General features: G+C 58.8%; 51 protein-coding genes and 5 tRNA genes (1 of these 56 running past the window's edge). 15 read left to right on the forward strand and 41 right to left on the reverse strand.

Annotated features, from left to right (window positions below):
* Window positions 1-32: 32 nt before the first annotated feature.
* Genes HMPREF2547_RS05330 through HMPREF2547_RS05390 form a run of 13 tightly spaced genes read right to left on the reverse strand, consistent with a single transcriptional unit; the run spans window position 33 to window position 11,509 of the window.
* Window positions 33-314, reverse strand: coding sequence for an acylphosphatase (locus HMPREF2547_RS05330; RefSeq protein WP_048735484.1), 282 nt, complete (start codon window positions 312-314; stop codon window positions 33-35).
* Window positions 304-1,764, reverse strand: a complete 1,461-nt coding sequence (locus HMPREF2547_RS05335) for an alanine/glycine:cation symporter family protein (RefSeq protein ID WP_070601596.1) — start codon at window positions 1,762-1,764, stop codon at window positions 304-306. Before HMPREF2547_RS05335 ends, HMPREF2547_RS05330 begins: the two co-directional genes overlap by 11 nt.
* 18 nt (window positions 1,765-1,782) lie before the next feature.
* Window positions 1,783-2,646 carry a bifunctional DNA-formamidopyrimidine glycosylase/DNA-(apurinic or apyrimidinic site) lyase gene (gene mutM, locus HMPREF2547_RS05340; protein ID WP_069358781.1) on the reverse strand — a complete coding sequence of 288 codons (864 nt, stop codon included), beginning with the start codon at window positions 2,644-2,646 and terminating at the stop codon, window positions 1,783-1,785.
* Window positions 2,646-3,374 carry a ribonuclease III gene (rnc, locus tag HMPREF2547_RS05345; RefSeq protein WP_038628630.1) on the reverse strand — a complete coding sequence of 243 codons (729 nt, stop codon included), beginning with the start codon at window positions 3,372-3,374 and terminating at the stop codon, window positions 2,646-2,648. Before rnc ends, mutM begins: the two co-directional genes overlap by 1 nt.
* A gap of 42 nt (window positions 3,375-3,416) precedes the next feature.
* Window positions 3,417-3,977, reverse strand: a complete 561-nt coding sequence (locus HMPREF2547_RS05350) for a YceD family protein (RefSeq protein ID WP_048735478.1) — start codon at window positions 3,975-3,977, stop codon at window positions 3,417-3,419.
* A gap of 29 nt (window positions 3,978-4,006) precedes the next feature.
* Window positions 4,007-4,768 (reverse strand): SPFH domain-containing protein, encoded by a 762-nt coding sequence (locus HMPREF2547_RS05355; RefSeq protein WP_049171555.1) that lies wholly within the window; start codon window positions 4,766-4,768, stop codon window positions 4,007-4,009.
* 10 nt (window positions 4,769-4,778) lie between these two features.
* The gene (gene coaD, locus HMPREF2547_RS05360; protein ID WP_016422540.1) at window positions 4,779-5,252 is read right to left on the reverse strand and encodes a pantetheine-phosphate adenylyltransferase; all 474 of its coding nucleotides are present in this window, start codon (window positions 5,250-5,252) and stop codon (window positions 4,779-4,781) included.
* Window positions 5,253-5,297: 45 nt separating this feature from the next.
* The gene (gene rsmD, locus HMPREF2547_RS05365; RefSeq protein ID WP_070605023.1) at window positions 5,298-5,864 is read right to left on the reverse strand and encodes a 16S rRNA (guanine(966)-N(2))-methyltransferase RsmD; all 567 of its coding nucleotides are present in this window, start codon (window positions 5,862-5,864) and stop codon (window positions 5,298-5,300) included.
* On the reverse strand, window positions 5,865-6,137 hold the full coding sequence (locus tag HMPREF2547_RS05370; RefSeq protein WP_049171558.1) for an acyl-CoA carboxylase biotin carboxyl carrier protein subunit: 273 nt from the start codon (window positions 6,135-6,137) through the stop codon (window positions 5,865-5,867).
* Window positions 6,138-6,161: 24 nt separating this feature from the next.
* Complete coding sequence (locus tag HMPREF2547_RS05375) at window positions 6,162-8,312, reverse strand: ATP-dependent DNA helicase RecG (RefSeq protein ID WP_070605026.1); 2,151 nt, start codon at window positions 8,310-8,312, stop codon at window positions 6,162-6,164.
* Window positions 8,313-8,316: 4 nt separating this feature from the next.
* On the reverse strand, window positions 8,317-9,843 hold the full coding sequence (locus tag HMPREF2547_RS05380; RefSeq protein WP_070605028.1) for a DAK2 domain-containing protein: 1,527 nt from the start codon (window positions 9,841-9,843) through the stop codon (window positions 8,317-8,319).
* Window positions 9,844-9,849: 6 nt separating this feature from the next.
* A complete protein-coding gene (locus HMPREF2547_RS05385; protein ID WP_070605033.1) occupies window positions 9,850-10,515 on the reverse strand; it encodes a uracil-DNA glycosylase in 666 nt (221 codons plus the stop codon).
* Window positions 10,516-10,552: 37 nt separating this feature from the next.
* Window positions 10,553-11,509, reverse strand: a complete 957-nt coding sequence (locus HMPREF2547_RS05390) for a thiamine-phosphate kinase (protein ID WP_049189538.1) — start codon at window positions 11,507-11,509, stop codon at window positions 10,553-10,555.
* 111 nt (window positions 11,510-11,620) lie between these two features.
* On the opposite strand from HMPREF2547_RS05390, the gene HMPREF2547_RS05395 reads away from it, so the two are divergent.
* Window positions 11,621-12,601, forward strand: coding sequence for a DUF3515 domain-containing protein (locus HMPREF2547_RS05395; RefSeq protein ID WP_070429308.1), 981 nt, complete (start codon window positions 11,621-11,623; stop codon window positions 12,599-12,601).
* 10 nt (window positions 12,602-12,611) lie between these two features.
* On the opposite strand, the gene HMPREF2547_RS05400 is transcribed toward HMPREF2547_RS05395, so the two are convergent.
* Together HMPREF2547_RS05400 and HMPREF2547_RS05405 are read right to left on the reverse strand one after the other, a co-directional pair.
* A complete protein-coding gene (locus HMPREF2547_RS05400; RefSeq protein WP_049171570.1) occupies window positions 12,612-13,715 on the reverse strand; it encodes a D-alanine--D-alanine ligase family protein in 1,104 nt (367 codons plus the stop codon).
* 35 nt (window positions 13,716-13,750) lie between these two features.
* Window positions 13,751-14,749, reverse strand: a complete 999-nt coding sequence (locus tag HMPREF2547_RS05405; protein WP_016422532.1) for an NAD(P)H-dependent glycerol-3-phosphate dehydrogenase — start codon at window positions 14,747-14,749, stop codon at window positions 13,751-13,753.
* 112 nt (window positions 14,750-14,861) lie between these two features.
* Between HMPREF2547_RS05405 and HMPREF2547_RS05410 the strand changes: the two genes are divergently transcribed.
* On the forward strand, window positions 14,862-15,842 hold the full coding sequence (locus HMPREF2547_RS05410) for an NUDIX hydrolase (RefSeq protein ID WP_172954645.1): 981 nt from the start codon (window positions 14,862-14,864) through the stop codon (window positions 15,840-15,842).
* 17 nt (window positions 15,843-15,859) lie between these two features.
* Here the strand turns inward: HMPREF2547_RS05410 and leuD are convergent, their stop codons facing one another.
* A complete protein-coding gene (leuD, locus tag HMPREF2547_RS05415) occupies window positions 15,860-16,450 on the reverse strand; it encodes a 3-isopropylmalate dehydratase small subunit (RefSeq protein WP_049189541.1) in 591 nt (196 codons plus the stop codon).
* Between the two features lie 62 nt (window positions 16,451-16,512).
* Window positions 16,513-17,940 carry a 3-isopropylmalate dehydratase large subunit gene (gene leuC / locus HMPREF2547_RS05420; protein ID WP_049189542.1) on the reverse strand — a complete coding sequence of 476 codons (1,428 nt, stop codon included), beginning with the start codon at window positions 17,938-17,940 and terminating at the stop codon, window positions 16,513-16,515.
* A 65-nt stretch (window positions 17,941-18,005) separates the two neighbouring features.
* On the opposite strand from leuC, the gene HMPREF2547_RS05425 reads away from it, so the two are divergent.
* Both HMPREF2547_RS05425 and HMPREF2547_RS05430 read left to right on the forward strand, forming a co-directional pair.
* Window positions 18,006-18,731, forward strand: a complete 726-nt coding sequence (locus HMPREF2547_RS05425) for an IclR family transcriptional regulator (protein ID WP_049171587.1) — start codon at window positions 18,006-18,008, stop codon at window positions 18,729-18,731.
* Complete coding sequence (locus HMPREF2547_RS05430; protein ID WP_049189543.1) at window positions 18,731-19,921, forward strand: MFS transporter; 1,191 nt, start codon at window positions 18,731-18,733, stop codon at window positions 19,919-19,921. Before HMPREF2547_RS05425 ends, HMPREF2547_RS05430 begins: the two co-directional genes overlap by 1 nt.
* Here the strand turns inward: HMPREF2547_RS05430 and HMPREF2547_RS05435 are convergent, their stop codons facing one another.
* Window positions 19,922-20,845, reverse strand: coding sequence for a TDT family transporter (locus HMPREF2547_RS05435; protein WP_246819630.1), 924 nt, complete (start codon window positions 20,843-20,845; stop codon window positions 19,922-19,924). It abuts the gene before it with no gap.
* A gap of 69 nt (window positions 20,846-20,914) precedes the next feature.
* Here HMPREF2547_RS05435 and HMPREF2547_RS05440 point away from each other — a divergent pair, with 69 nt between their 5' ends.
* Both HMPREF2547_RS05440 and HMPREF2547_RS05445 read left to right on the forward strand, forming a co-directional pair.
* Window positions 20,915-21,817 carry a LysR family transcriptional regulator gene (locus HMPREF2547_RS05440; protein WP_070546711.1) on the forward strand — a complete coding sequence of 301 codons (903 nt, stop codon included), beginning with the start codon at window positions 20,915-20,917 and terminating at the stop codon, window positions 21,815-21,817.
* On the forward strand, window positions 21,801-22,226 hold the full coding sequence (locus tag HMPREF2547_RS05445) for a carboxymuconolactone decarboxylase family protein (RefSeq protein ID WP_070546713.1): 426 nt from the start codon (window positions 21,801-21,803) through the stop codon (window positions 22,224-22,226). Before HMPREF2547_RS05440 ends, HMPREF2547_RS05445 begins: the two co-directional genes overlap by 17 nt.
* Here the strand turns inward: HMPREF2547_RS05445 and HMPREF2547_RS05450 are convergent.
* From HMPREF2547_RS05450 to HMPREF2547_RS05490, 10 genes are all read right to left on the reverse strand, one after another.
* A complete protein-coding gene (locus HMPREF2547_RS05450) occupies window positions 22,133-23,329 on the reverse strand; it encodes an acyltransferase family protein (protein ID WP_246819632.1) in 1,197 nt (398 codons plus the stop codon). The genes HMPREF2547_RS05445 and HMPREF2547_RS05450 overlap by 94 nt on opposite strands.
* Window positions 23,330-23,654: 325 nt before the next feature.
* On the reverse strand, window positions 23,655-23,987 hold the full coding sequence (locus HMPREF2547_RS10745; protein ID WP_126107984.1) for a hypothetical protein: 333 nt from the start codon (window positions 23,985-23,987) through the stop codon (window positions 23,655-23,657).
* Between the two features lie 1,164 nt (window positions 23,988-25,151).
* A complete protein-coding gene (locus HMPREF2547_RS05455) occupies window positions 25,152-26,588 on the reverse strand; it encodes a hypothetical protein (RefSeq protein WP_141744331.1) in 1,437 nt (478 codons plus the stop codon).
* 193 nt (window positions 26,589-26,781) lie between these two features.
* Window positions 26,782-26,854, reverse strand: a tRNA-Glu gene (locus HMPREF2547_RS05460).
* 84 nt (window positions 26,855-26,938) lie between these two features.
* Window positions 26,939-27,721, reverse strand: coding sequence for a TatD family hydrolase (locus HMPREF2547_RS05465; protein WP_049171604.1), 783 nt, complete (start codon window positions 27,719-27,721; stop codon window positions 26,939-26,941).
* Window positions 27,721-28,500, reverse strand: coding sequence for a tRNA threonylcarbamoyladenosine dehydratase (locus HMPREF2547_RS05470; RefSeq protein WP_070605044.1), 780 nt, complete (start codon window positions 28,498-28,500; stop codon window positions 27,721-27,723). The genes HMPREF2547_RS05465 and HMPREF2547_RS05470 overlap by 1 nt, the downstream gene beginning before the upstream one ends.
* Before the next feature lie 77 nt (window positions 28,501-28,577).
* A tRNA-Glu gene (locus tag HMPREF2547_RS05475) sits at window positions 28,578-28,650 on the reverse strand.
* A gap of 49 nt (window positions 28,651-28,699) precedes the next feature.
* A tRNA-Gln gene (locus HMPREF2547_RS05480) sits at window positions 28,700-28,771 on the reverse strand.
* Between the two features lie 30 nt (window positions 28,772-28,801).
* Window positions 28,802-28,874 (reverse strand) — tRNA-Glu (locus HMPREF2547_RS05485).
* A gap of 52 nt (window positions 28,875-28,926) precedes the next feature.
* A tRNA-Gln gene (locus HMPREF2547_RS05490) sits at window positions 28,927-28,998 on the reverse strand.
* Window positions 28,999-29,294: 296 nt separating this feature from the next.
* Here HMPREF2547_RS05490 and HMPREF2547_RS05495 point away from each other — a divergent pair.
* Window positions 29,295-30,707, forward strand: coding sequence for a hypothetical protein (locus HMPREF2547_RS05495; RefSeq protein ID WP_224433166.1), 1,413 nt, complete (start codon window positions 29,295-29,297; stop codon window positions 30,705-30,707).
* Here the strand turns inward: HMPREF2547_RS05495 and gltX are convergent.
* Window positions 30,691-32,178 (reverse strand): glutamate--tRNA ligase, encoded by a 1,488-nt coding sequence (gene gltX / locus HMPREF2547_RS05500; protein WP_070546718.1) that lies wholly within the window; start codon window positions 32,176-32,178, stop codon window positions 30,691-30,693. The genes HMPREF2547_RS05495 and gltX overlap by 17 nt on opposite strands.
* Window positions 32,179-32,235: 57 nt before the next feature.
* Entirely contained in the window at window positions 32,236-32,949 is a 714-nt protein-coding gene (locus tag HMPREF2547_RS05505) for a TIM barrel protein (RefSeq protein WP_246819634.1), read from the reverse strand.
* On the opposite strand from HMPREF2547_RS05505, the gene HMPREF2547_RS05510 reads away from it, so the two are divergent.
* Window positions 32,948-33,670: an SDR family oxidoreductase gene (locus tag HMPREF2547_RS05510; RefSeq protein ID WP_070605133.1), complete on the forward strand. Its 723-nt coding sequence runs from the start codon at window positions 32,948-32,950 to the stop codon at window positions 33,668-33,670. The two genes, HMPREF2547_RS05505 and HMPREF2547_RS05510, sit on opposite strands and share 2 nt — an antisense overlap.
* Window positions 33,671-33,726: 56 nt before the next feature.
* Window positions 33,727-34,959: an isochorismate synthase gene (locus HMPREF2547_RS05515; RefSeq protein WP_070605049.1), complete on the forward strand. Its 1,233-nt coding sequence runs from the start codon at window positions 33,727-33,729 to the stop codon at window positions 34,957-34,959.
* Between the two features lie 12 nt (window positions 34,960-34,971).
* Here HMPREF2547_RS05515 and HMPREF2547_RS05520 read toward each other — a convergent pair whose 3' ends face one another.
* The 3 genes from HMPREF2547_RS05520 to HMPREF2547_RS05530 all read right to left on the reverse strand — a co-directional run bounded on the left by HMPREF2547_RS05520 (window position 34,972) and on the right by HMPREF2547_RS05530 (window position 38,321).
* Window positions 34,972-35,760, reverse strand: a complete 789-nt coding sequence (locus HMPREF2547_RS05520; RefSeq protein ID WP_048735367.1) for a fumarylacetoacetate hydrolase family protein — start codon at window positions 35,758-35,760, stop codon at window positions 34,972-34,974.
* Between the two features lie 65 nt (window positions 35,761-35,825).
* Complete coding sequence (locus tag HMPREF2547_RS05525) at window positions 35,826-36,413, reverse strand: 3'-5' exonuclease (protein ID WP_048735364.1); 588 nt, start codon at window positions 36,411-36,413, stop codon at window positions 35,826-35,828.
* Window positions 36,414-36,446: 33 nt separating this feature from the next.
* The gene (locus HMPREF2547_RS05530; protein ID WP_070605052.1) at window positions 36,447-38,321 is read right to left on the reverse strand and encodes a DUF294 nucleotidyltransferase-like domain-containing protein; all 1,875 of its coding nucleotides are present in this window, start codon (window positions 38,319-38,321) and stop codon (window positions 36,447-36,449) included.
* A 61-nt stretch (window positions 38,322-38,382) separates the two neighbouring features.
* Here HMPREF2547_RS05530 and HMPREF2547_RS05535 point away from each other — a divergent pair, with 61 nt between their 5' ends.
* Complete coding sequence (locus HMPREF2547_RS05535; RefSeq protein WP_070605055.1) at window positions 38,383-39,036, forward strand: mycothiol transferase; 654 nt, start codon at window positions 38,383-38,385, stop codon at window positions 39,034-39,036.
* A gap of 29 nt (window positions 39,037-39,065) precedes the next feature.
* On the opposite strand, the gene HMPREF2547_RS05540 is transcribed toward HMPREF2547_RS05535, so the two are convergent.
* From HMPREF2547_RS05540 to HMPREF2547_RS05550, 3 genes are all read right to left on the reverse strand, one after another.
* On the reverse strand, window positions 39,066-40,082 hold the full coding sequence (locus HMPREF2547_RS05540) for a 3-isopropylmalate dehydrogenase (RefSeq protein WP_141744336.1): 1,017 nt from the start codon (window positions 40,080-40,082) through the stop codon (window positions 39,066-39,068).
* 74 nt (window positions 40,083-40,156) lie between these two features.
* Window positions 40,157-41,680 carry an HNH endonuclease signature motif containing protein gene (locus HMPREF2547_RS05545; protein ID WP_070605058.1) on the reverse strand — a complete coding sequence of 508 codons (1,524 nt, stop codon included), beginning with the start codon at window positions 41,678-41,680 and terminating at the stop codon, window positions 40,157-40,159.
* Window positions 41,681-41,881: 201 nt separating this feature from the next.
* A complete protein-coding gene (locus HMPREF2547_RS05550; RefSeq protein ID WP_070605060.1) occupies window positions 41,882-43,396 on the reverse strand; it encodes an acetyl-CoA hydrolase/transferase family protein in 1,515 nt (504 codons plus the stop codon).
* 289 nt (window positions 43,397-43,685) lie between these two features.
* On the opposite strand from HMPREF2547_RS05550, the gene HMPREF2547_RS05555 reads away from it, so the two are divergent.
* Window positions 43,686-44,762: a GTP-binding protein gene (locus HMPREF2547_RS05555; RefSeq protein WP_049172106.1), complete on the forward strand. Its 1,077-nt coding sequence runs from the start codon at window positions 43,686-43,688 to the stop codon at window positions 44,760-44,762.
* A 151-nt stretch (window positions 44,763-44,913) separates the two neighbouring features.
* Complete coding sequence (locus tag HMPREF2547_RS05560; protein ID WP_048735346.1) at window positions 44,914-46,416, forward strand: acetyl-CoA hydrolase/transferase family protein; 1,503 nt, start codon at window positions 44,914-44,916, stop codon at window positions 46,414-46,416.
* Between the two features lie 122 nt (window positions 46,417-46,538).
* Here HMPREF2547_RS05560 and serA read toward each other — a convergent pair whose 3' ends face one another.
* From serA to HMPREF2547_RS05585, 5 genes are all read right to left on the reverse strand, one after another.
* Window positions 46,539-48,134, reverse strand: a complete 1,596-nt coding sequence (gene serA, locus HMPREF2547_RS05565) for a phosphoglycerate dehydrogenase (RefSeq protein ID WP_049190146.1) — start codon at window positions 48,132-48,134, stop codon at window positions 46,539-46,541.
* A 238-nt stretch (window positions 48,135-48,372) separates the two neighbouring features.
* On the reverse strand, window positions 48,373-50,097 hold the full coding sequence (locus HMPREF2547_RS05570; RefSeq protein ID WP_049194074.1) for a hypothetical protein: 1,725 nt from the start codon (window positions 50,095-50,097) through the stop codon (window positions 48,373-48,375).
* 281 nt (window positions 50,098-50,378) lie between these two features.
* Window positions 50,379-51,395, reverse strand: coding sequence for a ketol-acid reductoisomerase (gene ilvC, locus HMPREF2547_RS05575; RefSeq protein ID WP_049194075.1), 1,017 nt, complete (start codon window positions 51,393-51,395; stop codon window positions 50,379-50,381).
* Between the two features lie 53 nt (window positions 51,396-51,448).
* Entirely contained in the window at window positions 51,449-51,952 is a 504-nt protein-coding gene (gene ilvN / locus HMPREF2547_RS05580) for an acetolactate synthase small subunit (protein WP_048735338.1), read from the reverse strand.
* 34 nt (window positions 51,953-51,986) lie between these two features.
* Window positions 51,987-53,897: an acetolactate synthase large subunit gene (locus HMPREF2547_RS05585; protein WP_070605064.1), complete on the reverse strand. Its 1,911-nt coding sequence runs from the start codon at window positions 53,895-53,897 to the stop codon at window positions 51,987-51,989.
* Window positions 53,898-54,257: 360 nt separating this feature from the next.
* On the opposite strand from HMPREF2547_RS05585, the gene HMPREF2547_RS05590 reads away from it, so the two are divergent.
* From HMPREF2547_RS05590 to ilvD, 3 genes are all read left to right on the forward strand, one after another.
* Window positions 54,258-55,913: a mechanosensitive ion channel family protein gene (locus HMPREF2547_RS05590; protein ID WP_070605135.1), complete on the forward strand. Its 1,656-nt coding sequence runs from the start codon at window positions 54,258-54,260 to the stop codon at window positions 55,911-55,913.
* Window positions 55,914-55,970: 57 nt separating this feature from the next.
* The gene (locus tag HMPREF2547_RS05595) at window positions 55,971-56,489 is read left to right on the forward strand and encodes a PH domain-containing protein (RefSeq protein ID WP_049172102.1); all 519 of its coding nucleotides are present in this window, start codon (window positions 55,971-55,973) and stop codon (window positions 56,487-56,489) included.
* Window positions 56,490-56,623: 134 nt separating this feature from the next.
* A protein-coding gene (gene ilvD / locus HMPREF2547_RS05600) for a dihydroxy-acid dehydratase (protein WP_070429318.1) crosses the window boundary here: on the forward strand, window positions 56,624-57,203 show its start. The gene runs 1,265 nt beyond the window's last position; only the first 580 of its 1,845 coding nucleotides appear in the window; the start codon lies at window positions 56,624-56,626; its stop codon lies off the right edge, out of view.

Here is a 57,203-nt window from a genome sequence, read left to right on the forward strand (position 1 = left end):
GGGGGGGGGGAGAGAAGGCAGTTGGCACCCGCTTAACGACGGTCAAATGCGCTCAATGCACCCTTCGGTTCCTGCCATAACGGCACCACTGCCGTCACATCGCCCGGAGTATTCGGCCCCTCAAGCCAAGCGAGCAAACTCTCACAGTCTGCCCGTGGCCCTTCAGCAACAACTAACACCCGACCATCCGGGTAGTTCTGGGCATAACCAACCAGGCCTAACTCCAGAGCCGTCGCGCGGGTGTACCAGCGAAAACCGACACCTTGAACACGACCGTGTACCCACGCGGTGAGGCGGACGTCGTTAAGCGACATCGGACTCACGCACTGTCATCGGGTCGGAACCGTCCCAGCACTCAATCTTGTCGTGGCCGCGGACGTTAGGCAGATCATCGCGGTGGAATACCGGATTAAGCCCCTTGGACTTCTGCTCGGAGTAATTCTTTAGTAGGGCGACAGCTACGCCGCCCAGCGGCAGAATGGCGATGATATTGATGGTGGCCATGAGTGCGGAGAAGGTGTCCGCAAGCGACCAGACCAGCGGCACGGAACCGACAGCTCCGCCAATAACGCACAGGATGACCAGCACGCGCACGGTATTCAGGACAGCCTTGCTCTTAGACAGGAATGGGATATTTGCTTCGGCGTAGTAGTAGTTACCCACCAGGGAGGAGAACGCCAGGAAGAAGATGATGACCGTAACCGCGTGGATTGCCCACGTGCCCACCTGCGCCGACAGCGCGGCCTGAGTCAGCGCGGTGCCCTCTGCATCGCCGCCGAAAGTAGGGTCGGACAGCAGGATGATCACTGCGGTGATGGTACAGACGACCCAGGTGTCGAAGTAGACACCCATCGTCTGGATGAGACCCTGCTTGACCGGGTGTGACACCGACGCCGTCGCCGCCGCATTCGGAGTGGAACCCATACCAGCCTCGTTGGAGAACAGGCCGCGGCGAATGCCCTGCATCATGGCAGTACCGACAGCGGCACCGGCAATCTCGCGGATACCGAAGGCGTGCTCAAAAATCAGCTTGATCATGCTCGGCACCTCGGTGATGTTGAGAGCCAAAACAATCAGGCCGAGGATAATGTAGGCGACGGCCATAATCGGCACGACGATCTGCGTCACCGCCGAAATACGCTGCACACCACCGAAGATGATGACGCCGGCCAAGATTGCCAGCACAATGCCGACACCGAACTTAAAGATCGGCGCGTCTTGACCGGTCGACTCCGCCACAGCCGCCGTAATCGAGTTGGACTGCACCGCGTTGAACACGAAACCGTAGGTCACCGTGATAGCGATGACGAACAGCGAGGCCATCCAGCGCCAGTTCTCCCCGAGCCCCTTGGTGATGTAGTAGGCCGGGCCGCCTCGGTAAGAGTCCTTATCCCGCACCTTGTACAGCTGTGCCAGCGTAGACTCCACGAAGCTGGTTGCGCCACCAATCGCGGCGAGCAGCCACATCCAAAACACGGCGCCAGGGCCACCGGTGGTGATCGCCACCGCCACACCTGCGACGTTTCCGGTACCCACGCGTGAGGCCGCCGAAATTGTGAAGGCCTTAAAGGCCGAGATGCCCTTGACACCTTCAGAGATATCAGAGGGCTTTTCAGTGATGGCCCTGAACATCTCCGGGATGTACCGGATCTGCACCATGATGGTCCGCCAACAGAAGTACAAACCTGTACCAACTAGCAGAACAATCATGAACAGCCAGTACTTGTCATTCCAAGCATTTACCCAGTCGGTTGCTTGCTCCATGAAACTCATAAGGAAATTCTAGCGTTGACAAGTGGGACACAGATAACTCGATCTATTCCCAAATGGCAGACGGACAATTTCGCGCCCACACCTCGGGCACGGCTCCCCCGCTTGTCCATAGGCGTTCAAGCTCCGCTCAAAATAGCCACTTTCGCCGTTGACATGCACATATAACGCATCGAAGCTCGTGCCACCGGCCGCTAGCGCCCGCTCGAGTACCGATTGCCCCTCGCGCAAAAGTTTCGCTAAACGACGGACCGAAAGGTCACACGCCGGCACGCGACCATCGACCTTCGCCGCCCAAAGCATTTCGTCGGCATAGATGTTGCCGATACCCGACACAATGTTCTGGTTGAGCAATACGGCCTTGATCGGTGAACGCGACTTCATCATGCGGTGTGCAAGTGCAACCACATCGACGGTGGGCTCCAATAGATCGGGCGCGATCTTGGCTGCGGGTTCCGGAACCACGCGTCCATGGGATTCGACCATTTCACAGGCCCAGACCCAACCAAAGGTGCGCTGATCGTTGAAGTTGATTAGGTGCCGAGCGCCGTCCGGCAGGGCGATGTCGAAAGCGGCTCGGGTGTGACGGCCAGGCAGCGTATCGGGAGTGTACGGAGCTTCCACGCGCAATTGGCCGCTCATGCCCAGGTGGATGGCGATTGCGGAGTCGTCGTCAAGCGTGAGCCACATGAACTTGCCACGACGATCCGTAGCGACAACCGTCCGCCCGCGCGTACGACCGATAAACTCCGCGGCGCCACCGAGTTGGCGCCGCACGGCACGAGCGTTGTAGACGAAGGAATCGTCGATGCGGCCACCGACGACGTAAGTGTCGAGACCGCGGCGTACGGACTCGACTTCAGGAAGCTCGGGCATTAGGCCAGTGCGGTATGTGCCTGATGCGCGGCGTGCATTTCAGCTTCCTTCTTCGTGGCGCCGGTACCGCTGCCCTTAACCACGCCGTCAACCAGCACGTCGACGTAGAAAGTTAGGTCATGGTCGGGGCCGGTGGTGCGCACGGTGTACTCAGCAGCCGGTAGTTGCTTGGCCGCCAGGCGTTCCTGCAGCAGCGTCTTCCAGTCACGGCCGCGGGACTCAGTCGGGGCATCGTCAATCATCTGGTTGAACAGGCGAAGCACGGTCTCGCGGGCAACCTCGAAGCCATGCTGCAGGTAAATAGCACCCAGCAGCGCCTCGGTGGTGTCAGCGAGAATCGAGTGCTTATCCGCGCCACCGGTGGCCTTCTCACCGCGGCCGAGGAGAATGTGCTCTCCCAGCCCGATACTGCGGGCCAGGTCAGCCAGCGCGTACATGTTCACGACACCTGCACGCATCTTGGAAATATCCTGCTCAGCGCGGTCCGGGAAGCGACGGTAGAGTTCTTCAGCAACGCACATGCCCAGCACGGCGTCGCCCAGGAACTCTAGCCGCTCGTTATTGGTCAGCATGCCATTTTCATTCGCGAAACTGCGGTGGGTCAAAGCGAGCTTCAGGGACTCCTCTGGTAGCTCAACACCGAGTTTTTCCAGCAGCGGGGCGTGATCGACGGCCTCGAAAGCCGCCTTTCTAGCCGCCTCACCGGTTAGCCGACGCTTGCGGCTCATCCGTTATATCTCCTTTAAAGTCTTCGTCTAAGTCGTCGTCGATTACTTCTCGTCGCCGAGCGAGCCAAACTTTTCCGCCAGGCCAGCCCAACGCGGATCAATGCGCTCCTCTTCACCCGAGATGCCGTCTGGCTCCGGCACTTCCGAATCCGATTCAGCACAGCTGGAATCGAAATCCAGACAGGTCGGATTGAAGGGCAGATTCAAGCCCGCCTCATCGATGACGGCTTGAGTGATATCCACCGTATTGTCGACGATCTGGCCAACTTCGTCCTCAAGGTCTTCTTCCTCGGCATCGTCGCCTGTGATGAAGTCCTCGTTGTTGGAAAAGACAGCCGAAATGTGGAAGCTGAGCTCCGGATTCAGCGGGGCTAGGCAGCGCACGCACTCGCCAGTGGCCTTGGCAGTCACAGTCGCGTCAACCATGACACCGCTGCCGAGGTTCGTGACAATGCCGTCAACGACAACCTCCTCGCCAGCGGCGATGCCAATCATCTCGACACCAACGCGGACAGGGCTATCGCCTACCTTGCGGAACTGCTCGGGCATGCCACCCTGCAGACATGTCGAAACGTCCAGAACAAATGGGGATGAGTCAGTCATGATAGACCTCAGTCTACCCCGAAGATGCGCTAACGCTCGTACCGGCGGCGTTCCTGCCCCTCGGAGAAGGAAGACGGCGCGCTCTGTGCCCCTGCACCACCGCCGACGGCACCGGCTCCCGAACGCAGTACAGAGCGATTGCGACCGACATTACGCAGGGTCTCTTGGAGAGTCTGTTCAAACTCGGCGAGCTTGGAATCGACGTAGCGGTCACACTCTTCACGGAGGCGAGAGGAATCCGCGTGTGCGTCGGAAAGCAGACGATTCGCCTCGTCGTTGGCTTCGCGGACGACCGTCGACTCAGCGACCAGGCGAGCCTGCTCTTCGCGGCCTTCCGCAACGGAACGCTCGTAGGATTCGTTACCAGCGTGAATCAGGCGATCGGACTCGGCAGAAGCACGATCCACAATGCTGTCGTACTCGTGCTGAGCATCCTCGCGGAGGCGACGGGCGTCGTCCTCAGCGGCCGCGACGGTGCCAGCTGCGTGGGCATTGGCATCCTCGACGGTGTGGTTAGCGCGGGCCTCGGCCTCGTCGACAATGCGATGGGCTTCTTCATCCGCAGTCGAAATGGTGTTGTTCGCCCGGGCTTCAGCATCGTTGATAATCTCATCCCGCTGGTCCAAGACGTCCTGCGCGTCATCGAGCTCAGCCGGGAAAGCATCCCTCAGCTCATCGAGCAACTCGAGAACACGCTGACGCGGAACCATACAATTGGCCGACAGTGGCACGCCGTGTGCCTCTTCTAGGATCTGGACCAGTTCATCAAGAGATTCGAAGACGCGAAACATGACTTACATGCTACTTCAGTCGGCGCTGCAGGGCGTGCAAGACAGGCTCAGGAACTAGCCCTTCCACCGAACCGCCGTAGCGAACAACTTCCTTCATCAGTGTCGACGACACATGACCGTACTTCGGATCAGCTTCCACAAAGAGAGTCTCAATGCCCGTCATGCGCCGATTCATCTGCGCCATGGGCGCCTCGTACTCGTAGTCCGCCGCCGAGCGCAGACCCTTGACCAGGCAGGTGATACCCTGCGCGGAGGTGTAGTCAACCAACAGCTTCGACCAGGAGTCCACCTGCACATTGTCCAAGTGCTGCGTGCACTGCCGAATGAGGTCCATGCGCTCTTCGACGTTGAACATGCCCTGCTTATTCGGGTTGTGGGTAACCAGCACGGTCACCTGATCGAATTGGCGCGCGGCACGCTCAATCACATCGAGGTGACCAGAGGTCATGGGATCGTAGGAACCGGGGCAGCATGCGTGAGTCATAGAGGTCAAACCACCTTTGGCCGTCGTAAAGCGTAAAGAAGAACGTTAAGCGTTGTAGATAGCGGTGTCGAAGCGCGCCAAACCGTGAATGCGACGCTTCAGCTTCTGCTGGAGCTGTTCGTAGCCCTCGGGCCACTGCGTCTCCTCGTCATCGCGGTGACGCTCCACAGTCACGACCGCGCCCGGCGCGAGGAAACTGCGCAGCGCCTCCAGCATCTCTGTAACGGCCTCCCCCGCCAGCTCATAGGGCGGATCCGCAATAACGCGGTCAAAAGGCTCGCCCGGCGCGCCCGCAAGGTACGACGACACTTTCATCGGAGACAGGGCCACATCGGGATGCCCCACGGTGCGAATGTTCTTTTCAATAGCGGCAATGGCGTTCGGATCGTTTTCCACCAACACGACGGAACGCGCGCCGCGAGAAGCCGCTTCCAAACCGAGCGCACCCGAGCCAGCAAACAGGTCGAGAACGCGAGTTCCCTCTAGCCCAAAGCGTGTGGACCAGGAGGAAAAGATGGCTTCCTTCGCGCGGTCACTAGTTGGCCGAGTGGTCTCTCCCTTAGGCGCGACTAGCCTACGACCGCGTGCCTCACCTGCAATAATGCGGGTCATCTACTTCCCTTCGTGCGATGTGTTCTCGTTGCCGTTGTGCTGTGCCGTGGCGCTGTGAGTTGCTGGCGTGATTCTTGCCAGCAGCTGACCGCCTTCGACATCCACAAATTGATCTGCCGCCACCTCCGCGACCGTGCCCGGGCAGGGCGCTAAAACCGGCGCTTCTAGCTTGACGGCCTCCACGACCGCAATAACCTGACCGGTCGTCACCGAGTCTTTCTCGGCGACCTCCCAGCGGACTACTCCTGCAAAAGGTGCACAGACATCTACCATGCCCAACAGTCTACTTTGGTCTTACTAGGAGCGGTCCAAGTAGTTCGACTGCTCTTCATCGATATCGGAGATAAGCTCTCCCACAAGCCTCTCATCAACATCGAGAAGAGCCATGGCATCATGTCGGGTGCGCTCGATGATTTCGCCGTCGGTGGTGAGGTCCACCAGGCCGAGGCCGGTTGCCAGTCCCGATTGGTCATCGCCGAGCAGATCGCCGAAACTACGCGTGGCCAGGTCCAGCTCCGCCAGTTGAATGCCGTCGGTGGTGGCGGCAATGCGGTCCAGCCGGGTGCGCTCCGGTGTCTGCGAATGCGTGTGTGTACATAGGAAGCACAGGCCACCACGGTCACCACGGCCGACACGACCGCGCAGCTGGTGAATCTGCGAGATACCGTAGCTCTCGGCGCGGCGAATCATCATGATCGTGGCCTCTGGTACATCCACGCCGACTTCGATAACTGTGGTGGACACCAGCACATCCAGCTGTCCTGTGGCAAAGGCCTGCATCACGCGGTCTTTGTCCTCCGGTGCCATATTGCCGTGCAACTGACTGATACGTACACCGGGCAGTTTTTTCCTCGCTCGGTCGAACACCGCCTCCACGGACTCGTCGAGGAACTGTTCCTCATCGCGGGTAATGCGGGGACAGACAATGAAGGCGCGGTTGCCCTTGGCCACTTCTTCCCCAATGCGCTCCCAGGTTCGTGCCTCCCAGCGGGGTTTCTCCAGCGTCGGTACGACAAAGGATTGGATTTCCTGACGTCCCCGTGGCAATTCCGTCAACTGCGAAACTGCGAGGTCGCCAAAAATGGTCATCGCTACCGTGCGCGGAATCGGGGTTGCCGACATCACCAACAGATGCGGTGTCATTCCACCCCGTCCCCTGCTTCGCAGCTGATCGCGCTGGCGCACACCAAAGCGGTGCTGCTCATCGACGACCACCAGCCCGAGATCGAAGAACTCCACGCCCTCACTGAGCAGGGCATGCGTGCCGACGACAATGTCAGCCTCCCCGTTGACTGCCTCCAACAGGGTTGCCCGGCGCTCCTTCGTCGACATCGATCCCGTCAACAGTCGTACAGTCACTGCTACTCCGGCTTGCTCCAGCATCGCTGTCAGCGATCGGTAGTGCTGTTGGGCCAGGACTTCCGTCGGCGCCAGCATCGCGCACTGCCTGCTGGCATCGACTGCTTGCAGCATTCCCAGCAGGGCCACCACGGTTTTACCCGAGCCAACTTCACCTGCTAGCAGGCGGTTCATCGGGTTAGACCTCGCTATATCCTGCGCGATATCGGCTGCGACCGCGACCTGACCGTCGGTAAGCGAAAACGGCAACCCCCGGCGTAGCTCGTCGCGAAGTCCCCCGGCGACTTCCATGCAGGCCGGCGCGGTGAGGCTCGCTTGAGTACGCTTGCGTGCACCAACGGCGAGCTGGAGCTCAAGCGCTTCGTCGTACTTCAGACGGGCAAGCGCAATATCGGGGCCCGCGATGGAGGGAAAGTGTGCGCCACGCAGTGCGGAGTCGAAATCGGTAAGTCCCTCCGGCGTGGCGGGTAATGGGTCTGGCTGCAGCGGTAACCATTCGAGGATGCGCTGCATGTACAGAGCCAGGTGAATACCCGCTACTCCTTTACGGCCACGGTAAATGGGCAGATAGGGGCGCGTGAGCAGCCGCTGCATCTCCGCAATCCCCTTGGCTGTCTTCGTCAGTGTGGCCAGCTTGCCAGTGGCTGCGCCTACCGAACCATCGGCTTTAAGCACCATGCAATCAACATTTTTCAGCTGTAGCTCATTGCGGAACTCGCTGAGCGTGCCAACAATGAGCAGACGCACACCGGGGTGCAGCATATTGCGCAGCCATTCGGCACCGAAAATCGCGGCCGGAAGAATGCGCACGCCGTCGCTGACATAGATTTTCAGTGGCTTGCGTCGGTCGGCGAAGGCGGGCGCTGGCGAAATGCTGTGCACCTCCACGACTGTGGTGATGGTGTCGCCAATGTCGGAAAATGACACATCTAAGCTCTTACCCTGCGCCACGTAGCGCTTCGGGAAATTCGTCAGCGCATCCGAGACGGTCTCCATACCAAAAGCCGTATGCAGCTTCTTCGCAATCTTTGGCCCCACCACGATGTTCAGGGGCGTGCGCGCATAATCCGAGCCGAGCCATCCGAGCATCGTGCTACTCGATTCCTACCTGCACCAGCTCATCGATGCCGGTTGCATCGTAGGCTACGACCTCCACAGGCTTGTCCAGCCGCGCCCGCACTTGCGCTATGTCCACGCCCTCAGCTCCGCGCCCGAGCAGCAGAGTCACTAGTTCCCCGCCGCCAGCCAACAGGTCTGAGATGGTCTCTGTGAGCGCGTCAGTCAGGGGCTTATCGACGTCCGCAGCGACTACAGCCGTTCGCGTGCCATTGGCAGCCTCTCCCATCGCATACGCAGCAACCGCCAGCGGCAGCTCAGCCGAATGCACGGCCAAGGCAGCAAGGCCAGCCGGAATGGAGACTGTGGACACTACCGCGAGCGTCGGATTAGCCGCGGCAGCAGCGAATTCGATATCCGCCAATTCCTGGTCGCTAACCAGCCCATTTGGCAGCAGGATAACCTCGTCCGCGCCCCTCATGGCAGTCAGTGCCTTGGTGACCACATTGTCAGCGAACTCCTGGTCGGCGATGGCTGCGCGATCTGTGGGAATGGATGTGGGAGTCGGAGCGGGGGTCGGGCTGATAGCAATCGCCCCAGAGGAGGTGATGAGATCATTCAGCGGACCGTCCGGCACTACCGCAATGAGGATGCGAGTGGACTCAGGTGTTGTCTCCGGCTCATCGAGCACCTCGATACGGATGCGTTCCGGACGACCGAAGTCAAGTGCTGCCTCGATAACCGCGCCCGGCTCCACTGTGTGGATGTGCACCATGTACTGCGCGGTCTCCGCATTACCAGCATCACCTGCGATGATGAGCGAATTGCCCAGCGGGTTCAACCGCTCTCGCAGCGCTTCCACCGCCTGGGTATCCGCCAAGGAAATCAGGTACATGACCTCCATCTCAACGGTGGCTACGTGTGGCGCGTCGACATGCAAATCGACCGGTGCGGCTGCGCGGCCGCTGACTTCGTCGGCAAGCGCGTCGAGCAGAATGACCAACCCCGCGCCGCCGGCGTCGACCACGCCCGCCTGCTGCAGTGCCGGGAGCTGGCTGGGGGTTTTCGCCAGCGCATCGCGAGCGGCATCCGCGATCGTGTCGGCGAGCTCCTCAATCGAGTCGCCCTCAAATTCCTCCGCGGCAATCGCGGCGTGCCGCAGGACTGTCAGAATCGTGCCCTCCACCGGATTGGCAATCGCTTGGGAAACATGTTGCACAGCTAGCTTTAGCGAGTGTTGTACCGACTCAACGCCAATGCCACTACCGGAGGCAGCCTCAGCCACCGCGCGAAAAACCTGCGAGAGCACAGTGCCCGAATTACCGCGGGCACCGCGCACTGCACCGGCAGCTAGGGCCGCGGTGACTGCGCGAACATCGGAAGCGTCAGCCTTTTGCGCTTCCTCATAGGCCGAACTCAACGTCGCGAGCATATTCGACCCGGTATCGGAATCCGGTACTGGGAAGACATTGAGACTGTTGATCTCATCGCGGCGGGATTGAAGCGCGTCAATCCCCCGGGCAACCCAGCCGACGATGGCGGCAGAACCAATCTGCAAAGACATGAATTCCTATTCTAGCGTCCAGTCGATAGGGGTAGCTCCCTGACGAATCAGCGACTCATTGGCCCGGCTGAACGGACGCGCCCCAAAGAACCCACGGGATGCCGACAGCGGTGACGGGTGCGGCGAACAGATGCAGTCCACGCCGGGGAGCCAACGCTGCAAACTCTGCGCGTCGCGTCCCCACAGAATGGCCACGAGAGGCTGATCACGGGCGACCAATGCTTTGATGGCATGCTCCGTGATTGCCTCCCAGCCCTTACCGCGGTGCGAGGCAGCAGCACCCGGACGTACGGTCAACACACGGTTGAACAGAGCTACGCCCTGCCTACTCCACGGAGTGAGGTCACCGTTGGAGGGAGTCGGGAGCCCCAGGTCGGAGGAATACTCCTTAAAAATATTCGCCAACGACCGCGGTACCGGCTTCACATCCGGCTGGACCGAGAAGCTAAGCCCCATCGCATGCCCCGGGGTCGGGTACGGGTCCTGACCGATAATGAGCACCTTGACCTCATCGAATGGATAAGTAAAGGCGCGCAGCACATCGGTGCCCGCGGGCAGGTAACCGTAGCCGGCCGCGTTCTCCTCGCGCAGGAACTGCCCCATCCGGTGGATGTCATCGGCCACTGGCTCCAGCGCCTTCTGCCACCCTTCTTCGACCGGCAACGGATCCATGTCATGCAGCCTTTCTTCTCAAAACCTCTTCGAACTCTTAAAAGGAAACCCAACCGGCATCGCGGGCAGGAGGTTGGCCGTCGATAAGCACCGAATCGAACTTTTCCTTCGACACCGTGCCGATAGCGCGGAACCCCGTCGGAGGCTCCCCCGGCGTCGAACCGATCAGTGTGTGGTCCTCCCCGCCGGTGAGCACCCACTCCCACGGGTCGATGCCCAGGTATTCACCAGCGGCAATCTGCAACTCATCGGGCGCAATGGCACTGCTGTCAACTTCCAAAGTAACCCTGGAGGCCTGCGCAATAGCGCGGAGATCCACGACCAGTCCATCGGAATTGTCCGTCAGTGAACGCACACCTGTGGCTCGCGCCGTAGCACCCCTGCGATATTCAAATTCGGGCGTACAGTGTGCGGCCACCAGCTGCGCAAACTCGCTTGGAATTTTTGCCGGGCTTCCGCAGTGCTGCAGCAGCGCAAGGCCCGCAGCAGAGTAGCCGATGCGTCCCGACGCAATCACCGTATCCCCCGCGCGTGCTGCTGAGCGCAGCAGCGGCCGCCCAAGCCCACCGAGTTCGCCCATCGCACTGATGGAAATCACCAGAGAATCTCCGCTGACCATGTCACCACCGACGAGTTCCGCCGGACATTGCTTGCCTTCCTGCCACAATCCCTCGGCGATACCGGTGACCACACTCACCGGAGTATGCAACGGTGCTGAGATGGCGAAAAGCATGGCCGTTGGACGCGCACCCATCGATTCGATATCGGCGAAATTCTGTACTGCGGCCTTAGCTCCAACTTGCTGAGGTGTCGACCAGTCCAGGCGGAAGTGGCGCCCTTCCACCAACATGTCGGTGGAAGTGACAAAACGGGCGTTGGGGGTTGTCTGCGTCAAGACGGCGGCATCGTCGCCATTGCGTGCCGACGGGGCGATAGCCCGGATGGCCTCAATGACCCCAAACTCGCCAATATCGCCAATGGTCAATTCAGTCACAGTGTCGAGTCACATTCCTAATAGTCGATGGTTAACCGTTAATAGCGGAACCCGTCTCGGTATTGCCCCCAACCAATTGGAGTTGGTACCGGACAACGTAGAATCAGGCCCATGGTAGACGCACCCCCATCGGGAGAAACAGTTCAGTCCAAGGGTAGCCGGACACGCGCGGGCATCGCACTCGCTATCGCCATTATCGCTATCCTCGGCATTATTTTTGCCGCAAAGATTTACCAGGATAATCAGGCGACAAAGCCAGTCGCGATTTCCAATCCGGAGCTTCCCGCCAATGACTCGCCCGAGTGTGCGGAACTGCTCGACCGACTGCCAGATCGCGCCGCAGGTCTGGTTCGCGCCGACATTGCAGAGCCGGCTCCAGAAGGCGCCGCTGTGTACCGAAACTTGGAACAAGACCGCATCACGCTGCGCTGTGGCGCGAACGTACCTAGCCAGTACAACGAACTGGCTAAGACCGAAGAGGTCAAGGGCATTTCGTGGCTGCGCGTGGTCGACAGTACCGACGAGTCTTTGGCGACTTGGTTCACCGTCGGGCGCGAACCGGTTGTTGCGATTACCGCCGAAGGAAATGCAGAGGCGGAGGATGCCCTGAGTGACCTCGCCGAGGCGCTGCGCCCGGACTCCGAGTACAAGAACAAGCCGGAGCGCGGCGGCGTCCCACTGGTAGAACTGGCAGCTCCGGAAGCTGATAAGCGCTGCAGCGGCTTGGAGGCTGCCCTCCCCCGCGAGCTTGGCAACCGTCACCGTCTGAGCGCAGAGGAAATGCCGGCTGACATGCCGAAGGACATGGTCATTTGGGGCGGCACCCCAGCAGATCCGGTGGTGCTGCGCTGTGGTGTCGACGAGCCGGCTGGCTATAGCACCACCACGCAGCAGCTGACGCAGGTTGGCGACATTGTCTGGTTCAACGAACCAACGCTTTCCTCCGGTACCTCCGCCACCTGGTACGCCATGGGCCGGGAGCGCTTCGTCGCCGTTGAAATGCCGATGTCGGAGGCCAGCTCACTAATGCCGGTGCTCTCCTCGGTCATCGCGGACAACCTGGAGAACATCTCGCCGAGCGAAGAAAAGTAAGAACCAACTTCTATCGACGAGCTACCAGCGCCCGCTCAATCAGGGCGCTGAGCAGCTCCTCGTAGGCAACACCGGAAGCCGCAAACATCTGCGGGTACATCGAAATCGGGGTAAAGCCCGGCATGGTGTTGACCTCATTGATAATCGGGCCATTATCCGTGACAAAAAAGTCCACGCGAGTCAGCCCATCAGAGCCTAGTGCCCTGAACGCCCGACGAGCATCCGTGTCCAGTGCCTTCAAAACATCCTCCGGCAGCTCAGCCGGGATCTGCGCCGAGACGACATCATCCAAGTACTTGGTCTCAAAACCGTAGAAGCCCTCGTCGGAGTCCTCCGTGCCACGCAGCAGGGACGGGACAGAGACCTGAAGGCTGCCGTCAGCGCGCTGCAGCACGCCAATCTCCACCTCGGCGCCGTCTACACCGGCCTCTACAATGACCTTCCAGTCGTGCTCTCGGGCCAGCTCTACCGCCGCATCCAGATTCGCCCAATCATCCACGCGGGAAATGCCAATCGACGATCCACCACGGGCAGGTTTAACGAACACCGGCAGGCCAAGGGTCTCCTTGTCCTCGTCGGAAAGCGACTCGCCAACATGCAAAACAACCTGCTTGCCAATAGGAAGCCCCGCTGCCTGCAAGAGATTCTTCGTGCGTTCCTTATCCATTCCCGCAGCGGAAGCGAGCACGCCCGGGCCGACATAAGCAATGCCGGAAAGCTCAAAGAGCCCCTGAATCGTGCCGTCCTCGCCGTGCGGACCGTGGAGGACCGGGAAGATAACGTCGACGGTGTCGAAAACCTCGCCGGCGCGATCACCGGTGACGAAGCGGAATTCACCGCGGCGTGACGGCGAGGTGCTCAGCGCAACCTCCTCGCCCGGGATGACCTCAGGCATCGTACGCCCCTGCGTGCGCAGCGTATCCGTCTCACGCGTCCCGACGGTCCAGACACCATCCTTGGTAATACCAATGGGAACCACTCGGAAGCGGTCCTCATCCAGGTGATCCATAATTGCGCCGGCCGAGACACAGGAGACGCTGTGCTCAGGGCTTGCGCCACCGTAGATGACGGCGACGGAAATGCGATCTGCAGACGAGCTATTCGACGAAGTCATGGTGACTTAGTTTAGCCCCGACCTCGTTGAAGTGGTTACTCCGACTTGCGGCTTCGCCCCATCAGCTTGCGAATTGTCTCATCGACCTTCGCGCCTTCGTGGCAGACGGCGTAAACGGCCTCAGTAATTGGCATTTCCACGCCATTGCGACGAGCGAGGTCACGGACCGAGATTGAAGAAATCACACCCTCAGCCACCTGACCGCGCGTAGCGTGCTGCGCCTGCTCCATCGTGTCACCGCGACCGAGACGGTCACCGAAGGTGCGGTTACGCGACAGCGGCGAGGAACAAGTGGCCACCAAGTCACCGAGGCCCGCCAATCCCGCGAAAGTCTTATCTTCTGCACCAACCGCGTCGCCCAGACGCGTGATTTCCGCCAAGCCACGGGTGATAATGGTTGCCAGCGTGTTCTCACCCAATCCTTGACCAGCGGCCATACCGCAGGCCAACGCAATGACGTTCTTGCAGGCACCGCCGATTTCGCAGCCGATCACATCGGTGTTGGTGTACGGGCGGAAGTAATTAGTGGCAACTGCCGCCTGAATCATCTTGGCATTGTTCTCATCAGCGCAAGCAATGACCGTTGCCGCTGGCTGCTCCATCGCAACCTCGCGGGCGAGGTTCGGGCCGGACAGCACCGCAATACGCTCTGCTGGCAGGTCTGTGACCTCCGCAATGACCTCACTCATGCGCAGATGTGTCTCGCGCTCCACACCCTTGGCCAGGCTGAGCAGAATCGTCTCCGGCCCGATGAAGTCCTTCCAGACCTTGAGGTTGTCACGCAGAGTCTGCGAGGGCACGCCCAGCACCACCACATCCGCGCCCTTCAGCGCGGCCTCTGCATCCGAGGTGGCTTCGATGTTGCGCGGCAGCCCCAGACCAGGCAGGTAGTCGTGGTTTTCGCGGCTGATCTGAATACGCTGTGCCTGCTCCGCACGTCGCGACCACAGCCGTACAGGATTGCCCGCATCAGCAAAAACCTTGGCGAGCGTCGTGCCCCACGAGCCCGCACCCATCACTGAAACTTGCACCATCGCCGCGACCTTCCTCCGTTAGCCTCTAATCTCCAACAAGTCTAGCGAGACGTTCTCACACTGCGATACTAAACTAGGTCGGCGACAAAGGATTGAAAGGGAATTCACGATGATGCACGAAGAGGACAAGGACCTCAAGGGCGATACCTCCGTGACCGGTCGCCTGCGCCAGATTCCGACGAAGCCAGGTCAGGATGTCACCAAGCCGACCTTCGCGGCCGGCGCGGTTCTATGGCGCGGCGATGTCCATAACCCTGAAATCTGCGTGATTCACCGTCCTTCCTACGACGACTGGTCGCTGCCGAAAGGCAAGCTCGACGCCGGCGAGAACCTCATTGCCACCGCCGTCCGCGAAATCTGGGAAGAGACCGGCTACCGCGTCCGTCTGGGCAAGCTCGTCGGCAACGTCTCTTACCCTGTCGCCGGACGAACGAAGCTGGTCTGGTACTGGACCGCTGAGGTTCTAGACGGCGAATTCGAACAGAACTCCGAGGTCAACGAGCTTCGTTGGGTCTCCTGGGACGAAGCCGAGGAGCTGCTGTCCTACGACCTCGACCGCGACGTGCTGGTCAAGGCCCGCAAGCGCATGAACAAGGAACCGGACACCCGTCTCATTCTGGTTCGCCATGGGCGTGCGCACCGTCGCACCAACTGGAACGGCAATGATGCACTGCGGCCACTGGATAAGAAGGGACGTCGTCAAGCGGAACTGCTCGTCTCTGCCCTGGAAGGCTTCCGCCCCGAGCGGATCTACTCCGCCGAGCCCGTGCGTTGCCAGGACACCGTCGCGCCACTCGCCGCAGAGCTGGGAATGCAGGTCACAGTCGACGAACGGCTTGGCGACGAGCACTGGATTGCCAACCAGGTTGAGTCCAAGAAGGCATTCGAAGACATTGTCGCGCTAGGCGGAGTCAGCGTCATCTGCTCTCAGGGCATCACCATCCCAGACCTGCTTGCCGCCTGGTCCGCTGAGGGCACCCTGCCCTTCGACGAGGAAATCCTGTGCAAGAAGGGCTCTGCCTGGGTGCTGGGCTTCAACGACGGTGTGATGACCACGGCTGATTACTACGCCTCGGCGCTGCCGGTGAAGTAGTTTGTGAGGATTTTGACCTACAGCGTCTTAGGCTTGTGGGCCGGACGACTCTCCTCGTAGGCCACAATGTCCGCTTCGTTGCGCAGGGTCAGGGAGACGTCGTCAAGCCCTTCCATCAGACGCCAGCGGGTGTAGTCGTCGACCTCGAACGGGAAGACCTGCTCACCGGCCTCGACGGTGCGGGTCTCCAGGTTGACGGTGAGCTCCATGCCAGGGTTAGCCTCCAGCAGCTTCCACAGCAGCTCGACATCGGACTGCTGCATCTGTGCGGCGAGCAGCCCCGCCTTGCCGGCATTGCCACGGAAGATATCGGCGAAGCGGGAGGAGATGACGACGCGGAAACCGTAGTCCATCAGGGCCCACACGGCGTGCTCGCGGGAAGAACCGGTACCGAAGTCCGGCCCTGCTACGAGGACGGAGCCCTTTGCGTATTCCGGACGGTTGAGCACGAAGTCGGACTCGTTGTTGCGCCAGTTGCTGAACAGGCCATCCTCGAATCCGGTGCGGGTGACGCGCTTTAGGTAGACAGCCGGGATGATCTGGTCAGTGTCGACGTTGGATCGCTGCAGGGGAACGCCGACGCCGGTGTGAGTATCAAACTTTTCCATAGTGAAAGGTCCTTAGAAGTTCTGCTTGGGTCTGTTGTACAAAGATCGGCAGTGAGAGTCAGTTAGAGATCAGCCGGTGCTGCGAAGTGACCGGCGACGGCAGTGGCTGCGGCGACAGCCGGGCTGACCAGGTGGGTACGACCACCCTTGCCCTGACGGCCCTCGAAGTTGCGGTTGGAGGTCGAAGCGCAACGCTGGCCCGGGGTCAGCTGATCCGGGTTCATGCCCAGGCACATGGAGCAGCCCGGCATACGCCATTCGGCGCCTGCCTCTTCGAAGATCTTGCCCAGTCCCTCTTCCTCAGCCTGCGCACGGACCTTTGCGGAGCCCGGCACGATGAGCATCTGGACGCCGTCGGCAACCTTGCGGTCCTTCAGCACGTCGGCGACGGCGCGCATGTCCTCGATGCGGCCGTTGGTGCAGGAACCTACGAAGACCACGTCGACCTTGACGTCGCGCATCGGGGTGCCCGGCTTCAGATCCATGTACTCCAGTGCGCGTTCGGCCGCGATGCGGTCGGAGTCCTCAGCGATGAACTCCGGATCTGGCACGGTCTCCCCCAGCGGCACGCCCTGGCCAGGGTTAGTACCCCAGGTAACGAATGGAGTCAGCGCGGAACCGTCGATTTCAACGACCTTGTCGAACTTCGCGTCCTCGTCAGTAACCAGGGACTTCCAGTATTCGACTGCCTCGTCCCACTGCTCGCCCTGCGGCGCGTGCGGGCGGTCCTTCAGGTATTCGAAGGTGGTCTCGTCCGGAGCAATCATGCCGGCACGGGCACCGGCTTCGATGGACATGTTGCAAATGGTCATGCGGGCTTCCATCGACAGCTTCTCGATGGCCTCGCCGCGGTACTCAATAACGTGGCCCTGACCACCGCCGGTGCCAATCTTGGCGATAATCGCCAGAATCAAATCCTTGGCGGTAACACCATCCTGCAGTTCGCCGGTGACGTTGACCGCCATGGTCTTGAAAGGCTTCAGCGGCAGGGTCTGGGTAGCCAGAACGTGCTCAACCTCCGAGGTACCGATACCGAAGGCCATAGCACCGAAAGCACCGTGGGTTGCGGTATGCGAGTCACCACAGACGACGGTGGTGCCCGGCTGAGTCAGGCCCAGCTGTGGGCCGACGACGTGCACGATACCCTGTTCGCGGTCGCCCATCGGATGCAGGCGGATACCGAACTCCTCGGCGTTCTTGCGCAGTGTGGCAATCTGGGTACGAGAGGTCGGCTCCTCAATCAGATTGATTTTGCCGCCGGCGACAGTGGTCGGAACGTTGTGGTCCTCGGTTGCGATGGTCAAATCCGGGCGGCGTACCTTGCGCCCTGCCAGACGGAGGCCATCAAAAGCCTGCGGCGAGGTAACCTCGTGGACGAGGTGCAGATCGATATAAATCAGATCTGGTTCGCCGTTGTCGCCTTGCTTGACTACGTGGTCATGCCAGACTTTCTCGGCCAGAGTCTTCGGGCTGGTGTCCGTGGTGCGCATAGTGGGTGAGCCGCCTTCCGGATATATCTCTTTTATCTCAAGGAATGAGATGTTAATATCATGGCATGGGACAGATTAGCACATCCGAGACGCCAGCTCTAAGTGGCATTAAGGTTCTCGACCGTTCGGTACTCATTCTCAAGTCTGTTGCAGAAACTCCACGCACCCTCGCCGAGCTCTGTGACGACACCGGCCTGCCCCGCGCCACCGCCCATCGGCTGGCCACGGCGTTGGAAGTACACCGCCTTGTCACCCGCACTCCGGACGGCCGCTGGACGACGGGCCCCGGCCTCACCGAGATCACGCCTGTCACAACCGACCTGCTTGCCGACGCCGCAGCGCACATCCTGCCGAAGCTAGTAGAGGTAACCGGAGAGTCCGTGCAGCTCTACCGTCTCACCGGCGATACCCGCACCTGTATTGCCTCCATGGAGCCCGCCACCGGACTGCGCAACACCGTGCCAGTTGGCTCTCGCATGCCGCTAACCGCCGGCTCCGCCGCACGTGTTCTCCTGGCCTTTGGCCCGGCCAACCTCGCTGAGCGAATGCTTCCCGACGCCGACTTCAACCAACAGGACCTCGACGACTGCCGACGTCTCGGCTGGTCCGAGTCCATGGGTGAGCGCGACCCCGCACTTGCCTCCGTCTCCGCCCCGGTTTTCGACAGCAACCAGCGCATGATTGCAGTCCTATCCGTCTCCGGCCCCGTGGAGCGCATGACTCCGTCGCCCTACGAATGCTGGGGCGCAAAGGTTCTCGGCGCCGCTGAAGAGATGAGCTCCCGACTGTAATGCCCGCTTACCGTCACCTTGTCCTTCTTCTGTCCATGTTCGCGGCGGTCGGTTCGTCCGTCGTTCACATGGGTGTGCCTTTTCTCATCCCATCCCTACAGGAAAACGGCTTAAGCCTCTCCGCCGCCGGCCTCGTCGCAGCAATGCCGGCGGCCGGTATTGTCTTCACGCTCATCGCCTGGGGCTGGTTTGTCGACCGCTATGGCGAACGCGCAGCTCTGTTCGCCGGCCTGACCTCTACTGCCTTAACGACGGGGCTTGCGGCGCTAGCTTCGTCGTCAAGCCCGGCTCTGCTCGGGGCCACGCTCTTTCTCGCCGGGTGTGCGGCGGCGAGCGTGAATTCGGCATCCGGCCGCGTGGTGTCGGGCTGGTACCCACCGCATCAGCGCGGCACTGCGATGGGCATTCGCCAAATGGCTCAGCCCCTCGGCGCTGCACTATCAGCGGTAACCCTGCACCCTCTCGCGCAGAATTACAGCATCGGAGTCGCACTCGCGATGCCCGCAATCCTGTGCGCCGTGCTGGCGTTGCTTGTACTGATAGGCGTGAAGAATCCCCCTCGCCCTGATGCCTCGAACCCCACCGTCACGGCCAGCCCCTACCGGGACGGCAAGTACCTCGTGCGCATCCACATCGCCTCGGCGCTGCTGTCCTGGCCGCAGTCGATGATGGGTGCCTACATTCTGGTGTGGTTGCTGTCTGTGGGGTACTCCGATGGCACGGCGGGCACAATTGTGATGGTCTCGCAGCTGCTCGGTGCCGGATCGCGAGCACTGATGGGTGTGGTCTCTGACCGAGTGCGATCTCGCATCCGCCCCTACCGCTGGGTCTCGGGTGCGACCTTTGTTTTGGCTGTCGCAATGATGATTGCCAGCTGGGCTGATTGGCGCACGCTTGGAACTTTGCTGGTCTGCGCACTGGCCGTTGCTGTGGTCAGCCCGAATGGACTCGCCTTCACCGCAGTTGCTGAATACGCAGGCCCCTTCTGGTCCGGACGCGCTATGGGTACGCAGAACACGTTCCAGAACATTATCTACGCTGCAACGCCTCCGGTTTCGGGTGCGATTGTGGCCGCTGCGGGCTTCCCCGCGCTGTTTGCCGTCACGGCTCTGTTCCCCGCCGCCGCGCTGGGTATTGCGCCACGAGAAGACCAGAACCGCAACGGGCGGGTGCGGGTCGAGCTTGACTAGCTAGCTCCGCGCCCACCAAACAAATCGAGCCACGCACGCGCACCAGTGCACAGCCAGCAAACACAGCAGCCCAGCGCTGGCCACGTATAGCCACTGCACGCCGGTAATGTCACCCAGGCTGTGCGTACCAAGACTCAGAGTGCCCACGGGGAAGGTTGCACCCCACCAACCAGGGCTGTATCCGGCCCAACTGATTACGGCGCGGGTGAATCGTCGTAAAGCGATGGCGGCGAGGAAGACACCGACAATGAGCACAGCGGTGCCGTAAGCGACAGCGGAGGTTCGGTTGAAAAGCAGCTGCGCAGCGGCCGTGGACTGACCGACCAGCCCGAGCGGAATCCAGGCAGTACCGGCGATGGAATCGGGGATGCGCATGGCGCCAGAGAACAGCGCGACGTAGCAGCGTACGAAAACCGGCAGAACCGTAATCAGCGCCATCCAAAAGAGTATTTGTGCGCAGACGTGATAGAACGTGCCGTAGTCAACGCTCAGCTGTGCGCCACTTGCCGCCGCCACCATCGGGGCGACCAGCGCGAGGCCCCACTGAAAAGTTGGTTCGCCTTCGAATCCTCGCAGTTGGCGAAGGCTGACGTAGATTGCCAGCGGCGCACCGATCCACCAGGACATCAGCTGCCACGATGAGTTACTAGCTAGCGCAGTCGCAGCACTACCGAGAGCCATGATGCCCATCGAGAGCATGCCCCACGGCGCCATCAGCTTCGAGTGGAAAGGCGGGTTTCGAAGGCGCAGCCAGCCGACCACCATAAAGCCGAGAATGCCCACCGCCATGACTAGAAGAAGCTCCGGAATCACCGGCACCTCATGGATGTGCGCAAGTGTGGCGAAGATGGACGTACCCATCAGAGATCCTGCCCACGCGGGCCCGGCGGGTGCCAGCACATCACGGCGAGAAGAGTTGGTCATGCTCATACCGTATTTGTTCTTGCCACAGCTACAGCTATCACCAAACTCTGTGAGGGGTACCATAAATGCATGTACCCCTCCGCTGTGGCCGAACTCGAAGCACTTCTCACCGCCGCCCGTGCAGGCTCGATCTCCAAGGCCGCGCGTGAGCTAGGCATCAATCAGCAGACCATGTCCGCACGCATCGCGCGGGCGGAAAAAGCGCTGGGAATCACCGTCTTCGAACGCTCCCCCTACGGCGTATCTCCCACGGAAAACGGGCAAGTGCTTATCGACGCACTCCCAGACCTCCTCGCCGCCTGCCACAGGTTTTCGGGCATTGCCGCCAGCTTGCGTTCCGACGATGTTCCCCGCCACCTCACCCTTGCGGTGTCCAATACTGTCGCTGAGCTCTACTACCCCGGCTGGGCCGCCGAGTTCCACCGGCAACATCCCGCAGTCAAACTGTCAATGGTGCAGGCAAACTCCCGTGAGGTGCGGCAACTAGTGGCCAACAGTGCGGTGGACTTCGGCCTGGTAGAGGGCGAGGCTGGTCGACACGACCTCGAAGAGCGGATCATCGGCACCGATGAGCTGGTCCTCGCTGTGCCGACGGGGCATCCGTGGACTGAGCGGGCCGAGATATTCATCGAGGAACTGCGCACTACCCCGCTGGTTATTCGCGAACCCGGTTCCGGCAGTAGAAAGGTCGTGGAAGATACACTGGGGAATCTCGCCGAACCCGCGGGAGAATTTGGTTCCCTTTCGGCACAGCGTGCTGGCATGATTGCGCTGGCAGCGCCAACAATCATCGCCCGCGGCGCAATTCGCGATCAGGTAACGCTCGGGCGCATCGTCATCGTCCCCACCCGCACCCGTTTTACTCGCAATCTCAGCGTAGTTATGCGTCGCGGCAGTGAAGCTAGTGGGGACATTTCGGAATTTATCCGCATTGCAAGTCCTATACTTAGCAAGCATGAGCAATCCCAATGATGAACTCTTTTCCTCTGACCGCTATGATGCCGGCATCCAAATTCGCCGCGAGGTGATGGGCGACGAATTCGTCGATGCCGCCCTCTCTCGCAACGCCGGCTCCGACGGAGAGACCCTGCAGAAGCACATCACCGCCACCGTCTGGGGCTCCGTCTGGAGCCGTGAAGGACTGGCCAAGCGTGATCGCTCCCTGCTCAACATTGGAATGCTCGTCGCTCTGCGCGCCACCGAAGAATTGCGCGGCCACATCAAGGGTGCCCTCGCCAACGGCCTGACCCGCACCGAGATCACCGAAGCCATCGTCCACGCTTCCGGCTACTGCGGCGCACCGGCCGCACTGTCCGCGATGAAGGTCGCGCAGGAAGTGCTCGTTGCTGAGCTCGGACCGCTTGACGACGACGATCGGTAGGTAGCCCACGGGCTCGCAGGCCCCGGTCGCCGCGTAAGCACATCAGTGATGCGGCGCAGCAGCCACGACAGCGGCAGGGCAAAGGCAGCGGTGACGATTGCCACTGCCAACATCGAGCCTTGGAAGGTCTGATAGCCCATCAACGTCATCACCCAGTCCATGACCAGCACGTGGACGAGGAAGAACTCGTATGAGACCTCTCCCAACCAAATCATGGCTGGATGACGAAGCCACCTGACCTCCGTACCCAGCGCAATCGGGGCCACGAATGCACCAGCGGACAGGCCATACAGCGTGGTCTTCCACAACGCCTGGTCGACATCATCCGGCACCAAGGTTGCTGGCCCCACGTGGGTGGTTGTGGATAGGAAAAACAGGACTAGCGCTATCAGCCAGCTGGCCGCCAAATTGACGCGCCAGCCAACTTTTCGCCCGTAGGCCAGCGGCATACCGATGGCGAACCAGTCGAAATACGCCATCGGCCACAGCCGTGCCACTACCGGCAGCAGCTCTTCTTGATGCGACAGCACAGTCCAGACCGGGCCAATGAGACCAAAACCAATAATGATGGCCAACGTTGGGCCAGGTCGCAGGCGCCCCTTAGTAATCGTCCAGATGCCAAGTCCCACCAGTGGCAACACCAGGTAGAAGCCGACTTCCACCACCATCGACCACATCTGCGGCAAGCCCGGGTGGATCCAGCCGAATTGGAGCGTCTGAGTAAAAGACATCGACCGCAGCCAGCCCTGCAAACCCCCACCCGATGGTGGCGGGTCATCTGCGGCATGAATGAGGAATGCCGCAGTAACCACAATCCAGTAGGCCGGCAGAACTCTCTTCGCGCGACTGGTGAAGTACTTCCGCAAGTCCGGTCGATTCGCAGGGACGTCGTCAGGCGAACCGAGCCAACGCCCTGTGAGCAGAAACGCACTGAGCACGAAGAAGATGGTGACGCCAATTTCGAATCGACCGTTGAGACGCCCCCACCAATCGTCCGTGTAATGTCCAGTCCAGAACGCGGCATGCGTAAGCAGGACACCGAACGCACCGATGGCTCGAATGCTGGTCAGCTCCGGAACGTAGGAGGACTTGGCCGAATTCATGCCAATATTTTATGACTGCAAACTACTTGGCGTGCTCGTTTTGGCACAAGCCCGGTCTACAAAATCTTGCTACCTCAGTACACACCCCGGAAACTGTTCTGTGACCAGCGAGGTTCAAATATTGATGCGGAAGGTCTGGTTCCCCTACCGTGCTCAGCAATCCTATCCAGCTAGCGGGGGCATTGTCCCAATCGCGAGTTGGAAATAAAAGTCGAAGTGCTTCTGCTTCTCGTAGAAGCGGAGGAAACACTCATGCTGAAAGCGGGTTACTTTTTGGGTATCCGTATGTCTATATACGGTAACGGGAATTGGGTTCTTGCCGTTTTTAAGACAGATCTAGACGATCATCATGTGAAGAAAGATTATGGTTTTTCCCATATTTTCTCTCGATAAGAACCATCGCTTCGAGAATTTTTACGATAACTCTATTAGTCGAGATGGAAGCGCATTTTTCTTCAGCTCGTCTTAGCTCTGGAAGGGTAGACTTTATCCATACTTTTGCTGCTGGAGCATTGTCTATCTCTTCTTCACGGAGAACTGACTCCAGGATGTCAATGACATCGTGGAGCGACAAGTCCGTTTCAGGAGGAAATTTTGCCATTGCATCTCTCCAGAGTTCGTGTTTCTTTAATGGTGAACCTAGTTGAGGGAAAAGCATGAAGAGAATAGCAGTTGCATCTATCGCTTCCTTTTTTCGCTGTGTTTTGGCCTAAGCGGAGTTGCTGCGGCATCGCCTTCTGCCGAAACAGCAAATGGCATGGCTGCCACTACTCTAGCCGGGAATGACCTATACGGAAGAGTAATCAGTGTGCACTTATCAGCGAACGACTGTGAGACGGCTAAGTTTCGGTACTGGCTTGTAACCGATGCATTTGGCTCAGTTACGTGCATCCCAGACCCTAATAACGATGGAGATTGGTTACTCATCACTACGTAAGCACGTTATACGCGTTATACGCGAGATTCTTCACTCGCGTATCTATGAACTGTGCCAACGAAGTACCCAGTTTCCTGTGCTATCGCTCGGATGGTTAGGCTCCTGGCACGTAGCTCGCGTACGCGTTGGCGTTTTTCAACTGCTCGAGCGAGATAGCTCGCTCTTGGCTCGCTTGTACAATTAGAAATTGCACGGGTAAATACTCCGGTTTTTCAGCAAGTTCCCGAACTGACCACCCCTTTCGTGGATAACCCGGATATCTATTTCTTGGATCCCTACTCATGGCCAGCCTCAATCCATTTGTCGGTTTCAGCTCTTCTTCCTTGACGTTTGCTACGAGATTCTCTCCCTCGTGCGCTTTGGATGGTGCTAAAGGTTTCTTCGTAGATTGCTGAGCCGTCTGCTCACATGCGTGAGCGGTTGACGATCCATCAGTGGATAGATCGGGCAATCTGGTCGACTTCGCGTGTGGAAAGTGGTCCGCTGAAGAGTTCTGGTTCATGGATTGCGCTGCGGTTTGGATAGCGAGACCAAGCCCATCGGGGTCGCCGAGGTGGTGGCGGATTTCGAGATAGGCTCAGGTGCGTGCTGATTCGAATAGTGCGCAGTTGCGGCCTAGCCCGACCAGATTTTGCAGCGGGTTTTCTTCCAGGACTTCGGTGGCATGAAGCCGGTTTCGGTCAGCCAGAAGGCTAGTTCATCAAGTGTGTAGAGTTCGACAGCGCTCAGAATATACTGCGCAAATGCGTGCACCGGCTGCAATCTCAGAGTCGAAGGTCGGACAAGAAGTACTCCTCGCTGAGCTCAGCTCATTTGAAGACAGCAATGAGTAGTGAGTCCACGGACTCGTAAGTTGACCTTCACATGCACGGTGCTACAGAAAAATCATCCGTGAAATTCACCGTCGGGGAACGCGTCAGCCCACGTGCTTTCATCCCTGCCAAGCGCATCAATAATCTTTTCAATGAGCCCGGCATGAGCCTTGATGTCGAGCGCAGGTGGATCCGGCATCGTAATACAGTCTCTCGGATTGAACGTATCGAGATACTTCTCAGCCCACGAGATCCACGGGCTGTCAGGCTCAATTCGCTTCACATATTCGAGATAGGAACACACCGCTTCAAACTTTTTTAACTCCTGAGAGCGCTGATACAACGCGTTGAAATAGAAATCCTTCGCGACAGTCTTCGCAGCGATTGGCTTAGCGAACTCATATTGCTTCGCTCGGAGCGCCCTCTCTCTGCCCGCAATCTCATAATCTGTCTTCTTCCAGAATTCTCGAATTTGATGCCACTTGAAATAGGCCTCAATGCCGTCGGCAAACGCTTCTGAGTTCTTCTTCGAATCACGAGCGGACATCCCTCGAAATTCAAGGACAAGTTGACCATTCGGGATTTTTTCCCAGAAGCGCCTAATCTTTTCGCCCTCGTGCCAACGGTTGTGATAATCGATTTCATCTTGTGTTGGCTCACGCTGCACACGGTTATATCTCTCGCGGAACTTGAGATCTTGAAGATCGAAATCAAAGCCGAGCTTAACTGCACGAAGCACTTTCTCTTTAGACCATGAGTCGTACCAAGTCTCTAGTTCTATCCGGCCACCGTTCAGTTCAATCTCTGTGAAGAGCACATGCAAAACTCGCTTAATCCGCAATTGCACATCGGAACTAAACTGCCTCTTGTAGTATCCAAACGCTTCGACAGCTTTCTTATTGTATTTCGCCACGCGTTTATCGCCACGTAAAATCTCCCTCCACCCAACCAGTTTCATTGGCTCAATAGAGATAACAGCGGCCTTGAATCGGGGCTTCTCCTGGCCATATACGTAGGTACTTCCTGCGTAGTCAAAAACGTGGCCATCTTCCAACCAAGACCTATCACGGGATAGTTTCGCCGCCGCCGGTAACCAGAAGTCGCGAATCTCACCGGCCGAGGCCACGATTGTGAAAACGTCGAGGTCTGACTCTCCAATACCATGGCGTATTCGAGCCATGTAAGGAGTTAAATCAACTTCAGGCTCGTCGGGTTTTGGCGTTGGTTTTGGTTTTCTCAATGTGGAGGGTACCGGTGGCTCCTTCGCCGCCGTGTTCTTCCGCCGCTTCTTATTGACTACAAGCGCTTCGGTACCGGCGTAAACCCTCTCACCACGTTTTGTAGCTACAGCCTTCCACTTATCACCGTGACCTGAAATCTTGACTAACTTGTGCCCCTCTAGCATGCGCGCTGTATTCTTATAAAATTCATGCGGAGGGTCACCGGCGCAACCATCCACGATCCATCCAAGAATCTTCTTCTGTCTGCTGGTTAGCTCTTTCGCAGCCATACCTCTATTGTCACCCACCCCAATAGCAGCGAAAAAGAGCTTCTTGCTGCTAACCCTGTAATTGTCATGGAATAGGGTTGAAGGACATTTGAAAAGGCAAAATCCCGATTCGCATTCAGCCGAATCGGGATCCCGTATCGCAAATTCCGTTTTCATGAACTGTCTAGGTCAGAAAAGCGAAACTGCCACTTTGTACCCCGTACGGGATTTGAACCCGTGTTACCGCCGTGAGAGGGCGGCGTCCTAGGCCGCTAGACGAACGGGGCTTAGAACTTTTCATCCGCGCGCTGCGGACTTGTTAAACAATACACTAGACGTGGATAGTAACTGCAAATCCGCAGGTTAAGGCATTAAATCCCTAGCGTTTTCGCATTGTTGGCCAGCTCGTTTGCAAGCTCCGCTTCATCCATTTTTCGCAAGGCCGCAACCTCGGCGACAGTTTCCCGCAACGCAGCGACTACCTCTGCAGCGACCGCTTCCACCGCGTCACCGCTTCCAGGCTCGCGCGGAAGGTCTGTCTCCAGCAAGAGCCTATCGACGGGCACCTGCGACACATAGGCCCGTCCGCGCTTTGTCCGCAACATGAGCGGGTTGACGGAGATATAACCACCGGCGCGGATCAGCCGCGTCAGTTCATCGCTAGTGCCACCGAAGCGGTGAAAGATGGGCACGAAGGTCTCGCCTGGTGCGACGCTGGAGCTGGTGTCCAAACGTGGTTCGATTAGGCCAAGCACCACACCAGCACTCCGAACCGTGTGAATGGACAGGATATGTGACAGGCTCGAGGCTTGGACAGCATCCAGGATGCTGGTAAAGACATGGATTTGAGTCTCGGCAGAAACGTCGTCAAGCCTGCGGGGCGCGAAGTCCAAGCCAATCTCGCCGATGAAGCGAGTGCGAGGGAGGGCCGCGCGAAAAATCTCGAGCTCTCGCTCATAGTTGCCATCGATGTACCACGGGTGATAGCCCACGGCGGCCATGGGCAAGCTTTCACTCTCTAGCTCGACAAAGCCGGAGGGCCGGACCGTCTGCGCGATAATCTCTACACCCTCCCGTGCAAGATCAGCCTTAAAACGCTCGCGCGAATCCTGTGGCAGGAAGTCGTAGTGAAAGTGGGTATCGATGAACCGCATTACTTTTCCGTCGGTGGCTGGCTATCGTCGGCTGGACCGCCGATTCGCGGGGCCAGCGGGGTTTCCTCGAACCCGAGCAGACGGCGAATGACCGTTCCGGCCAGCATCTGCCCCATGATTGGCGGTATGTAGCTCATGGTACCGAGGGTTTCCGCTTTGGTGCCGCTGCCCTTGTCCGCAATGCGCACAGGCTCTTCGGATGAGTACAGCACTTCAAGACCGCGAATGCGTCGGCGGATACACACCTGACGGACGACCTTCGCCAGCGGACAGACCTTTGTCTTATTGATTTTTGAGAAGGTCAGCCGAGATGGGTCGAGCTTATTTCCGCCGCCCATAGCGGAAATGAGGTGGATGCGGTTTTCCGCGCACCACTGCGCGATCTCAATTTTCCCGGTGACATCGTCGATAGCGTCGATGATGTAATCCGGACGCGGGAACTTCTCGAAGGTCTCTGACAGGTTTTCGCGTGTGAGAAAAATCTGGCGGGCATAGGTCGTACAATCCGGGTTGATATCGGCAACCATCGCCTCCATAACCTCGGCTTTGACCCGACCAATCGTGGAGACAAATGCCAGCGCCTGACGGTTGAGATTGCTCGGCTCCACGACATCGCCGTCAATCAAGATGAGGTTGCCCACGCCACCTCTCGCGAGAGCTTCGGCACAACTCGACCCCACGCCTCCGAGTCCGACAACCATGACGGTAGATTCAGCCAACGTTTCCAGCCCCTCCTCCCCTAGGAGAAGCTTCAGTCGTGCGAAACGTTCACTGGTCATAGTCACCTCTGGTCATAGCGGCCTCGATTCTTAAAAAAACAAAAACTCCCCAGCCAACTGACTGGGGAGTAACTTTGTACCCCGTACGGGATTTGAACCCGTGTTACCGCCGTGAGAGGGCGGCGTCCTAGGCCGCTAGACGAACGGGGCTTAGAACCTTGCAGTTAGTGAATACATTCAACAATGAACTTCTTCACTGCTGGCCTACCAGGACTCGAACCTAGAATGACGGTACCAGAAACCGTTGTGTTGCCAATTACACCATAGGCCAATAAAGACTGGCGCTTTCGCGCTGTCTTTGTACCCCGTACGGGATTTGAACCCGTGTTACCGCCGTGAGAGGGCGGCGTCCTAGGCCGCTAGACGAACGGGGCTTAGAACTGAATTCAACTCAACTAATCAAGTTAGTTAAGCAAGCGAATTCCGCTGGCCTACCAGGACTCGAACCTAGAATGACGGTACCAGAAACCGTTGTGTTGCCAATTACACCATAGGCCATCGCTGCTGAACGCAACGAGGAATAATATAGCCAATTGGCGTGAACAAGAGCAAATCACCTGGTCAAAGGTTCGTTGTCAAAGGTTCGTTTAAATTCGCGAGTTCCCCACAGCCCACCTCAGCAGAGCGCATAACTAATGCATAACCAATGCAGTGCATCTAACTAACGCAATCCCAGATCGAAAGCCCATTCGATCGCAGCTCAAAGTCGATCCGCCCTTCAGGAGACACTTCGTGGTGAAGCGGCTGGCAAACAGCCGCCACACACCACAAACCATCCCTGAAAGGCAAGCATCATGACTTCCCCCACAACAACGGCAACAGCAACCGCCCCCATCACACTCGAGCTGGAGTTCTCCGACATCACGGAGCAAATGAACGGCACCATCGGCCGCGTCATCGGCACTGTCACTATCCGTCAGTTCGCGAAAATCATCTCGGGCCTCAACCTCGATGCCAACCCACGCGTGTCCCGCACCGGCCGCATCACCGATGCCATCATGGAAACCATCGACACCACGCCGGAGCTCTTCGCCTACAAGTCCAAGGGTGTGCTCCTGGCCTCCACTCAGTTCACCAGTGAAGACAATCTCTACCGCTTCACCTTCAGCAACCGTCGCATCGAAGGCATCCTCGACGGCGGCCACAACTCGCTGGCTATTGCGCTGTTCGTCCTGGGCAAGCTCACTCCACCGCCTAGCCGCAAAATCAAGACGTGGTCCGAAATGAAGGAGGTCTGGATGGAGCGCTCCGAGGAAATCGAGGAATTGCTTGCCGACGAAAGCCTCACCGAGCTCGATGCCAAGGTTCCGGTAGAGGTACTCGTTCCCGGTGCTCGGGACGAGGACACTGTGCAGGACTTCTCCGATGCTCTGCTCGATATCTGTGCCGCCCGCAACAACAATGCGGAGCTCAAGGCGGAAGCAAAGCTCAATCGCGCCGGCTACTTTGACGATCTGAAGCATGCTCTGCCGCAGGGAATTAGCGACAACGTGCAGTGGCGCACCAACGATACTGGTCGACTAAAGGTGGGCGATGTCATCGCTATGGCGTGGATTCCACTGTCCTGTATTGACCTGCCGAAGGATGCCGACGGCAAGCAGATTGAAGCACCGACCCCTACCAGCCTCTACTCCGGAAAGGCCAAGCTGCTTGACCGCTTCGAGGATGTCATGAGTTCCCCAGAGGTCACTAAGCCCAGCACTGAAAGTATCAATGAGCGCACCGAAGAGGTCGTTCTCTACAACGAGAAGGTCCGCAGTGCCTTGAACCTCACGCGTGACTTCATCGATATTTTCGAGCGCATCAACGCGGAGCTACCCGATCTCTACAACAAGAGTGGCGGCAAATTCGGCGGCATTGATGCTGTTGACAAGGCCAACAAGAAGAATCCGCGGACTGGCAAAACTCCACAGAAGTACTCGAAGTTCTACCGCCAGCCCATCGGCTACGCGATTCCGGACGGGTTCATCTACCCACTCGTGTACGCCTTTGCCGCACTGCTCAAGCAAAACGAAGACGGCACGGTCTACTGGGGAACCGACTGGCACGAGTTCTTCAATAACCACATGGGGTCGCTGGTCAAGGACTACCGCGAAACCTCCATGAACATGCTGAACCGCGACCCGCAGAAGGTGGGCAAGGAAGCGGGCTCTTACACGAACCTGCTTCGCTCAGCCCAGCTCGCACTCTTTACTGAGCAGCAGTAAAAGGAGTGACCTCGAGAGCCTTGCGCAGTCGGCTCAGGCTGCGGCTGCGGCCAAGCAGCTCCATGGACTCGAACAGCGGCGGCGATACCTGAGCACCAGTTACAGCCACGCGCACCGGGCCGAAGGCCTTGCGTGGCTTCAGCTCCAGGTCCTCGATGAGGGCCTTCTGAAGTGCAGCTTCGAGCTTCTCGGTGATGAAGTCCTCTTCGCTGAGCGGCTCCACAGCTGCAATGGTGGCCTCCAGGACAGCAACAGCGTCTTCCTTGAAGTTACGGCGTGCCGAGCGCTCATCGAAGGTGAACTCGTCCTCTTCCACAACCAGGAACTTCGAGAGGTCCCAGGCGTCGGAAAGCGTCTTCACACGAGTCTGCAGCAGCGTTGCCAGGAAAGCGAACTTATCCGCCGGGTAGTCGGACGGGAAGTCAAAGTGGCTTTCCAAATACGTGCGCAGACGCTGTTCGAAGTCCTTCGGATCGAGCATGCGGATGTGGTCGGCGTTGATAGCGTCGGCCTTCTTCTGGTCGAAGCGGGCCGGGTTGGACAGCACATCGTGGATATCGAAGGCCTTAACCATCTCGTCCATGGTGAAGATGTCCTGATCGCCGTCCATAGACCAACCCAGCAGAGCCAGGTAGTTCAGCAGACCCTCGCGGATGAAACCGTTATCGCGGTGGATGAAGAGGTTGGACTGTGGGTCGCGCTTGGACAGCTTCTTATTGCCCTCGCCCATAACGAACGGCAGGTGACCGAACTCCGGGGTGAACTTGGCGACACCGATACGCTTCAGCGACTCGTAGAGAGCAATCTGGCGCGGGGTCGATGGCAGCAAATCCTCACCACGCAGGACGTGAGTAATCTCCATCAGAGCGTCATCGACCGGGTTAACCAGGGTGTAGAGCGGTTCACCGTTGGAGCGGGCGATGACAAAGTCCGGAACCAGGCCGGCCTTGAACTCAATGCGACCGCGAACGAGGTCCTCGAAGACAATGTCCTCGTCCGGCATGCGCAGGCGGATCACCGGCTTGCGACCCTCTGCACGGAAGGCTTCCTTCTGCTCCTCGGTCAGGTTGCGGTCGTAGTTGTCGTAGCCCAGCTTCGGGTCACGGCCGGCGGCCTTGTGGCGCTCCTCAACCTCTTCAGCGGTGGAAAAGGCCTCGTAAGCTTCACCAGCGTCAATGAGGCGCTGCAACACATCGGCGTAGATGTCCTTGCGCTGCGACTGGCGGTACGGGCCGTGCGGACCACCGACATCGATGCCCTCGTCCCAGTCAATACCGAGCCAATTCAGGGCCTCGATGATTGCCTGATAGGACTCTTCGGAGTCGCGAGCGGCATCGGTATCTTCGATGCGGAAGACCAGCTTGCCACCAGTGTGACGGGCATATGCCCAGTTGAACAGGGCGGTGCGGATGAGGCCAACGTGCGGGGTACCGGTTGGCGACGGGCAAAAGCGTACGCGAACATCTGACATGCTTTCCCACGATACCCGCCCTCCCACCTGCAGGCATGCATAGGGTTTTACATAGGGTTACAGAGTCCATTCCCCAGTCACTTCACCGGCGTATCCAGCGGCGCGCAGCCGCTCAACCCAGCTGCGCAGTGGCGCCTCACCGGTGCCCGGCGCGCCGCGGCCTGGGAAATCGGCAATCTGGACGTGCGCCGGCAGGCTCACTCTTCCGGCCTCCACATCGGTGAGCCAGGCATCCACGTCCACGCCATTGGCCGCAAAGTGGTAGAAGTCGGCGAGCACACCAGCACCAGTCTGTTGAGCTAACTCCTCGGCCTGCCAAGGATCGGTAATGGGGTAATCGTCCATCCCGGACAGCGGCTCAATCAACGCGCGGACACCGCTGAGCTCCAGCTGGGCAGTGATCTCAGTCAGTCGGTGCACTTGCAGGTCCGCCAGTTCCCCAGACCGCCCCAGCAGCACGTTAGAGCATTTCAGCCCCGTGGCTCGCGCGATCTGGCTCACTGCTTCCAGGTGCCCCGTGGGCAGCCCGTCTGTATCGAGCACTCCTCGCTGCCCCGCTGTCATGTCCCCTCCCCACAGGTTCATGGCATAAAGACCAAGGCTGTCGTCAAAGAGGTCACAAAAGGCGGAAACCTCATCGGGTGCGGGCACTGCGAGGTCAAATGGCCACCAGAATTCCACGGCCGCGTAGCCGTCGTCACGCGCGGCGTTGACAGCATCGTGCGGGGACATGTGTGCGTAGACCGTAGAACAGTTAATAATGGTGCTCATGACCAAAACGGTAGTAGTAACTGGTGGCGGCGCGGGCATTGGTCGCGAAATTGCTCTGGCTTTCGCCGCCGATGGCTGGCACGTGCATATCTGCGGCAGGCGTATCGACGCGCTCGAGACTGTTGCCGCCGAAGCGGACAACATCACCTACTCCAGGTGTGACATCACCGACCCCGAACAGGTCCGTGCGATGTTTGAGAACGCGCAGGTGGCTACGGGAACCATCGATGTTGCAGTGCTCAATGCGGGGCTGCCCGGCACGCCCGCGGAGTTCGGAGAGACCGGCATTGAAGACTTCCGGGCGGTCATCGATACGAATGTGGTCGGCTCGTACCTGTGTGCACGCGAGGCTTTTTCGCGGATGAAGGCGGGGTGCGAGGGGAAGACAGAGCAAGCGGGCGGCCGAATCCTGGTCAATTGTTCTATCGCAGCGCAGGTGCCGAGAGCACACACGGCGGCGTACGCGACGTCGAAAAGCGCGCTTGCCGGAATGACCCACGTGCTTGCCCTCGACGGACGCGAGTATGGCATCACGGCAACGCGCATTGATATTGGCAATGCGCAGACTGACCTGTTGGGGACGTTCACAGGCAGCGAGCCGATGTTCGATGCCAAGCAGGCTGCGGAAACTTTCCTCTACGCCGCGAATCTGCCGGCAGGTGCCGTCATCGATCAGCTTACGATTACCGCTGCGGGTATGCCCTTTTTGGGCAGGGGTTAGCCTGCCCCTTAAACTGGAGCACAACTGGGTTTAGATTGAGGAGGCGGGTTAGGGCTATGTCCATGGAAAACCACCCCTCTCTGGGCGGCGGAAACGAAGAAGAGCAGCAGGAAAAGTCTCACCCGTCGAACGAGCCTGCAGCGACTCCGAAACGTTCGACGCGCTGGGACACGTCCCGCCCAACCACCGCTCCTGATTTTTTGCTCTCCCGTGCGCACGGCTCCATCCGCACGCAAGGTATTGAAGAGCAGATTTCCGACCCCTGGCTCGCAGCCGAGGGACTGCACTCGGGCATTCACAAAATGGTGGTCGGCGCCCTGCCCTTCGACTTGGACAAGCCCGCCGCCCTGACCGTTCCCCGGGAAGTCATCCGCTCCTCGCAGCCGCTGGAGCCACCCGCGCACTACCGCTGGAACGCACCCAAGCCTCACGCCAGCATCGTCGCTTACGATCCCCCGCTCGATGAGCACGCTGAGCGCATCGCCGCAGCAATCCGCACCATCGAGTACTCGGCGCTGGAAAAGGTCGTGCTCGCGCGCGCTGTGGAACTCGAAATCGATCCCCCGATTGACCCGCTCCTACTCGCATCGCGGCTTATCGACGGATCCCCCAACCGCGATGGCTTTGTCGTGGATCTCTCTCCCGCCGGTTCCGATTATGAGGGCAAGTTGCTCATCGGTTCCTCCCCGGAGATGCTGGTCCGCCGTACGGGTGACATCGTTGAGGCGTTTCCCTTGGCCGGGTCGCTGCCGAGGTCCCGGAATGAAGAGGTGGACCGGGCGTCGGCCCGTCGTTTAGCGGACTCGCGCAAGAACCTAGACGAGCATGCCTTCGTCGTCGACGACATCGCCGACAACTTGGCGCCACTGTGCAGTTCGCTGGATGTTCCGGACAGCCCCGAGCTGATGAGCACCGCCGAGATGTGGCACTTGGCCACGCATATCCGCGGTCGGTTGAAGGATCCGTCGCTGTCCGCGCTGGATTTGGCGCTGGTGGTGCACCCGACACCAGCCATTTGTGGCACGCCGACGGAATCCGCCTTCGGCGTTATTCAGGCCGTAGAGACCAACCGCGGCTTCTACTCGGGCGCTGTCGGCTGGTGCGATGAGAATGGCGACGGTGAGTTCGTGGTCTCCATTCGCTGTGCCGAAATCGACACTGAGGGGTCCGTGGCACGACTATGGGCCGGAGGCGGCATTGTGTCGCACTCCGACCCAGAAGAAGAAGTCACGGAGACCAGCGCCAAGATGGGCACTGTACTCCGCGCTTTTGGAGTTAAGGGCGCTTAAGCCCCTAGCGGCTTAAGCCCGCTCCACCGGGTTGGCCAGCTTGCCAATACCCGGAATCTCGATTTCGATGCGGTCGCCCGGGAACATCGCAGCGGTACCGGCCGGGGAGCCGGTGCAGATGACGTCACCCGGCAGCAGCGTAATCGAGGCGGTGATGAACTCGATGACCTCCGGGATGGACATAATCATCTGGTTGGAGTTGGAGTCCTGCTTAGTCTCGGTAACACCCTCGTGAGTCAGGTGCGCCTTGATTGGAAGCTCGTTGTAGTCCAGCTCCGTCTGGATCCACGGGCCCAGCGGGCAGAAGGTATCGATGCCCTTTGCGCGCGCCCACTGACCGTCGGCGAACTGCAGGTCACGGGAAGAAACATCATTGACGATGGTGTATCCGAAGATCACATCGTGAGCGTTTTCCTTCTTGACGTTCTTGCACGGCTTACCAATAACCAGTGCCAGCTCGCCCTCAAACTCGACGTTAGTGGCGAAATCCGGAATGCGAATCGGCGCTTCCGGACCAATAACGGCCGTCGGCGGCTTAATGAACATCGTCGGCGGCAGCGATTCTGCCGACTTCTTGAACACCTCGGCGACGTGGTCAGCGTAGTTACGACCAATAGCGATGACCTTCGACGGCAGCATCGGGGCAAGCAGACGTACGTCGGCAAGCGGCCAGGAACGACCAGTCTTATTCAGCTGACCGAAAGGGTGCCCTTCGATCTCGTGCAAAGTAACTTCATTGCCTTCGCCCTCGACGAGCGCGAAGCACATGCCCTCTGGGTGGGCGATTCGAGCAATACGCATAAAAATAGGGTACACGTCACATTGCAATAACTATGCAATGACCCCCACTCTCAAACATGTACGATTTAAACTCCGCGCGATTCCTGCGCAAGCCACACCAACGCACAAGCCAGCGCATCGTTGAACGCATGATGGGCCTTAAAACGGGGAATGCCGTACTTGTCGCACAGTGACCACAACCGCAGCTCATCACGGACCGGCTCGCGGTTGGCTCGCAGAATTGCGTCGTACTCGCGTGTCATCGTGTCCGCCACCGGCACATCAAAGCGCGCATCAAAGTACTTCCGGCACAACGGATCCAGGAAACCAACTTCCATCCGCGCGTAGTGCGCCAGCAGCTTCCGTCCCCGTAGAGCTTCTAACAGCTTGCCGACGGCCACCTCTGCCTCTACCCCGGTTGCGACCATGTCGTCGGTAAGCCCATGCACCGTCGCCGACTCGCCGACGCTCACCTCCTCGCGCTCTGGGCGAATGAGAAGGTGACCCGACTCTTCCAGCACGATGTCGCGGCCTTCGACGGCAACCCAACCGATGGAAAGCAACTGATCTTTGGAGGGATCCAGACCGGTGGTTTCCACATCGACCGCGAGCCAAGCATTGTCGCGGATAGGTGCGTCCAAGAGTTTCTTGCGGGGTTTGAAAAACTTCAACATTGCGCGCTCACACAGCTAACTCACACAGCTAAACTACGACATCGCCCGGATGGGATATTTCGCCCCGAGACTCTGCTGCAACTTGCGGATAACACCAAACGCATCGCGCAGGTGCTCGCGTTCCAGGCTGGAGAGACGCTTCGGGTAGATGTGGTTATTCGGCTGCTCGCCAGCGTTGAACTGGGCCTGCTGGTGATGAAGCTGCACCGTGCACAGGAACTCGAACGCATCCGCCAGATCCTGCGCACCCTGACGGCTCACGCTTCCGGCACCCGCACTCGCCGCCAAGCGTTCACGTGTGGACAGCTGCGGCAGCCCGGCCGCCACAGTAAATAGGCGCGCCATCTGCACCACAGCAGCAGTTCCCCCCTTCTTGATGTCCAGGGTCTCTGCGTGCTCGCCGCCCTTCTCCAGCACCAGGCCACGGAAGAAGCCGAGCGGCGGCTCCCGCCAGGCCGAGAGCTTGGCCAAGTGCGCGTGCAGGCGCTGCGACCCCTGGGCCAGCGGCAGGTAGGCCGCACGAAGGCCCTCCACCAGTTGCACATCGCCCGCTACCGCTCGCATGTCGAAGAAGGTCTGTGCATGTAACAGGGCCTCCGCCTCCGGTGCCGTAATCCACCCGTGGAAAGTGCGCAGCCACTGCGACTTGGTCATCCGCCACGCAGGATTGCTGGCCATCATGGCCCCTGGACAGAGCGGATAACCGACTCGGTCGAGGTTGGTGCAAATCTCGTCGCTAAGCGCGGCGAAATAGTCAGCATGAGCGTCGGCGTCGTAATCGTCGGCGAGGACCAGCGCATTGTCCTGATCGGACGCGAGCCCCATCTCTCCGCGCCCATGCGAGCCCAGTACTGCAAAGGCATAGCTAACCGGTGGCGGCCCAAGCTTTTCCTCCGCAAGCGCCACCAGGCGTCGGGTGACAGCATCGGCCACGGCAGTCAGCAGCTTGGCGACCTCCTCCCCCGAATCACCTCGGTCAATAAACCGGCCGACAATCCGCCGCGCGTTCTGAGCAATCTCCGCAATCTCCGAGATATCGCTCTTCCGCGCCAGCGTCGCCGTCGCGTACACGGGATCGGTGTGCAGACTGCGCAGCAGGTCACCAATGACAATCATGCCGACCACTCTCGTCCCATCGTGCACCGGCAGATGATGGTAACCGCGCTCAGCCATCAGCAGCATGGCCTCAAAAACCAGCAGGTCGGGACTGATGGTTTCCGGGTTCCCGGTCATCACTTCGCTTACAAGCGTCGCCGCGGGCTTCGCCTCTGCCAGCACTCGACGACGGAGGTCACGGTCAGTGATGATGCCGACGAGCGAGCTCTGGTTGGCGCCTGCAGACTCCATCACGAGCAGACTGGAGACATTCCGCTCCGTCATAATCTGCGCCGCCTCTTGTACTGTCGCATCAGCACTGCAGGTCACCAGCGATGTTTCCATCAGGTCCGCAACCCGTGTGCGCAACGACTCCGATGCCGCAGTACTCCGCAGCTTCGATGCCACTGCGCGAATGCGCGCGTTTTCACCGCCGTAATAGCGCCGGACCTCTACGAACTGGTCATTGAGCTGGTCAAAGACCTCCTTGGAGATCACTAGGAATACGCAGTCCTCCACTGCCGTCATCGTGTATAGCGAAGGGTCACTGCTCAGCAGCGTCGAATAGCCGAAATGATCTCCCACATCTCGCCTGTCCAACAGCGTGCCAGCTGGGTCAAAGAGATCCACCATGCCGGAGCGAATAATGAAACAGCTGTTGTTATCCGCACCCGCCCGGATAATCTCCGTTCCACGACGGGCATAGCGCATGGTCAAAAGCGGTGGGATAGTCGCGCGCTCTTCATCGTTGAGGTCCGAAAAGGGGCGAGTATGGCTGAGGAAGTCTGCGATTTCCGCAAGCTCGACGGTCATGGGGTCAATTATCCCCTATTTTTGCTCCCAATAGGACTGATTTGCGGGAATACTCGACCTTATGACCAATTCCACACACAGCGCTTCCACAAATCCCGAATGGCCGCTCGACGCCCACATCCTCGGCAGGATGGACAAGCTCGCGGCACTCGTCGCCACGCTTGACGACGACACCTTCAACGCAACCCTCCCCATCCCAGCCATTAACTCCCTGGCCGTGCTGCTACGACATGTGACCGGATCCGCGAGATACTGGCTCGAACGCGTCTGCCTTGGGCATGATTATGTCCGCGATCGCGATGGGGAATTTTCTGCTCATTGCAGTGTTTCGGAAGGGCTGGAGATTTACCACCGTGACCGCGCGGCCATCGAGTCGGCATTGGTGGAGTTGCAAGGCGTGGACCGCGCTGCTGCTCCTGCTGTGATTCCTACCGATAAGGACCGTTGGTGGTGCGGCAGCATCGAAGGCGTGATCGTGCATGTCTTCCACGAGGCGGCTCAGCACCTGGGACATGCGGAGATTACGAGGGATGCGCTAGTGGCAGGACTGGGAGGGGATGATTCCGATAACGGCGCAGGAAGCTCATCCCCATACCCCCTTGACACCATCATCGATGTACTTCGCCAGGTCGGACATGCGTCGGACTTCATCGAGCACACCGCCGACGGTAAGACTCACATCACTACCGTCGATGGCAAAACTGTGATTGCCTAGCCCTCTCCCCCCCCCTATTTTTTACTGCGCTACTTCAAAGCAGCAGCAATGCGGTCGCCAACCTCAGCGGTCTTGATCGGGCCACTACCGCGAGTAGCCATGTCAGCTTCCACAGCAGCCTCGATGCGCTGGGCGTCTTCCTCACGACCCAGGTGGCGCAGCATCATGGCACCCGACAGAATGGCTGCCGTCGGGTCCGCGATCCCCTTGCCAGCAATGTCTGGCGCGGAGCCGTGAACGGGCTCGAACATGGACGGGTTGGCATTGGAGGCGTCAATGTTGCCGGACGCCGCCAGGCCGATACCGCCCGACACTGCACCAGCCTCATCAGTAATGATGTCGCCAAAGAGGTTGTCGGTGACGATGACGTCGAAACGCGAAGGATTAGTGACGAGGTAGATCGTCGCAGCGTCGATATGCGAGTAATCGACATCTACCTCTGGGTATTCCTTAGCGACCTCATCGACCGTGCGCTGCCACATACCGCCACCGTGCACCAACACATTGGTCTTGTGGACAAGGGTCAGCTTCTTACGACGGGTCATAGCCAGCTCGAAGGCATAGCGGACGACGCGCTCAGCACCGAAGCGGGTATTGACGGAGGTCTCGTTGGCAACCTCGTGTGGCGTGCCAACGCGAATTGCACCGCCGTTACCTGTGTAGGCACCTTCGGTTCCCTCGCGGACGACCACGAAATCAATTTCGCCCGGGTTCTTCAGCGGTGACTCGACACCCGGGAAGAGCTTGGAAGGACGCAGGTTGACATGGTGATCCAGCGCGAAGCGCATTTTCAGCAGCAGGCCGCGCTCGAGAACACCCGGAGGTACGTTCGCCGGGTCACCGATGGCACCGAGCAGGATTGCGTCGTGCTCACGCAGGGAGTCAAGGTCAGCGTCGGTAAGCAGTTCGCCATTGCGCAAGTAGCGACGCGAGCCGAGGTCGTACTCGGTAGTGTCGAACTCGCCGATAGCAGCCTTGAGCACCTTCAGCGCCTCTGCCGTAACTTCCGTGCCGATGCCATCACCCGGGATGACGGCGATCTTCAGCTTTCCTACCTCAGTCATTTTTGAGATACCCTTCTCACTATATGGACACAAATGAGTGTAGCAGAACCTAGCGCTCACTCCCCGTCACTGTCTGCGCGATTTTTAACATCTCCATCGTTTTCACAATCCACCCCGCCTACTGCTCTCTCCTTTTCCAAATCCCGCCGCACCTTATCCACTAGGCCGCGGAGACTGTCATGCAATTTGCGACGTTTCTCATTGTGCTCAGCCAGCGCAGCGGTCTTCTTTTCAGTCTGCGAGGCAAAGGTGTAACGACCATGCCCAGTGTGCTCTTTCTCCGACTGCGCAAACGGCCCTTCATCACAAGAGAGGAACGTCCAAGCTTCGATCCCATCATCACCTCGAACAACTCGCCACATACCGGCAGTTTTGAGGTTGTGGTGCCTTCGACAGAGACAATGGAGATTATCTGTGTGCGTGACCCCTTCCTTTTGCCGCTCACCACCGGAAAGGCTGTGATCAAATTCCACAATATGGTCGATATCGCACTTTTCCGCGGGGACATCGCATCCAGGAAAACTACACACACCGTCACGGGCACGCACGAATGCACGCTGAGACTCGGAGGGCCGATACCCCTCAACCGCACTATCCCCCAGCACCCGCAATGTCGATACCCGCTTCAGCCAAGACTCGGCCACCAGCGAAGAAAGCCAACCTGCGCAAGCGAGCCACACTGGAGTGTTTTCCGGTTCGCCATCCTCCCCGGGAGAGAGCACTCGGAAGAGTTCCAGATTCACCTCCACCTCACAAGTACCGCGTAACGCATGCATGAAAGCTGCCGCGCGACTCACTTTCATCTTCTTAGCCACTGCGTCGATAATTGCAAGGGCTTCCACTGCATGATGCCGCTCGAGTACAGTAGTCAGTGTCGTAACTCCAGCGTCACCATGTTCATCAACTGCGATAAACTCCTTAGCCGTCATACGATCGCCGAAGTAGTCGAGAGCCGCAGCTTGAACCTCCCGTACCTCCTCCGACTCCACGGGATTATCCGCCGACCCTCCATCCGCCTCGACCTGGTATGCCGCCGCATCAATTGCAGCATCTACGGTCGCCTCCACATTCCGGGCCAGGACCCTATCAGCCTGCAACCCAGCGACATCCACATCACGTGGCCGCACTTCCGGAGCACACTCACCAATCACTCGCTGCACCCGCGTTGCCATCGCACGCACGCCACGGAGTGCCTCCCCGTCGCGCCTAGGCTTAACGACGTCCACGAGACCCGACTCCACTGCGTCAACCTTGTCATCGGCTACAGGTCGGGTATGTTTACCAAGCATTGCTAAATGCCTCATCGACAAATGCCCGCGCTCCTGACACATTTCCGCTAGTTGCGGCATACGTCCAAGCATGTAGCCAATTTCCATATATTTGTTCACTTCGGCGCGTGAGATTCCAAGCACCACCGACCAATAAGCCAAATGAGCTTCGACATCGCCATCATCTGGTGGTGCGACCCGCTGAGCGATAACCATCTCCAGACGATTAATCTCGCGCATCACTTCAGCGAGCGAATGAGCCCTCACCTCATGGCTGAACCGAAATTCCCCACACGATTCCAACTCTGACATTGCACTGTCCCCTCCCTAACGAGGTCCCCTAACGAACAGTTCTTTATCAATTCGCCCACACCATATCCCCCACCCCGGATTCAAACCGCTGCGCACCCCAAAAATCTCCACATTACTCGAACACTATTTCGAACTAAAGCCGAAAGAAAATCCCGCCCTACGACGCAAACTTCGTCGTAAAGCGGGAACCGCACTAGAAACCTAGTCGACCGGCTTCATGGAACCGTTTTCGAGGAAACGACGGTGGAAGTCATAAGAAGTACCCAGGTCATGCGGAGTATGCAGGTACGGGGTGACCCTCTCAGCACGCTCAACGTATTCGAGCAGCGCCTCCTTGTACATCGGGTGCGCACACTTCTCAATGACAACACGGGAACGCTGACGCGGCGCCAGCCCACGGAGGTCAGCCAGACCCTGCTCAGTGATGATGACCATCACGTCATGCTCAGTGTGGTCAACGTGAGAGACCATCGGCACGATTGCGGAAATGTCGCCATTCTTAGCCAGCGACGGGGACACAAACGTAGAGATGTAGGCGTTTCGGGTGAAGTCACCGGAACCGCCAATGCCGTTCATCATGCGGGAGCCAGCCACGTGAGTGGAGTTGACGTTGCCGTAGATGTCAGCCTCAATCATGCCGTTGGTGGTAATCAGCCCCATGCGGCGGACCAGACCCGGGTTGTTGGAGATGTCCTGCGGACGCAGAACAATCTTCTCGCGGTAGTCAGCAGCATTCTCATTCATACGAGCTGCGTACTCCGGGGACAGCGAGAATGCGGTACCGGAAGCCACGGTCAGCTTGCCAGCATCCATCAGGTCGACCATGCCGTCCTGGATAACCTCAGTGAAGGAGGTCAGGTTCTCATACTTGGAGTCGAGCAGGCCTGCGAGCACAGCGTTCGGAATGTTACCGACACCCGACTGCATCGGCAGCAGGTTCTCCGGCAGACGACCGGCCTTGACCTCCCCATCGAGGAAGTCGAGCAGGTAGCCGGCAATGGCCTTAGAGTCATCGTCCAGCGGCTTGAACGGCGAGTTACGGTCCTCGGCGTTCGTCTCGACGACAGCGACAACCTTATCGACATCGATCTGAACATCCGGAGTGCCGATGCGGTCCCCCGGGTTCACAATCGGAATCTCCTTACGGTTCGGAGGCAGCCCAACACTGTAGATGTCGTGCATACCCTCGAGATCCTCGGACTGCCAGGAGTTGACCTCAATAATGATCTTCTCTGCAGCATTCAAGTAAGAAATGCTGTTACCAACCGAAGAGGAAAGAATCAGGGATCCATCGGCCTTAATGCGAACAGCTTCGACCACAGCAACATTGACCGGGCCAAAGAAGCCCTGCTCAGTCATCGGGCCAGAGTGCGACAGGTGAATATCACTATAGAAGGCATCGCCTGCATTAATACGGTTACGCATTCCCGGGTCGGACTGGTACGGCATACGCCACTCAACACCATTGGCCTTCGCCAGCGCACCATCAAGTTCCGGAGCGGTAGACGCGCCGGTCAAGACCTTAATCTTGAACTCGTCGCCACGCTCGTGAGCGGCCTCCATGCGCTCAGCGAGAGCCGGCGGGACAACCTTCGGGTAGCCAGCACCGGTAAATCCGGCAAAGCCCACCATGTCTCCGTGGTTAATGAACTGCGCCGCCTCCTGCGCGGTCATCACCTTGGATTTGAGACCAGCATGGGCAATACGATCTGACATGAATTCACCTTTCTATATCCCCCAACGCGACTATCGGGGGTAGTGCCTCGAACACCAAAGCACACCCCCAACCCTATCAACGAAGCGGTTAGTGCCTTTCATTCAGATGCCCGAAAGCGCCCCCATTTTAGGCACACTTCACGCGACACTAAAGCCGACTACAACACCGTTTTATGCCCTACGTCACAACTGTCTGACAATAAGCCGTACGACACATTTACGACCCCTCGCCTAGCTCAATTCGCGCAGTAGTTATTGATAATCATTTTCAGTACGCTAATCTTGTCGGGTGACTTCTACCGAATTTTCTGATAGCACCACCGAGACCACTCCCGTCACCGTCCTGTCCGGATTCCTGGGCGCCGGCAAGACCACCCTCCTCAACAACCTCCTGGCAAACTCACAGGGGCGCAAAATCGCGGTCATCGTCAACGACTTCTCGGAAGTCAACGTCGACGCCGCCCTCATCGAGCAAGGCACATATCTCGAGCGCGGCGAGGACCGTTTCATCGAAATGTCCAACGGCTGCATCTGCTGCACGCTGCGAGATGACCTCGTTGAAAACGTCGGCAAGCTCGCGCGCAGCGGCAAGTTCGAGCACATCGTCATCGAATCCACCGGCATCTCCGAGCCCATGCCAGTCGCCGCTACCTTCGAGTGGGAATTCGACGACGGCCGTCGCCTCGCCGACATCGCCCCCATCGACACGATGGTCACGCTCGTCGACGCCTCTACATTCCTCGACAGTCTCCGCCAGGGACGCGCACTGCCTGACGACGAACGCACGGTCGCCGACCTCCTCGTCGACCAGGTGGAATTCGCCGATCTCATCCTCATCACCAAATCCGACCTCGCCGGCGAAAAGCTCACCGGCGGTACCGAGGAAACGATCCGCGCAATGAACCCCCGCGCACGCATCGTCCGCGTGACTAACGGCGAAATCGCCACCTCTGCCATTCTCGACGCATCGCTTTACGACGAAGGTACCGCGGCCACTTTCCACGGATATGCAGAAGAACTTGCGAATCCCCACACGCCGGAGACTGAAGAATACGGCATTTCTTCGGTTGTTTTCCGAGGCAATCGACCCTTCGACCGCGAACGACTAATCAAGGCTCTCCGCGGCACAAAGGGGCTCGTACGATCCAAGGGGCACTGCTGGATTTCCGACCGCCTCGAAGTCGCCCACGTGTGGAGTCAGGCGGGGCCGAACCTGAAAATCACCCCTGCCGTCATGTGGGCGCAGACCGATGTCCCACCATCCAATGAGGTCGTACTCATCGGTGTGAAATTTAACCCAGAGGCCACACTGCAAGCGTTCGAGGATGCCATGCTGACCGACGAAGAAGTGCGGGAATTGCTGTAACAAAGCCCCTGGAAGAGCGCCGATAAACGACCCGCTGAAGCGATCAGAGTGTCATAAATCACTTCTCAACCTGCGGGTGTGGCAACACACTGTTAGCGCATGCTAGGTTAGGCGACAAAACTAAAGTCGAACAGTCTATCTAGGAGATGACATGTCTGATCGCATCGCACATGCCGGTTTGCGCGGCAAGGTAATGACCGCCGACGAGGCTGCACAGTTTATCAATCATGGTGATGCCCTCGGCATCTCTGGCTTCACCGGTGCTGGCTACCCGAAGGCTCTGCCGACTGCGCTGGCAAACCGCGGCAAGGAACTCCACGCCAAGGGTGAAGAGTTCGCTGTCGACATCTACACTGGCGCTTCCACTGCCCCGGACTGTGACGGCGTGATGGCAGAAGCTGACATCATCCGCTACCGCATGCCGTACCAGGGCGATCCGGCACTGCGTAAGTCCATCAACTCGGGCAAGGCGAAGTACCAGGACATCCACCTCTCCCACTCCGCGCTGTACATCGAGCAGGGCTTCCTGCCGATTGACGCCGCAATTGTTGAGGTCACTCGTATTACGGAAGATGGACACCTCGTTCCGTCGTCAAGCGTTGGCAACAACGTCGAGTGGATGGACAACGCTGACAAGATCATCATCGAGGTCAACTCGTGGCAGTCCGAGGAACTCGAGGGCATGCACGACATCTACCGCATTCAGCACCTGCCTAACCGCACGCCGGTGCCGATCAACGCCCCGGGTGACCGCATTGGTACCCCTTACATCGACATCAACCTGGACAAGGTTGTCGCAGTTGTCGAGACCAACGCGCCGGACCGCAACTCCCCGTTCAAGCCGTTGGATGAGACCTCGAAGGCTATTGCCGGCCATTTCCTCGACTTCCTCGAGGGCGAAGTTCGCGCGGGTCGCCTGGCTTACGACCAGTACATCATGCAGTCGGGCGTCGGTAACGTTCCGAACGCCGTGATGGCGGGTCTGTTGGACTCCAAGTTTGAGAACATCAAGGCCTACACCGAGGTTATTCAGGACGGCATGATCGACCTGATTGACGCAGGTAAGATGACCGTCGCTTCGGCTACCTCCTTCTCCCTGTCTCCGGAAGCGGCCGAGCGTATGAACAACGAGGCTGCTCGCTACCGCGAGAACATCATTCTGCGCCCGCAGCAGATTTCTAACCACCCGGAGGTTGTCCGTCGCGTCGGCCTAATCGCCACCAACGGCATGATTGAGGCCGACATCTACGGCAACGTCAACTCCACCCACATCAACGGCAGCCGCATGATGAACGGCATCGGTGGTTCCGGTGACTTCACCCGTAACGCCTTCGTTTCCTCGTTCATCTCGCCGTCGCTGGCGAAGGACGGTGCGATTTCGACTATCGTTCCGTTCGCTTCGCACATTGACCACACCGAGCACGACGCCATGGTCATCATCACCGAGCGTGGATTCGCTGACCTGCGTGGCCTGGCACCGCGTGACCGCGTGGCGAAGATGATTTCCGTTGCACACCCGGAGTACCAGCCACTGTTGGAGGAGTACTACGAGCGCGCGCTGAAGACCGCTCCGGGCATGTCTACCCCGCACGACCTGCGTACTGCCTTCGACTTCCACGTCAACATGATTGAGAAGGGCTCGATGAAGGGCTAGGCAGTAGGGCTACGGCTGCATAGATCAGCTGGGAAACAAAAATCCCCTCCATGCGGAGGGGATTTTTTCATGCAGTAGAAGCTGCGCTAGAGACTAGCTCTAAAACGCCTAGGCGCTCAGAACTAGTCCAGCTCGAGCTGCAGAGCGTGGGTAGCGGAGATCTCCTCGGTAATCTTTCCGACGAGCTCCTCCGGAACCTCCTTGGAAACGCGCAGCACCAGGATGGCAGTCTGATCTGCTTCCTGCGGAGACAGAGCAGCAGCCTCGATGTTGATGCCGGACTCACCCAGGGTGGTAGCAACGCGACCCAGAGCGCCCGGAACGTCGTTGTACAGCAGGAAGAGGTTACGGCCCTGAGCGCGCATGTCGATGCCGCGGCCATTGATACGGACAATCTTCTCGACGCGGTTCAGGCCAGTGAGAGCACCAACGACGGTAGCGGTGGAGCCATCAGCACCGATGACCTTGACCTCGAGTACGGAGCGGTGAGAGACGGACTCCGGCTCGGTCTCGACAGTGAAGGTCACACCACGCTCTTCTGCGATACGCGGAGCGTTGACGAAAGTGACCGGTTCTTCCACCATGAGAGAGAACAGTCCACGGATTGCTGCCATACCCAGAACGTTAACGTCCTCAGTGTGCAGCTCACCGCGAGCGGTGACCTCAACAGCAGCCGGAGCGCCCTCGAGCAGACCGCCAGCAACCAGACCCAGCTCACGAGCCAGCTCGAGCCACAGGGCCACCTCTTCGCCGACAGCGCCACCGGAAACGTTGACTGCATCCGGGACGAACTCGCCAGCCAGGGCCAGCAGCACGGACTTAGCGACATCGGTACCTGCACGGTCCTGCGCCTCGACGGTGGAGGCACCCAGGTGCGGAGCACAAACAGTTTCCGGCAGGCCAAACAGCGGGGAATCCGTGCACGGCTCGGTCGCGTACACGTCGAAGCCAGCACCGCGGATGTTGCCAGCCTTGATTGCGTCGGCAAGCGCCTGCTCGTCGACGAGACCGCCGCGGGCAGCGTTGATGATGATCTGGCCCTTCTTGGCCTTGCCCAGGAGCTCAGCATCGAACATGCCAGCGGTTTCCTTGGTCTTCGGCAGGTGGATGGTCACGAAATCAGCACGAGCCATCAGGTCTTCCAGCTCAACCAGCTCGACACCGAGCTGAGCAGCACGAGCCGGGTTCGCGTACGGATCGTACGCAATGATGTTGGTCTCGAAAGCAGCGAGACGCTGCGCAAACAGCTGGCCGATGTGACCGAAACCGACGATACCGACGGTCTTGCCGAAGATTTCGACACCCTTGAAGGAAGAGCGCTTCCACTCCCCCTCACGCAGGGACGCGTCCGCAGCCGGCAGCTGGCGAGCGGTGGCCAGCAGCAGTGCGATTGCGTGCTCACATGCAGAGTGAATATTAGAGGTCGGAGCGTTGACAACCATGACGCCGCGCTTGGTAGCGGTATCGATGTCGACGTTATCCAGGCCAACGCCGGCGCGACCGACGATCTTCAGATTCGGAGCAGCCTCGAGGACTTCCTGATCCACGGTGGTAGCGGAGCGGACGAGAAGTGCGTCAGCATCACCAACCGCAGCCAGGAGCTCAGCGCGGTTCGGGCCATCTACCCAACGGACCTCAACGGAATCCCCCAATGCGTCCACAGTGGACTGTGCCAGCTTGTCGGCGATGAGGACAACGGGGCGAGCGTTCTGGCTCACAAGCATCTCCTGGTTTGTCTCGAAAAGTTTATGCAGTATGTGCGGTGTCACTTAAGAAAACTACTAAAGCGTGCACGCGCATTACGTCTCATCATAAACTCTGGGGGTGAGACACGGGGGGACTTACCTAAGCAAAACGGCGCTTACTACCCTTTGTTTAGGGAGTAAGCGCCGTTGCCCCCGACATTCAAGTCGGCAAATATTTCGCGTTATATTTTTATTTCTGCTGGTCTATAACCTACTGGTACGTAACCAACCACGGACGCGGCTCGATGTTCATGGTCTCCTCAGGAGTAAACATCGGCTGATCCTCGTCGATGAAGTTCTTCCACGCCTCGAAAATCTCCGGCTGCAAATCCTGCAGCATGACGTTCCAGGTCTCAAACTTCTCCTGCGCGGTGCCATGGCCGTCGGCATGCAGAACGAATGCGAGCTCCGGGTGCGACAGATCCAGCGTCTCACGGTCGCGAATCATCTGTAGCTGGAACTGGTGCAGCATCAGCATCTTCTGCGGAAGGTTGTTCTTACGAGTCAGCTCAGCCAGCCAATCAGCAACGCGGTTGACTTCTTCAGCCTTAACGTGACCAACCTGGGTCGCCGGAACCTGCCCCGGTTCCATCTTCCACTCCGGGTCCAGCGCCAGACCGACGTTTGGCATCTTCAGCAGTTCTTCGTAGAACTTGGCCTGGTCCAGGAAGTCTGCACTACCCGGCTGCAGGTCGATGATGACGTAGCCGCCGGCCTTGGTCATGGCCTCGACGTACGGCTTCAGAGTCTCAACCGGAGCTGGCTCGGAGTAGTCACCGCGTGGACCCGGGTCAGCCTGCGCGACCGAAGCGATAATCTCGAAGGCCGGCAGTACCGGGTCATCAGCGAACTTCTCGTACTGCTTGACGTAGTCCTTCGCACGTGCGACGGCATCCTCCGGATCATCCTCGCCCATCACGCCCAATGGAGCGACACCTGGGTGACCATACGTTGCAATCAGATGACGACCGGGGAACAGCAGTGTGCCTCCACCTGGCAGCTCCTTAACCTTGTCATCTTTGGCAAGCTCGATGGACTGATCAAACTTGTCCTTATCGCCGAAAACCTTACCCAGAGCAATCAGGGACTCGCCGTCGCGAGCAGCGGAAATCGACTCAGAGGTAGCACGCGCGTCGCCCACCGGCAACCAACTGACCTTCAGGCCAGCGGCACGGGCCGTAGCAATGGAGGCCAAACCGGTACCCGGTGCGGCCAGTGCCAATGTGTCCTTGACCTCCTTCGGAGATCCCTTCGGCAGGGTGACGCTCTCCTGTCCCTTGTCGTCCTGCCCATCGCTGGCGCGATCCTGAGCCTCCTGGTTGGCTGCCCCATCCTTCGTTGCATCGCCCTCGACGACAGTTGGCTTCTCCGGATCCATCTCAACGACAGCGCGAGTCGGCTTCGACTCCGTCTCCTTGAGAACCTTAAACTCGGTACCGACGAGCTCCTTAAGGCCATCGGTCGTACCCGGATCCGCAATGATCTGACGGCCCTCTTCCCCAGTCAGGTCAACTGCCCCCACAGTAAGGACTGTCTTTGCGCCCAGGCGGTCAATCTCTTTTTCCACATCGGCGATATCGGCGCCGGTATCACGGCCACGAGCATCCTTCTTCGGGCTCTTGGCGGTACTGTCATCTTCCGCATCTTCGGCAGAACCAGCCACTAGCATCGGCAGACCAGCAGCAACCGCGATGCCTGCCGCCCTACGCTGCTCAGCAGAGCCTGCCGAGGAAACGACAACCGCTTCCGAACTGTCGATCAGGCTTTCCGACGCTGCGATGTCGTCGCTAAGCACCGTCGATTCAGCGTCCACCTTCTTCGTGGAAACAGCGCTGTCGGAATTTCCACACGCGACCAAGGCGCTTGACCCCAACGCCAGGCTGACCGTCAGGGCAACGGTTGCCGTCACGCGCCGCGTCATTGCGGATACTCGCACATTTACCTCCGTGAAATGATTTGATTTCAACGATTAGACTATCGAACGTCTTTGTTGAGGGAGACCTTTCAACCCAGATTAGAACCCCGGATAGGACTGGGGCTACACCCGTTTGGCAGTAGTTGCTTTTGGCTAAGACGTTTATTCCACACGTCTACCCCACACGGTTCAGTGAAAGAATACTAGTGAGAGAGATACGAAAAGGGCCTCATCACGGCGGTGAAGCTCAGTGATGAAGCCCTACTTCGCGAACAAGCGAGGGATTCGCTTAAGCAACAAACTTAGGCAGTCTCAGCGCGAGCGTCGACCTTAACCCAGCTCATCAGGTCGCGCAGCTTGGAGCCGACCTCTTCAATCTGGTGGTTGTTGTAGGAAGCGCGCAGGTCCTCGAGCTCCTTGTTGCCGCCCTCGACGTTGGCAATCAGGCGCTTGGTGAAGGTGCCGTCCTGAATGTCAGACAGAATCTCGCGCATGTGCTGCTTGGTATCAGCGGTAATAACGCGCGGGCCAGACAGGTAGCCACCGAACTCAGCGGTGTCGGAGACCGAGTAGTTCATGTTGGCAATACCGCCCTCGAACATCAGGTCAACAATCAGCTTCAGCTCGTGCAGGCACTCGAAGTATGCCATCTCCGGCTCGTAGCCAGCTTCAACCAGAACCTCGAAACCGACCTTGACCAGTTCCTCGGTGCCACCACAGAGAACAGCCTGCTCACCGAAGAGGTCGGTCACAGTCTCTGCCTCGAAGGTGGTCGGGATAACGCCAGCGCGGGCGCCACCGATAGCTGCAGCGTAGGACAGAGCCAGGTCGCGGCCCTCGCCCTTCGGGTCCTGGTCAACGGCAATCAGGCACGGAACGCCCTTGCCATCGACGAACTGACGACGAACCAGGTGACCCGGGCCCTTCGGAGCAACCATACCGACGGTGATGTTGTCAGCCGGCTTGATGAGGTCGAAGTGGATGTTCAGACCGTGGCCGAAGAACAGCGCGTCGCCGTCCTTCAAGTTCGGCTCGATGTCCTCGCTGTAAACCCTTGCCTGGGTGGTGTCCGGAACCAGCACCATAATGACGTCTGCCCATGCAGCGGCATCTGCGTTGGACTTAACCTCGAAGCCAGCTTCCCGAGCCTTCACAGCGGACTTGGAGCCTTCACGCAGACCGATAACAACCTCGACACCGGACTCGCGCAGGTTCTGAGCGTGAGCGTGGCCCTGGGAACCGTAGCCCAGGATGGCAACCTTACGTCCCTGGATGATGGACAGATCAGCATCGTCGTCGTACAGCAGTTCAATAGCCATTAAAGTTAGCCTCTTTTCGAATCGGATTCGTTAAAAATCTTAGCGTTTAGTTGTTAGCGGGCCTGGAGCATCGGCTTCGGCCCACGTGCCATTGCGACGGTACCGGACTGAATGAGCTCACGGATACCAAACGGCTCGAGGACCTCCAGCAGGGCTACAAGCTTCGAGCGCTCACCCGTCGCCTCAATGATGACAGACTCTTGAGAAACGTCCACCACACGGGCACGGAAGAGATTGGCGGCATCGACTACCTGCGGACGATTGGTGTTGTCGCAGGAAACCTTCACCATCAGCAGTCCGCGCGACACCATGGTCTCTGGGGGCTGGCGGACCACTTTCAGCACGGGCACCAGCTTGTTCAGCTGCTTAGTGATCTGTTCGATCGGCAGCGTCTCCGTCTCAACCACGACGGTGATGCGGTTGACTCCCTCGGTCTCAGTTTCACCCGAGGTAATCGACTGGATGCTGAAACCTCGACGGGTGAACATGCCCGCAATGCGGACCAGAATACCCGGCTCATCGAGGGTCAACACGGATAGAGTGTGCAGTTCAGCCATTTTGGGACTCACTTCCTGTTGCTTCGGATCCCGATTAGCGGGTCTTCATGGACGGGTGGTTAGCGTCGGGCTGCTTCGCGGCGTCCTCGGCGTTGTCCACAACAGTGCCGTGGATGTCAGCCGGGGCCTCAGCTGCTGAATTCTCATCGTTGAACAGCGGGCGCAGACCGCGGGCGTATTCGACCTCATCATTGGACTTGCCAGCTGCCACCATCGGCCACACCTGAGCATCCTCACCGACAATGAAGTCAATAACCACCGGTCGGTCATTAATCTCGCGTGCCTTCTTAATCGCCGCCGCGACATCTTCCTTCTTGGTCACGCGGATCGCCACGCAGCCAAGCCCCTCGGAGAGCTGGACGAAGTCCGGCAGGTAGGAGTTATCCTCCGGGCGCAGCTTGGTGTTGGAGTAGCGCTGATCGTAGAACAGCGTCTGCCACTGACGAACCATGCCCAGATTACCGTTGTTAATCAAGGCAACCTTGATGGGAAAACCTTCCATTGCACAGGTGGTCAGCTCTTGATTGGTCATCTGGAAGCAACCATCACCGTCGATGGCCCAGACTTCCTTTTCTGGAGCAGCCGCCTTGGCACCCATCGCAGCCGGGATTGAGTAGCCCATCGTGCCGGCACCACCGGAGTTAAGCCAGGTGCGCGGGTTCTCGTACTGGACGAACTGCGCTGCCCACATCTGGTGCTGGCCGACGCCAGCGGCATAGATGGCCTCTGGACCAACGATGTCGGACAGAGTCTGAATTACAAACTGCGGAGCGATTGCACCATCAGCGGGCTCTTCCCACCCGAGGGGGAACTCGTCGCGGAGACCGTCGAGAAGCTTCAGCCAGTCGGCAATCTGCGGGCGACTAAGACCGAGCTTGGTGTAGGACTCGCTAAGTGCGGCAAGGACCTCGCGGGCATCGCCGACGATGGGAACATCAACTTCGCGGAGCTTGCCAATCTCTGCCGGGTCAATGTCGGCGTGGATTACCTTCGCGTTCGGCGCGAAGGAATTCAGATCACCGGTAACACGGTCGTCGAAACGCGCGCCAATAGTGATGAGCAGGTCGGACTTCTGCAGAGCAGCGACGGCTGACACCTTGCCGTGCATGCCCGGCATACCCATGTGCAGCGGGTGCGAGTCCGGGAATGCGCCGCGAGCCATCAGCGTGGTCACGACCGGAACCCCAGTCTGCTCGGCGAACTCGACCAGCTCCTTGGAAGCATCGGCCTTAATGACGCCACCACCGATGTAGAGCACCGGACGCTTTGCCGCAGCAATCATCTCAGCGGCTTCGTCGATCTGTCGCTGGTGCGGGGTTGTCACCGGACGGTAACCCGGCAGGTTGATCTCCGGTGGCCAGGTGAAGTCGATCATCGTGTTCTGGAGGTCCTTCGGGACATCGACCAGAACCGGACCTGGACGACCAGAAGAAGCCAGGTGGAATGCCTCAGCGAGCGCGCGCGGGATGTCCTCAGCTTCGGTGACCATGAAGTTGTGCTTCGTAATCGGCATGGTCACACCGCGGATGTCAGCCTCCTGGAAAGCGTCAGTACCCAGCAGCGGGCGACCGACCTGACCAGTGATAGCGACAACCGGAACGGAGTCCATCTGAGCATCCGCGAGCGGGGTAACCAGGTTAGTAGCACCCGGGCCGGAAGTCGCGATACAGACACCAACCTTGCCGGAAACCTGCGCGTAACCAGTGGCAGCGTGGCCAGCTCCCTGCTCGTGACGCACGAGGACGTGACGGAGCTTTTCCGAGTCATAAATCGGATCGTAGAGCGGAAGCACTGCACCACCGGGAATACCGAAGGCTACCTCGACACCAAGCTCTTCAAGGAATCGGACAATGGCTTGTGCACCAGAAATTCGCTCGGGGGCGCTGGTGCGCGCCTTAGCCGCGAATTGGGCGGGCGATGGGGTGTGCTGCTCGTGCGCGTTCACGATTTCGCTCCTGGATCATGGTGGGCAACTACTCAACACACATTCACGCAAAGAAGCTACGAATGTGGCGTTGGCTACAACCCTAACGTCCACATAGTGAGAAGTCAATCCCGTCAATTGGACACGCCATTCGTATCACACCCCGAGCACCCACCCGATTCCAACGAGAACCCCGCCCCAACTTTGGGAATCACTCTACCCAGAAACTCCCCGACCACGACCCCGGGGACACCCAAGCCTGCACACCCGAGCCCTACACGCCCGAGCCCCACAAGCCCCAAGTCCAAAGCTCGTCTTTATGCATAATTCTTTACCTTTAAACTCAGCGCATATTAAGGCGAACGACCTACGGTGGATGGCATGGAATTCTTGCAATACATGTTGTTACGGACATGGCAATGGGTGGCCAATAACGGCCTTGCCATCGCATGTCTGGCCATTCTGCTAATTCTTGTTCCCCGTATCCGACGTTTCGTTCTGGCAATTGCGGACGGAAACATCTCCTCTTCAGAGGAGCAGTCCAAGGGACGGCGCGCACTGATTGGCGCTGTGGTTTACATCGTCGAAGTCATTGCATACTTCGTCTTAATCATCGCGATTCTGTCGAAATTCGGAATCTCACTGACCGCCGCCGCTATCCCCGCGACGGTTGTTTCCGCCGCTGTTGGTTTTGGCGCACAGGGAGTCATCGCCGACTTCCTTGGCGGACTGTTCATCATCGCCGAGAAGCAGTACGGCATCGGAGACTGGGTAGAGTTTCACTCCCCTTCGGGCACTGTCCAAGGTGACGTAGTCAATATGACATTGCGCGCCACCACGATCCGAACCCTCAACGGCGAGGAAATCATCGTGCCGAACTCCGAGGCACGCATGTGTATCAACTACTCCTCACAGTGGTCCCGTGCTGTTGTTGAAGTTCCCGTACCGATGACCGCCGGTGGCTCCATTAAGGACCTGGAAGAGCGCACTGTCGCCGCCGCCAAGAGTGCCATCGCACTGGACTCCGTCAAGGATGCAGTTCTCTCCGAGATCAAGCTGCAGTCCTCCACGGAGCTCAATCCGCCGACGGTTATGGGCCTGCCGTGGACCGTCACTATGCGCTTGATTGTCGACTGCAAACCGGGCGACCAATGGCTCATCGAGCGCGCCATCCGCGCCGCAGTCATCGACACTTGGTGGGATGACTACGGCGAGCGCGCCCAACAGACCCCGTTTGCTCCCGCCGAAGAAATCACCGGTCATGTCCGCGATGACACGATGATCGAACAGCTCAGGCAGGCCGATGCTAAGCAAGAGAAAAAACAACAGCTTGACGACGGCGACAGCGCTCCAACCGAAGTTGTCGAAGCGGTAGCGGACACTACTGCCCAGCCGGATACCGCAGAAACCAAACTGATGGAAACTCAGACCGTCGATAAGCAAGACGGGAACGAGCGATCCGACCTGCCGCATGCGGGTGCTGACCTCGATGATGCTCGACGCGAGCAAGAGGACAGCGGAAGCAACAACGCCATCCGCAAGCTGGTTAGCCACCCTGACTGGAAGACGCTCACGACGCGCCAGAAAATCCGGCGAATCCTCTCTGCAGGTGGACGTGCTCGCGTTTCGACAATCATGCTCTTGGCAACCCTAATTGTCCTCGGCGTTTTGAATCTCATGACGGTCGAGACCGAGGGCGGCCCATCCGGATGGCTAGCACCGAGCAGGTGGAGCGATTGGGTAACGACACAGGAAGAGGACTCGGAAGAGTCGTCAGCTCCGCAATCATCGAACCAGCCGACTAGTACCACACAGAGTGTGCAGCCCACCGAGACTTCACAGCAGACTCAGACATCACAGAATCAGCCGTCCGAGACTTCACAGCAGCCTCAGAGCACGCAGAACCGCGCACCTTCGACCGCCACCTCCACCGAGCCAGACTCTACTCAGAGCAACACCGACAACGAGAACACTGGCGGATCACAGTCGACAGACTCCACTAACAACGCAGAACCAAACTCGGTCGGGGCGCAATAACGCGCAACTGCCTACCGCGCATTAACCAATCCGAACTACCCGCTACAATCAAAGGCCATGACTGACTCGACTCCACAGCTAAAATTTGCGACGCAGCGATTTCGCCCACAGAAGACGCATCTGTTCATCGTTGCGTTCATGCTCGTGCTGTGTGTAATTGCCACCGGTTTTGCCCCGTGGCTGGCCATTACCTTCCTGGCACCGTTGATTTATACGCTTTGGATTTTCCGAGTACGCACCACCGTAGGGCCACGCGGCATCACTGCGGTGTACCTATTGTCCAAGCGCCGTTCGGTGCCCTGGAGCGATTTTGCGGGCATCTTCTTCAACAAGGGCGGCCGCGCCTTTGCGGTAACCAAGTCAGATGAGCGCATCGCCCTGCCGGCCATCTCTTTTAATTCGCTGCCGGAGTTGAAGGAAGCCACTGGCGGTCTGATTCCAGATCCGATCGCTTCGGCTCGTATGGCGGAAAATGACAAGGTCGAGGTTTTCGACCGCGATGGCCACTCCGTAATGAAGAAGGTCAGTGAGGTTGAGGCTGATGCCAAGGCTAAAGGTGACGCCTCTGCCGAGTAACATATAAGCAGTCCACAAAGCCCCTAAATCTCATTATGCGGACACCAGTGACCACGAAATGAGACATTAGGGGCTTTTTGTGATTAATATGGATAATTAATTACCTTGCACCCTATCTAGGAAGGGCAGCCCCCATGATTCCCCTTCGCTCTAAAGTCACCACTGCCGGCCGTAATGCTGCAGGTGCGCGTTCGCTATGGCGCGCAACTGGCATGACCGATAACGACTTCGGCAAGCCGATTATCGCAATTGCCAACTCTTACACTCAGTTCGTTCCCGGTCACGTGCACCTGAAGGACGTTGGCGACATCGTCGCAGAAGCTGTAACCGCAGCCGGTGGCGTCCCCCGTGAGTTCAACACCATTGCTGTCGACGACGGAATTGCGATGGGCCACGACGGCATGCTCTACTCGCTGCCGTCCCGTGAGATTATTGCTGACTCTGTCGAGTACATGGTCAACGCTCACACCGCTGACGCATTGGTCTGTATTTCCAACTGTGACAAGATCACGCCGGGCATGCTCAATGCGGCTCTGCGTCTGAATATCCCGGTGGTCTTCGTTTCCGGCGGGCCGATGGAATCGGGATCGTCGATTGTTATCGATGGCGTCGTCAAGCCCGGCTCTGACCTCGTCTCGGCTATTTCTGCATCCGCGAACGACAAGGTCGATGACAAGAACCTGCTCGACATCGAGCGCTCGGCATGCCCGACCT

The organism is Corynebacterium sp. HMSC055G02, from assembly GCF_001809065.1.
In the GTDB taxonomy this organism is placed as follows: domain Bacteria; phylum Actinomycetota; class Actinomycetes; order Mycobacteriales; family Mycobacteriaceae; genus Corynebacterium; species Corynebacterium jeikeium_D.

Excerpts from the sequence above, each read along its gene's own strand:
- HMPREF2547_RS05330 (WP_048735484.1), bottom strand. The coding sequence starts at position 314 with ATGTCGCTTAACGACGTCCGCCTCACCGCGTGGGTACACGGTCGTGTT.
- HMPREF2547_RS05335 (WP_070601596.1), bottom strand. The coding sequence starts at position 1,764 with ATGGAGCAAGCAACCGACTGGGTAAATGCTTGGAATGACAAGTACTGG.
- mutM (WP_069358781.1), bottom strand. The coding sequence starts at position 2,646 with ATGCCCGAGCTTCCTGAAGTCGAGTCCGTACGCCGCGGTCTCGACACT.
- rnc (WP_038628630.1), bottom strand. The coding sequence starts at position 3,374 with ATGAGCCGCAAGCGTCGGCTAACCGGTGAGGCGGCTAGAAAGGCGGCT.
- HMPREF2547_RS05350 (WP_048735478.1), bottom strand. The coding sequence starts at position 3,977 with ATGACTGACTCATCCCCATTTGTTCTGGACGTTTCGACATGTCTGCAG.
- HMPREF2547_RS05355 (WP_049171555.1), bottom strand. The coding sequence starts at position 4,768 with ATGTTTCGCGTCTTCGAATCTCTTGATGAACTGGTCCAGATCCTAGAA.
- coaD (WP_016422540.1), bottom strand. The coding sequence starts at position 5,252 with ATGACTCACGCATGCTGCCCCGGTTCCTACGATCCCATGACCTCTGGT.
- rsmD (WP_070605023.1), bottom strand. The coding sequence starts at position 5,864 with ATGACCCGCATTATTGCAGGTGAGGCACGCGGTCGTAGGCTAGTCGCG.
- HMPREF2547_RS05370 (WP_049171558.1), bottom strand. The coding sequence starts at position 6,137 with ATGGTAGATGTCTGTGCACCTTTTGCAGGAGTAGTCCGCTGGGAGGTC.
- HMPREF2547_RS05375 (WP_070605026.1), bottom strand. The coding sequence starts at position 8,312 with ATGCTCGGATGGCTCGGCTCGGATTATGCGCGCACGCCCCTGAACATC.
- HMPREF2547_RS05380 (WP_070605028.1), bottom strand. The coding sequence starts at position 9,843 with ATGTCTTTGCAGATTGGTTCTGCCGCCATCGTCGGCTGGGTTGCCCGG.
- HMPREF2547_RS05385 (WP_070605033.1), bottom strand. The coding sequence starts at position 10,515 with ATGGATCCGTTGCCGGTCGAAGAAGGGTGGCAGAAGGCGCTGGAGCCA.
- HMPREF2547_RS05395 (WP_070429308.1), top strand. The coding sequence starts at position 11,621 with ATGGTAGACGCACCCCCATCGGGAGAAACAGTTCAGTCCAAGGGTAGC.
- HMPREF2547_RS05400 (WP_049171570.1), bottom strand. The coding sequence starts at position 13,715 with ATGACTTCGTCGAATAGCTCGTCTGCAGATCGCATTTCCGTCGCCGTC.
- HMPREF2547_RS05405 (WP_016422532.1), bottom strand. The coding sequence starts at position 14,749 with ATGGTGCAAGTTTCAGTGATGGGTGCGGGCTCGTGGGGCACGACGCTC.
- HMPREF2547_RS05410 (WP_172954645.1), top strand. The coding sequence starts at position 14,862 with ATGCACGAAGAGGACAAGGACCTCAAGGGCGATACCTCCGTGACCGGT.
- leuD (WP_049189541.1), bottom strand. The coding sequence starts at position 16,450 with ATGGAAAAGTTTGATACTCACACCGGCGTCGGCGTTCCCCTGCAGCGA.
- leuC (WP_049189542.1), bottom strand. The coding sequence starts at position 17,940 with ATGCGCACCACGGACACCAGCCCGAAGACTCTGGCCGAGAAAGTCTGG.
- HMPREF2547_RS05425 (WP_049171587.1), top strand. The coding sequence starts at position 18,006 with ATGGGACAGATTAGCACATCCGAGACGCCAGCTCTAAGTGGCATTAAG.
- HMPREF2547_RS05430 (WP_049189543.1), top strand. The coding sequence starts at position 18,731 with ATGCCCGCTTACCGTCACCTTGTCCTTCTTCTGTCCATGTTCGCGGCG.
- HMPREF2547_RS05435 (WP_246819630.1), bottom strand. The coding sequence starts at position 20,845 with ATGACCAACTCTTCTCGCCGTGATGTGCTGGCACCCGCCGGGCCCGCG.
- HMPREF2547_RS05440 (WP_070546711.1), top strand. The coding sequence starts at position 20,915 with ATGTACCCCTCCGCTGTGGCCGAACTCGAAGCACTTCTCACCGCCGCC.
- HMPREF2547_RS05445 (WP_070546713.1), top strand. The coding sequence starts at position 21,801 with ATGAGCAATCCCAATGATGAACTCTTTTCCTCTGACCGCTATGATGCC.
- HMPREF2547_RS05450 (WP_246819632.1), bottom strand. The coding sequence starts at position 23,329 with ATGAATTCGGCCAAGTCCTCCTACGTTCCGGAGCTGACCAGCATTCGA.
- HMPREF2547_RS10745 (WP_126107984.1), bottom strand. The coding sequence starts at position 23,987 with ATGCTTTTCCCTCAACTAGGTTCACCATTAAAGAAACACGAACTCTGG.
- HMPREF2547_RS05455 (WP_141744331.1), bottom strand. The coding sequence starts at position 26,588 with ATGGCTGCGAAAGAGCTAACCAGCAGACAGAAGAAGATTCTTGGATGG.
- HMPREF2547_RS05465 (WP_049171604.1), bottom strand. The coding sequence starts at position 27,721 with ATGCGGTTCATCGATACCCACTTTCACTACGACTTCCTGCCACAGGAT.
- HMPREF2547_RS05470 (WP_070605044.1), bottom strand. The coding sequence starts at position 28,500 with ATGACCAGTGAACGTTTCGCACGACTGAAGCTTCTCCTAGGGGAGGAG.
- HMPREF2547_RS05495 (WP_224433166.1), top strand. The coding sequence starts at position 29,295 with ATGACTTCCCCCACAACAACGGCAACAGCAACCGCCCCCATCACACTC.
- gltX (WP_070546718.1), bottom strand. The coding sequence starts at position 32,178 with ATGTCAGATGTTCGCGTACGCTTTTGCCCGTCGCCAACCGGTACCCCG.
- HMPREF2547_RS05510 (WP_070605133.1), top strand. The coding sequence starts at position 32,948 with ATGACCAAAACGGTAGTAGTAACTGGTGGCGGCGCGGGCATTGGTCGC.
- HMPREF2547_RS05505 (WP_246819634.1), bottom strand. The coding sequence starts at position 32,949 with ATGAGCACCATTATTAACTGTTCTACGGTCTACGCACACATGTCCCCG.
- HMPREF2547_RS05515 (WP_070605049.1), top strand. The coding sequence starts at position 33,727 with ATGTCCATGGAAAACCACCCCTCTCTGGGCGGCGGAAACGAAGAAGAG.
- HMPREF2547_RS05520 (WP_048735367.1), bottom strand. The coding sequence starts at position 35,760 with ATGCGTATTGCTCGAATCGCCCACCCAGAGGGCATGTGCTTCGCGCTC.
- HMPREF2547_RS05525 (WP_048735364.1), bottom strand. The coding sequence starts at position 36,413 with ATGTTGAAGTTTTTCAAACCCCGCAAGAAACTCTTGGACGCACCTATC.
- HMPREF2547_RS05530 (WP_070605052.1), bottom strand. The coding sequence starts at position 38,321 with ATGACCGTCGAGCTTGCGGAAATCGCAGACTTCCTCAGCCATACTCGC.
- HMPREF2547_RS05535 (WP_070605055.1), top strand. The coding sequence starts at position 38,383 with ATGACCAATTCCACACACAGCGCTTCCACAAATCCCGAATGGCCGCTC.
- HMPREF2547_RS05545 (WP_070605058.1), bottom strand. The coding sequence starts at position 41,680 with ATGTCAGAGTTGGAATCGTGTGGGGAATTTCGGTTCAGCCATGAGGTG.
- HMPREF2547_RS05550 (WP_070605060.1), bottom strand. The coding sequence starts at position 43,396 with ATGTCAGATCGTATTGCCCATGCTGGTCTCAAATCCAAGGTGATGACC.
- HMPREF2547_RS05560 (WP_048735346.1), top strand. The coding sequence starts at position 44,914 with ATGTCTGATCGCATCGCACATGCCGGTTTGCGCGGCAAGGTAATGACC.
- ilvC (WP_049194075.1), bottom strand. The coding sequence starts at position 51,395 with ATGGCTATTGAACTGCTGTACGACGACGATGCTGATCTGTCCATCATC.
- ilvN (WP_048735338.1), bottom strand. The coding sequence starts at position 51,952 with ATGGCTGAACTGCACACTCTATCCGTGTTGACCCTCGATGAGCCGGGT.
- HMPREF2547_RS05590 (WP_070605135.1), top strand. The coding sequence starts at position 54,258 with ATGGAATTCTTGCAATACATGTTGTTACGGACATGGCAATGGGTGGCC.
- HMPREF2547_RS05595 (WP_049172102.1), top strand. The coding sequence starts at position 55,971 with ATGACTGACTCGACTCCACAGCTAAAATTTGCGACGCAGCGATTTCGC.